Here is a 55,426-nt window from a genome sequence, read left to right on the forward strand (position 1 = left end):
CGCGATCTTCGCGAGCGAACCGCCGAACTTGCCTACCGCCGTACGCGCGGCCGATACGATCACTACGTCAGTCATTTTCTATCCTCGTCAAACAGCGAAAACGTGAGCGGAATTCCCCGTCGCGGTGAGCTACGCGCGACGCGAAAAAGCGCATCCATATGGAAATGGACTGGGTGAGTCCGATTCGAACTCGGGCGGATTGGTGCGCATCGCCGAGACGGAGCCACGTCCGACCGTCCGATGCATGAGCGAGCGATGACGACGAGCGCCGCGCCAACTACAGGAGTACCTCGCCTGCCGGACAAGGTACGCTCCGCAGCAAAATTCCCGAACGGGATGCGGCAAACTCGCAGCCTATTGCATGGTCCATTTATATGGGCCTTTAATAAAATCTCTCAGGTTCAGCACCGGCCTTCTCTTTCGCCTGGCTGCGAGGAATCGCATGAGCGTGATTCCGCCGCGCGGACATTCGCGCCGATTCGCAAACAGGCATATTGGAAGTTATTCGGTCGTGCGTGCTTGTGCGACGCACCAAATTAGTAACAATTCTAAACGCAAAACATGCGTAAAAAATTTCATATTAGTAGGTATAAACCCTAGTTTGAGTAAAAAGTCCCTTAACAAACCTGCCGAATATCGCGCAATTGCTCGAACGCACGTGCATTAATCATCCTATATGACGGTGAAAATTGCGCAGGTTGTATGATCAATCGACGGCGTTCGGGCAAATACGTGACACGTGCGCAGAGCCCGTGTAGCTGCCTGGAAGCAGTTATTCCTGTGCATGCCGCCCATGCATATTGCGAATATCAGCCGCTCGCAGCGTGATTCTTTATATGCGAATTAACTACTGGGTATAACCAATACGTCTTTATCGAACGTCAACCCTTAGTGGATACCGCTGATATATGACCGCCTCATGAACAGTGTGCAGTTAATCGATCGCAGATTGCCGCGACATAATGCCATCCTGTCGGCGAGTAAAACGATTTCGCGCGGACAACGAGAGCCGCGCGAAATCCGCTAAATCGTCAAAGCGCGAGAACGAGTTTTTTGCTTCGCGCACGCGAACAGCACGCCATCATCCGGTTGTTCGACTGACGTTCGCCTTTGGTGAGCACGACGTCGCGGTGATCGACCTCACCGTCGAGCACGCGCACTTCGCATGATCCGCACAGCCCTTCCTCGCAGTCGCTCTGCACATCGACGTTCGCGCGCCTGAGCGTCGCGAGGAGCGTCTGATCGGCGGGCACGTTCAGCACGAGGCCCGAATCCTTCAGTTCGACCTCGAACGCCTGTTCCTTGTCCGGATCGAGCGTGCCGAGCTTCGATTCGAAGTGCTCGATTTTCAACGCGTCCTCGGGCCACGCCGCGCTCGCTTCGCCGAGCGCGTCGAGCATGCGCGCGGGGCCGCATGCATAGACCTGCGTGCCTTCGTCCACTTCGAGCGACGTGAAATCGTTGCGCGCGCCTTCTCCCGACACGTACACGAAGAGGCGCGCGCCGTGCAGCGCGCGCAACTCGTCGAGCAGAGCCATCGACATGCGCGAGCGTCCGCTGTAATGCAGTGCGTAGTCGATGCCAAGCGCACGCGCGCGGCGCGCCATCGCGCTGATTGGCGTGATGCCGATGCCGCCCGCGATCAGCACGAGCTTTTTCGCGGTTTCGTCGAGCCGGAAGTGATTGCGCGGGCCGCGGATGCGCCAGTGCGCGCCGGGCTTTACGTTGTCGTGAACCCATGCCGAACCGCCGCGGCTCGCCGTCTCGCGCAGCACGGCGATCTCGAACGCGCGCCGATCGTCGGGATCGCCGCATAGCGAATACTGGCGCGAAAGGCCGGTCTCGCCGCACACGACATCGATATGCGAGCCGGCGGTCCAGCGCGGCAGATCGCGACCGTCCGCCGAGACCAGGCGCACGCGCACGATGCGATCTGCGCGCGCATCGATCGAATCGACGATCACCGCGCGGCTCACGGCATGAGACGACGGCTCGCCGATCCGCACCGCCGCCCGCGCCTCGCGCACCGACGGGTCCGCGCGCTCCGGATTCATCGCCGGGTTCCATTCGACGTAAAGATGCTCCGGCCCGCGAAACGACGTGTTCGGCACATACGTGAAGCGCTGCTCGGCGAGGCGCATGTGCGGCAGGCGGCGCGTGAGCTCGTCGAGAAAAATCTGCATCTCCATGCGCGCGAGATTCTTGCCCATGCACTGATGCGCGCCGTAGCCGAACGTCAGTTGATCGCTGGCGTTTTCGCGGCGGATGTCGAAGAGATCGGCATCGGCGAATTGATGCTGATCGTGATTCGCCGACGATGTGACGATCAACAGCTTCGAGCCCGCCGCAATGTCGATGCCGCCGATCGTCACGTCCTTCGTCGCGAGCCGCCGCCATGCCGCGACGGAACCGTTGTGACGCAGACACTCTTCGACCGCGTTCGGGATCAGGCTCGGGTCTTTGCAGATATCGCGCCATGCCTGCGGATGCTGCAGCAGCAGCTTGAGCGCATTCGCGGTGGCGTTGGCTGTCGTTTCGTGCGCGGCGACGATGCCGGCCATCATCATCGAATGCAGATACGAGTCGGTCACGACCTCGGGCAATTCCTTCTGCCTGCGAATGCCGTATTGCATCCAGCCGGGGCCGGACGGGTCCTCGCGCATCTTGTCGAGCACCTTGCCCGCGTACTGCCAGAACTTGCCGACCGCATGCGCGACTTCGACCTGCTCTTCGGGCTTCGGCCGTCCCCACGTATTGACCGTATGCGCGATCGAATAGCGGCGCAGCGTGTCCATGTCTTCCTCGGGCACGCCGAGAAAATGCAGCGCGACGGTGAGCGGCACTTCCCACAACATCTGATCGACGAGATCGGCGCGGCCATCGTCGATGAAGCGGTCGACATAGTCACGCGCGAGCGCGCGGACCATCGGCTCGTGATGCGCGAGCGCCTCGGGCGTGAACGGGTCCATGAGCGCGCGGCGGCGCGGCATGTGCGCGGGTTCGTCCTCGTTCACGAGCGTGCGGTTCAGCGCGAAGCCGTAGGACGCGAGCACCGCGTTCGCTTCCGGGCCGGTCGGCGTGATCTTTTCCAACGCGATCGACGGGCTGAACGTGAGGTTGTCGCGGAAGATCGCCTTGATGTCGTCGTAGCGCGTGACGACCCAGTAGCCGAGTTTCGGGCTGTAGAACACCGGTTCCTGTTCGCGCGCCCAGCGCACATATTCGGGCGGGTCTTGCTGATAGCCGTCGCCGAACGGATCGAACTCGGCGGCGCGCGCGCTCACCGGGCAGCCGTTCGGAGCGCGGGTGCTTTCATGGAAGGGACATTGGGGCGCGCGGTTGTCGCCGGCCACGTCGGTCATGCTTGTCTCCGGATTCATTGTTTTATGGCGTGACCATAGTATGCAACGGCTCACCACTTCCAGCGCACGCCCGCTCCGCCTTCGATCGCGCTGCGATGCGAGCCCCCGACATTGCGGCCGTCACGTTGGTATCGACCTGACCGCCCGACATATCGAAGAGATTCGCGCCCACGTTCAGGTCGGCATTGCCGATGCGCCCGTTCGTGATGTGCACGATATCCGCGCTCGCCAACGCGCCGACGACGCGTCCGCCCGACATCGTGAACGTGTCGCGGCCATCGCCCTGATCCACCGAATCGACCTGGCCCGCCGTCATCGTGAAAGTGTCGATGCCGTCGCCCTGGCGAATCTGCCCTGTCACGACGCCGCCGATCATGTCGAACGCGTCGCTGCCGGTGTCCGTTCGCACGGCGACGCCCGCGCCTCCCGCGATCGTGCCGCTGTTGGTGATCGAGATGTCGATCCTGCCGACCGCCACGATCGCCTCATGCGCGAAGCCGCGGATCGTGCCGCTGTTGACGATGGTCGCGCCGCCATTGGCGATCGTCACGCCCGTCGCGCCTTGAATGGTGCCCGCATTGTCGAGCGTGCCGCCGCCGTTCGCGACGACCCCGCTCGCCGCGTTCACGAACGCGTCGGGGCCGCCGCCCCCGCGCGCGACGATGCTCCCTGCGTTGGTCACCGTGTCCGGCGATGCATCGAGCGAAACGATGCCGTGCGCATCGCTGCCCGTTACGTCGATGTCGCCGCTGTTCACGATCACGCTCCGGCCGCCGCTTCCTGTGACGGCGCCATTGGGGAACGTGCCGTGAGCCGCCGCGCCCGTCGTCGAGATAGAGCCATCGTTGATCAGCGTGCCGCCGCCCGGGCCGCCGAAATCGTTCATCGCCGTGACGTTCACGCCGCGGGTCGAGAGCATGCTGCCCGCTTCCTTGCGCATCGCGACCGCAGCCGCGCTGCTGAACATCGCTTCGGAGCCGGCGCCCGTCGTCAGAACGGCGCCGCGGTTCACGAGCGTGTTGCGGCCGGTCGCGCTGCTCTGCGATGCCATGCCGTCGTAGTGGTCCGCGTTCAGGCGCAGCGTCCCGCGGTTCGTCGCAGTGCTGGCATCACGCACGAAGAGACCATGACTGTCGACGAGAACGAGCGCCGAGCCCGGCGTCACATCGACAGTGCCCGAAACGGCGATGACGCGCGCATCCGGCGGGATCGGCAAACGGTTGTCGCACGTGGCGGTCTCGCCGGACGGCGGCGCGGTGTTGTTGCACGCACCGAGCGCGGGCAACACGCGAAAGAAACAGGCGACGCCGAACGCGAGCGATAGCGCATGAGCGAGCGGCGCCGATCGAACCTGAAGCGACGAGCAGCGCATGACTTCTCCGACCTTGCGGACGACGATTTCGAATTAGTCAGCAGTGCCGTGCATCGTTACCATGATGCCCCGTGCTCGACAGATTCCTGCTCGTCGGCAACATTCTGTGCAGAGTAGTTCATCCGATGCCGTTGTGAGAACCGCGCTGCATCAAATCGGTCTGCCCTCGCTCGATGTCCAGTTTGGCATCAGCTCGTTGCTCGGCAGCGTTTCATCGATCAGCTTGCGGGCAGTCTGCCGTCCCGCGACAGGCAAACCCTCCGGATTCAGCACGCCGATCTGCACGAGCACCGAAGCCTGATCCCAGTAGATGTGCTCGTTATAGAGCCTGTCGCCGCGAAAGCGGATCACGGCGAGCATCGGAACTTCGAAGTATTTCCCCGTCGGCGCGAGACCGGGCAGCAGCCAGTCGATCTCGCGGTCGTGCGTCGCGCAAAACACGAACTCGTCGACGACACGATCCGCGCCGATCGTCCGCGATACGGGAATCAGCTTCGTGTCGGCCGGATTCGAATGGACGAAGTGATAGGTATAGAAGCGCTTGAGCTGATCGTGTCCGACGCCGCCCGTCATCGTCGGCACGTGATTCACGTAGGGCTCGGCGACCATCGTCGGCATGACGGCGTCGACATCGCGCGTGCCGAACTCGAAGTAGCAATGCTGCTCCCACAAGTGATCGAGATCGAAGATCGGACCGAGCACCTTGCGCAGCATCGCAAGCGTGCGCGAATAGGCCATCAGCGCGGCGGGCTTGTCGAAGTGTTCGCTGCCCGACACGATGAACCCCGGCACGGTGCCGGGATACACGTAGCGCTCGATGTGGGGCTTGCCCGCGAATGCCGCTTCGACCTCACGCTGCATCGGCACGCCTTCCCCGGAGAAGTGGAAGACCATCGGGCATCGGATCGTCGGGATATCGGCGAGGCAGGCGGCGACGTCGTCGGCGTCGTAGCAGGCGGCGCAATCGACATCGGCCTGCGCGGCGATGCGCGTCGCGAACCGGCCGCCGCGCCCGAAGCCCACCACGCCGACCTTGCCCGCATGCTGCGGCAGCGCGCGCAGGTCGTCGACGAGCGCCGCGAAGTTTTCGGCCGCAATGCCGCCGGGCTTCGGATCGTGGCCGGGAAGTTGCGGCGCGAGCACGACATAACCTTCTTCGGCGTACAGGTCGGCGGTCTGCCGGACGAAGTCGTCGAGGCCCGCCGTGTCGTGCAGCAAAACGATGCCCGGCCCCGAGCCCTTCGCGGGCTGCGTCACGTAGGCGGGAATGGTCGTGCCATCGCGAAGCGTGATGTCGATGAACGTGCCGCTCATTGTTTTCGTTTCCTTATATATAGAGAGGTTTGTCGCGGCGCTCGCCGCGTACTCACGATAGCAGCGTATCGGCGAGCAATTTGACGTTCAGCACGACGATCGCGCCCGCGACCAGCCACGCCAGTGCGCTCGTCCAGCGCGAGATCGCGAAAACGCCCATCTTGCGGCGATCCGACACGAATCGCACGAGCGGAATCACCGCGAACGGCAGTTGCATCGACAGGATCACCTGGCTCAGCACGAGCAGTTGGCCCGTGCCCTTCTCGCCGTAAATCGCCGTCACGACGATCACCGGAACGATGGCGATGCCGCGCGTGATGAGCCGCCGCGCCCAGTTCGGAATCCGTAGGCGCAGGAAACCTTCCATCACGATCTGGCCGGCGAGCGTCGCGGTGACGGTCGAGTTGAGGCCCGACGCGAGCAGCGCGACCGCGAAGAGCGTCGACGCGATCGAGAGGCCGAGCAGCGGCGTCAGCAGGCGGAACGCGTCGCCGATTTCGGCAACGTCGTCGTGGCCGCTCGCATGGAAGACGGCGGCGGCGACGATCAGAATCGCCGCGTTGATGAAGAGCGCGAGCGTCAGCGCGATGGTGCTGTCGATCGTCGCCCAGCGGATCGCATCACGCCGCGCCGCGACCGACTTGCCGTACGCGCGCGTCTGCACGACCGACGAATGCAGATACAGATTGTGCGGCATGACCGTCGCGCCGAGAATGCCGATCGCCACATAGAGCATTTCGCGATCGGCAACGATACGCGGCGACGGCACGAAGCCGCGCAGTACATCGGCGAGTGGCGGCGAGGCTGCGGCGATCTGCAGCGCGAAGCAGCCCGCGATCACGATCAGTAACGAAATGACGAACGCCTCCAGCAAGCGAAAGCCCTTGTTGATCAGCAGAAGCAGCAGGAACGCGTCGAGCGCGGTGAGGAGCGCGCCCGCGATCAACGGGATGCCGAAGAGCAGTTGCAGCGCGATCGCGGTGCCGATCACTTCGGCCAGGTCGCACGCGACAATCGCGGCCTCGCACGCGAGCCACAGCGCGAAATTCACCGGCTTCGAATAATGGTCGCGGCACGCCTGGGCGAGGTCGCGACCGGTGGCGACACCCAGCCGCACGGCCAACGCCTGGAGGAGAATCGCCATCAGGTTCGACAGCAGGACGACAGTGAGCAGCGTATAGCCGAAGCGCGAGCCGCCCGCGATGTCGGTCGCCCAGTTGCCCGGATCCATATAGCCGACGGAGATCATGTAACCCGGACCGGCGAACGCGAGGAAGCGGCGAATCCATCGGCCGGTCGTCGGAACCTGTATTGTCGCGTACACCTCCGGCAGGCTCGGGCGGAAGGTGTCGTCCTGCTCGGGCGGCTTCGAAGCGGGGCGTACAGGATCAAGCATCGGCTCGTTTCTCCTGCGGATACCGGCGGTAGTCGTGCTGAAAATATGCGCCGGGCCGGATGAACATTCAAGCACGCCGAGGTGATGGAAGGCACGGCTTGCCTAAATCCATCGTCAATGCTGATAATTCGACTTATCAGATTTAGCGATTTTTCTTGTCAAATTCGAAGCTGGTTGATAACCTCGCCGCAAATGATTGAAAAGAAAGCAGAAAAAGCTGGCGTCAGCGCTACCCCGGGACAACGTTTGGCAGACGGTGCCGTCAATCTCACGTCGGGGGCGCTCCGCACGCGCGCGCCGAGGCGTCTTACGCGCCAGCATTTCGCGCTTTATCGCGGCTATCTCGATGGCGTCGCCGAGGCACAGTTGCACGCATCGTACGGCGATGCCGCGACAGACGTCCGTGCCACTCGACGGCTCATCGACGCCCTGCGCGACACGCTTTCGGTCCTCGCCCGCCGCGCGCGCGACACCGAGGCCGCGCACCTGCTGCGCCTTCGTCCAGGAAGCATTCCGCTTTTCGAGCCAGCGCCCGCTGCAGCCGCGCCCACGCTCGACGACTTCCGCGAACGGATCGACCCCGACGGCGTGTATGGCGAGTCCGAATTGCTGGCGTTGTACGAGGAGGAATATCCGCCGGGCACCTCGCCCGCCGTTGATCGGCGAGCGGCGCGCAACGCAAGGCTGCGGCGGCGTCAGGCGGAAGCCCTCGCGCGCATGGAGGCGTCGCTCGCGCAGGATCCGAGTCCCGATCATCCCATCGACGGCTGGTTCGAGCCGGCTATCGCGGCACGGCTGAGCGCGGCGGGGCTCGCGACGCTCGCGGATGTCATCGAACTGATCGAGCGTCGGCGCCATCGCTGGTATGTGGCCGTGCCGCGGCTCGGTCCGAAAGGGGCGCAACGGGTCGTCGACTGGCTGCACCTTCACGCACAGGCGCTTCGGCGCACGCTGTCGCCGGCTGCATTGGTGCCGCGGCGGCAGTGGCGCGCGAACGATGTCGAACCGGCCGGGCATCTGGAGATCGGCGAACCCGATGCGGTCGTCATCGCGCCGCTCGAAACGCTCCGCGTTCCGGGGGCGCTGGATGGGTCGAAAGGGTCGAATCGGGCAGCCGCCGGCGCGCGATTCGACACCGATTTACGCGCTATTTGCGCGTGGCTCGACGCCCGCTCGAACAGCGCGCACACGCGGCGCGCATATCGGCGCGAGGCCGAGCGCCTGCTGTTATGGGCATTGGTGGAAAAAGGCAAACCGCTTTCGTCGCTCGATCACGTCGAATGCGCTGAATATATGGGCGTGTTTCTGTCGAATCCGCAGCCGGCCGCCCGCTGGATCGCGGCGCTGCGCGGCGAGCGGTGCTTCCACAGCTGGCGGCCGTTCGCCGGTCCGCTATCCGATCGCAGCCGGGAAACAGCGCGTTCGATCTTGAGCGCGATGTGCGAGTGGCTCGTCGGCGAACGTTATCTGGCGGTCAATCCGTTCGCCGGATTCGCGCGCGTCGCGTCGCCGCCTGTTTTCGAATCGGCGTCGCGCACGCTCGACGTCGAGCAGTGGAAAGGCGTGCTGCAGTCGGTCGAGCGCGGCGAATTTTCCTTTTCCGAGCATCGCGACAGATTGGCGCTACTGCTGGCTTACGCGACCGGCCTGCGCCGCGCGGAACTCGCCGCCGCGACGACGGATGCCCTGAGCGTCGGGCGTTTGTCCGGCGTGGAGGGCCCGGTCTGGCGGCTCGCCGTCAATCAGACTCGTGGCTCGGCGCGCACGGTGCTTCTGCCGCCGGTCGTCGTGGAGGCTTTGGAGGAAAACCTCGCTCTGCGCGGCTTGCCGAGCCCGCTGGATTGCGCCGAAGGCACGCCGATCCTGGCTCAGGCGCGCGGCGGTCAGCCACTCACGCCGGACGGTATCGGCAAGATATTCAAGAGCATTTTCTCGAATGCGGCGGCGTTACTGGAATCGCGCACGCCCGGCAGCGGCCGGGATTTGAAGCGCGCCAGCACGCACTGGTTGCGCCATACCCATTCCACGCACGCGCTCGGGCACGGCGCGGAACTGCGCGAAGTCAGCGCCGGCCTCGGTCATGCCGATCTCTCGACCACCTCGCTATATCTCAAAAACGAGGACATCGGACGCTTTCTGGGCGTCGAGCGGCTCGTCCGCAGCGCCTCGGCCGGCAAGTAAACCGCCGTCTAGCCCCGATTTCGCGTTTACACAAGTCGCCGGCGTTGTAAAAATGCCCTGCGCGGGCGATCAAGTACTTCAGAGTTTACTTGAGGTTTACCGGTTCGCCGTTTATTCTTCGGTTTGCAGCTTGTTTTCCACAAACCGAAGAATTATTTGCTTACCCAGGCCCGCCAGTGACTGCGAACTCCATGCTAAGCGCTCGGCTTCCCGAAGTCGATCAATCCGTTTCGATCGAAACGCTCTTGGGGGTGGCCGCCCAAGCCACTGACATTCTCAATCAGATCCGCGATGCGATGTTGGAGCCGTATCCGCGCAAAAGCGCGCCAACATTCACGAGCGCGCAAGTCGCTTCGTTGTGCGGTATCGACAAGCAGCGGTTCCAATACCTGACGACCAAGGGCGATTTGCCTGCGGGGACGTCCAAGGGCGCGGGCCGCAGCAAGGAGTTCACGCTCGAGGAAGCCTTGACGTGGATTCGAGCGACCAAGGAGCGCACCCGTCGGCCGGAAGGCAGACGCGGCCGCATCGTGACCATCGCGAACTTCAAGGGCGGCGTCGCAAAGACGACCACCGCCGTGTCGGCTGCGCAGGCTTTGACGCTGCTCGGACGACGCGTGCTCGTCATCGACTGCGATCCGCAGGGCACGACCACACAACTGTGCGGGTGGGCGCCCGACGCGGAGATCTCTGACGATCAGACCCTTCTTCCGCTGATCTACGGCGACCAGCAGACGCTGCACTACGCCGTGCAGGAAACGTACTGGCACAACCTCGATCTGATTCCAGCTTCGTCGTCACTCTTCGACGCCGAATTCGAGATTCCCGCGAAGGTTCTGAACGACAGCACGTTCGAATTTTGGGAAATCGTCCGCAAGGGTTTGATGCCGCTCACGGACGAGTACGACGCCATCGTGATCGACACGCCTCCGGCGCTCAGCTACCTGACCATCAACGCGCTGCTCGCGTCGGATGCGATTCTGCTGCCCTGCCCGCCTGAGGCGCTCGACTTCGCGAGTTCGACGCAGTTCTGGCATCTCTTCGCCGATATCGCGAAGAAGCTGCCCGGCGTGCTCGAGCAGAAGCGCTTCGATTTCGTCAACGTGATCATGACGAAGGCGAAATCCGACGACGTCTCGCGCGTCGTGCGCGGCTGGCTGCAGAAAGCCTATGGCGATCGCGTGCTGCCCTTCGAGATTCCGGAGTCGACGGTGCCGAAGGGCGCGTCGGCGCAACTGTCGACGGTCTATGACTTGTCGAAGCCGGACGGCAGCACGGCCGCATACAACCGATTCAAGGAGCCGCTCGACCGGCTCGCCGAACATCTCGACGCGCAGTTCGTTCGCGCGTGGAACCAGCCGGAGGCATAAATGGGCATCGGGGACAGACTCCTCGCCAAGACAGCGAACATCGGCAACAAGCCGGCAGAAACGACACAACCGCGGCCGGTCAATAACGAGCCGCGCACGTCGCCGGGGCGGCTGATGGACGCGCAGCACCGCATCAATACGGCGCAGGCTCGTATCAAGGAGCTCGAAACGCAACTCGAGGAGCGGGCGGCACTGGAAGTGCCGCTCGACGCGCTCGTCGAAGTAAGTGGACGCCGCCGCAAGCTCACCGCCGAGCAGTTTCAGGAACTGAAGAGCAACCTCGCGCAGCACGCGCTCGCCACGCCAATTTTGGTGCGCACGCTGCCGGATGACCGCTATGAGATCGTCGCGGGCCACAACCGTGTGGCCGCGTATCGCGAGCTTGGGCGGTCGACGATTCGCGCCAACGTTGCGTCGATCGAAGAAGGCGAGATCGAGTTCGCGGCGTTCTTTTCGAACCTGCTATCGCCGTCGCTGACAGACTTCGAGAAGTATTGGAACTTCAAGCGGCTGCAAGAGTTGAGCGGCCTGTCGCGCGCCGAGATATCGGAAAGCGCCGGGCTGAGCAAGAGCCACGTCACGCGAATCTTTTCCTTCGATGCGCTTCCCGAGGCTGCCAAGGTGGCGCTCGCCGAAAAGCCCGAACGACTGGGAAGCAATGCAGCGCAAAAGCTCGCCGCACTGACGGAAGCAGGCAAGTCGGACAAAGTTGTAGAGGCGGTCCGCCGCCTGATCGACGACGAAAATTTCACTCAGGACAAGGCTGTTGCGATGGCGGCAGAGAAGCCTCGCGCGGCAGCTCCGAGCGCCACCGTGGTCAGATCGGGTCGAAGGAAAGTTTGCGAGATTTCCACCAGAAACGGAGTGGTTGGCGTGCGCTTCTTCGAGAAAGACGCGACGGACGCGGAGCAATGGGGACAGAAAATTGCCGACTTCATCAACAAGACGTTGAGTGAGTCGGGGCAGGACTAGGGCTCTACTAGGTTTTCGTTTTAAATCAGCAACTTAGTGAATCAAACGAAATCACTGGTTCTTGAGCCTAGTAGAACTTCCTTAGAAATCAATGACTTGATGAAAAGCACTGACGAGGCTGCTATGTAACGAGCAAGCTGTAGAAAGACAAAAGCCTTCGGCGCCAACCGAAGGCTTTTGAATATCGGGCTTAACTGCTTATCGCCCGGTCCGCTTCCCGACGCCAATCGGGTCACGAGTACACACCTCGAAGTTTAGCGGAACGCGATCGGCAGTCAAGCGTTTGTCTTCCATTTTTCGAAATGGACGTACTTGACATGCGTATCGCGCAACATTCCGTTGCAGGCGAGGTCGTTTCTCGCCCGCAGATTTCCGAATCGACTTCCGTAGCAGCTGATCAGCAGGCTCTCGACGAATATGCCTGCGACCGATCCAACCTGCCGTGGGTCATCTTTCGAGCCGCACATCGCGCGACTTACACCACCGCCCTGCCCGCACGCGCACGCGCTCTATTCGCTGCCCTGGCGCGCACGGTCGACGCATCGCGTCCCTACGCACCGATCTTCGCGCGACGAGAATTGCTCACGGGCCGTGCGCAGCAGTCCATGCGCACCTTCTATCGAAGCATGGATGATCTCGAGAGCGCGGGTTTCATCACACGCCCGCCGCAGACGCGATACGGAGCCGCCGGACTGTTTGGTCGCGCCTACATTCATCTGACGGCAAAGGCGGCCGCCCTGCTCGGTCTCGTCGAGACGGTCATGCAATCGGACAAGTTGTCTTCCGTCGACCGGGAAGACACCAATCGCGTCGACCCTTCGATTTCCTTGGCCACTCCGTCTGTCACGGTGGCAGACGGCCCTATATATAAGGATCTAATCCCTGATACTCAAAAGAGACAACCAGGACGACTGCCTGCCGACCTCCAACGCCTGCTGTCTCTGGGATTTCGTGAATTCCTGATCTTCAAGCTGATGCGAGAGGCGAAGCTTTGCGGCAAGCTTCTCTCGGACGTCGTGGAAGCCAGTTGGAATCATTTGCGACGGGCGGCACGGCCGATCAGTTACCTGCGCGCCCTGTTGCGCGCTCCCGTCGATTTCGCGTTCCGTGTTCGAAGTCAACGTGCCGCTGCCGACGAGAGAGAGCAGCAGCGCATCCTTGCCAAACGCACTGAGGTGGCCGTTGCCGATCTAGCTGGCCGAACGTTCGCTAGCCGCGACGGACTCCGTCGGTATCGGATTGCCGATGACACCTTGTCCATCGTCATCCATCATCGCGACGAACCGCAGCCACGCGTGCATGCCGGCGCGTGGGCCCACGATTTCCTCGCGGCGCTAGATGCCGGACATATCGTGTCAACGCACCCCGGCGATGAGCATCAGCCGGCGCCGGATATCGGTGGAGACACGCAAGCGCATCGGCCTACGCCGCCGCAAATCCGCGCGGACGCCGCCGGACCCGCTCGCAGCTTCGAATCGCATCTCGCTGATCTCAAAACACTTCTTCGCTTGAAGCGCGCGGGTATTGCCCCAACTATCAAAGCACGGGACGAGTTGAAGCCGACGAATCCAAACCGGTCAGGCTCGGCCCCTTTGAGTTCGCTTTTGAAGGCAGTATCGCGCGTGGCCTCGACGGCGAGGCCTGCGGATACATCCGGCACGCAGTGCTGACGCCATGCACCGGGATTCGAGAAAACGCGCCGCTTTTCATCAGACAAATATCGAAAACGAAACGCGTTAACAAAACTCTTCGAAAACCTGCTGCGTCGCAACAAATGCTGGTATACTCTAAGGTTGCGCCTGAGAGGGCGATTGAAAAACGCAAACCGCGTTCGCATGCGGTCTGTGTGCTTTGCTCGATGCGATTTTCAGCAAGCCGTCCGTGGTCGAAGCTGTCGTCGATATCATCGCGAGCCGTCACGCTCGCTTCCGGGGATCTGTCGTCGCCGAGCAAACCTGTCGAGGAGAAAGTATGGCAAGTTTTGATCGGGAAGATTCGGAGCTGGATATCGTCGCGCCGGCGCGAAAGGGCGCGGGCCGACGGGCGAACAAGGCAAAGGGCCAGGCCGGCACGATGCAGCCCGATGTCGCAATGACCGCGGAGCAGAACGAAGAGCGTCAGCGCCAGATGCGCGCGCTCATTCAGTTGGGCAAGGAGCGTGGTTATCTCACGCACGCCGAGATCAACGACCATCTGCCGGATAACTTCGCCGAAACTGCGGCGATGGAAACCGTCATCAGCACGTTCAACGACATGGGCGTCGCGGTCTATGAGCAGGCGCCCGATGCCGAGACGCTGCTCCTGAGCGACAGCGCGCCGAGCGTCGTTTCCGACGAGCAATCGGACGAGGAAGCGGAAAACGCGCTGTCCACGGTCGATTCCGAATTCGGCCGCACGACCGATCCCGTCCGCATGTACATGCGCGAAATGGGCGCGACCGAGCTGCTCACGCGCGCGGGCGAAATCGCCATTGCGAAGCGCATCGAAGACGGTTTGCACGAGATGATTCAGGCGATCGCGGCATGTCCGTCGACGGTTTCGACCATTCTCGCGGACGCGGCGCAAGTCGAATCGGGTGAGCTGAAGATCGACGAACTCGTCGACGGCCTGAAGGAAGACGATTCGGCGGACGAAGACATTTCGTCTCCCGAAACAAACGACTCGACCGACATCGATACGGACACCGACGAATCCGACGGCGACGAAGATGACGACGACGATATGGACGGCGGCGGCGATGCGAGCGCATCGAACGAAGCGCGTCTCAAGCAGCTGAAGGCCGATTGCCTCGAAATCTTCGGGCGCGTGAGCGAGCTGGCGGAACAGGCAAGCAATCCTAAGGGCACCGGCGCGGTCGCGGCCAAGGCGGTCGAAAAGGCGCGCGCCGAAATCCAGCGCGAGCTCGGCACGATCCGCTTCACGGCGAAGACCATCGATCGCCTGTGCGCCAACGTTCAGCAGCAAGTCGCGCAAGTCCGCGATATCGAACGTCGCGTGCTGCAGATCGCGGTGGACCGTTGCGGCATGCCGCGTGAGAAGTTCGTCGAATCGTTCGTCGGTCATGAGACGGATCTCGAATGGACGTCGCGTGCGGCAGCGGGCTCGAAGCAATATGGTGCGTCGCTCGAGCGCAGCCTGCCGGCGATTCAGGCCGAGCAGCAAAAGCTCATCGACATCGAAGGCGTGGTCGCGATGCCGCTCCAGCAACTGAAGCAGATCAACCGTCGCATGACGGCTGCAGAGCTGAAGATGCGTCAGGCGAAGCGCGAGATGATCGAGGCGAACCTGCGTCTCGTCATTTCGATCGCGAAGAAGTACGTCAATCGCGGCATGCAGTTCCTGGATCTGATCCAGGAAGGCAACATCGGTCTGATGAAGGCGGTGGACAAGTTCGAATATCGCCGCGGCTGGAAGTTTTCGACGTATGCGACGTGGTGGGTTCGTCAGGCTGTGACGCGTTCGCTTGCCGATCAGGCGCGCACGATCCGCGTGCCGGTTCACATGATCGAAACGATCAACAAGCTGAACCGCATTTCGCGCGAGATTCTGCAGCAGACGGGTCAGGAAGCGCATCCGTCGGTGCTCGCCGAGCGCATGGAAATGCCCGAGGAAAAAATCCGCGGCATTCTCAAGATCGCGAAGCAGCCGGTGTCGCTGGAAACGCCGGTCGGTGAAGATGCCGATGCAACGCTCGGCGACATGATCGAAGACCAGGGCGCCGCATCGCCGGCGGACGCGGCGGTGCACGCGAACATGCGCGCCGCGATCGACGACGCGCTGAACGCACTGTCGCCGCGCGAGGCGAAAGTGCTGCGCATGCGCTTCGGTATCGACACGGCTTCGGACTACACGCTCGAAGAGTTGGGCAAGCAGTTCGACGTGACGCGCGAGCGTATTCGTCAGATCGAAAGCAAGGCGATGCGCAAGCTTATGCATCCGAGCCGCGCCGACAAGCTGCGTCCGTTCCTGGATCGCTGATCCTCCGAGCCGCCCGGACTTACGTTCGGGTGTACTCGAAAGCGCGTGCCGCCGAATCAGGCGGCACGCGCTTTTTTATTTCCGGAGAAGCATCAACCACGTTTCGTGTTCTTCGGCACGGTCGGCGACGCGCACGCCTGCAGCGCGGCGATTGCCTTATTGGCGAGCGTGAGCGTTTCCTCGCACGCGAGGCGATCGCGAAAGATCGCGCATCCGCCGCCGGCGTTCACGCGCGCCACAGCGTTCCGTATCTTGTCGAGCGCCGATTCCGGCGAACCCGTATCCCTGATGATCGACGCGATATCGAACGCGCTGCCGGCGTCGGTCTCAACGTAGCCGGGGCATTGCGTCTGCGCATGTGTCGCGGCGCAGATCAGGCCGGCTATCGCGGCGGCGTGAAAGCGTCGCGCGCGCAGGGCGCGGACAGAAAAATCGCGAGCGCGGAAAGAGCGGGGAAGGGCATCCATGAGCGTCACCATCGTCAAACGTCGCATCGAAGAACGTGCGCGTCGGGCGAATTCGCGTCGGATGAAATGGATGGAGCTTGTCCACAGTTTCCGTGCACAAGCATGTGGATATCCTGAGCATCGCCGGCGCAACGTCTTGATGCGTAACGCATTTAACCCGCCGTGCGAAATTCGCGCGCTGCTTCGCCTCCCATTGTGAACCCGTTATGCAAACCGCGTCGGTGACGGCGAAAGTCGCTCTTTGGGCGGCGCCAGCGCCGTAAAAAAAGCCGGGCGAGCAATGAATGCACGCGCGGCGAAATTCAACGCCTCAAACCTGGAACGCCTGCACGGTCTGCCTGAGTTCGCGCGCTTGCACATCGAGCGAGAGTGCGGCCGTGGCCGCTTCGTTGACGAGCGCCGCGTTCTTTTGCATGAGCCGGTCCATCTGCGAGACGGCGTCGTTCACTTCATCGATGCCGCTGCTCTGCTCGCGCGAAGCCGTCGCGATCGCTTCGACCAGCGCGGATACGCCGTCGACGGACTCCAGCAGATCGGCGAGTGTCGTGCCGGCGCGCTTCACCGTCGAGCCGCTCGATTCGACATGCGCGTTCACTTCGCGCGTCAACTGCGAGATTTCCTTCGCCGCGCCCGACGAACGGCGCGCGAGCGCGCGCACTTCCTCCGCGACGACCGCAAAGCCGCGCCCGAGCGATCCGGCGCGCGCCGCTTCCACGGCCGCATTCAGCGCGAGCAGATTCGTCTGAAACGCGATCGATTCGATGACATCCGTGATCTGCCCGATCTGCGCCGACCGCGAAGCGAGATCGGTCATGCGCGCGATGGCGTCGGAGACCGCGCGTTCACCGTCCTTCGCGCGCGCCGACGCTTCCTTCGCGAGCTCGCGCGCGCGGTTCGCGTGATCGGCGTTCGCGCGCACCGTGGATGCGATCTGCTCCATGCTCGCGGATGTCTGCTGCAAGCTCGCCGCGTGCTCTTCGGTGCGCGTGGACAGCGCGTGATTCCCTTCGGTGATACCCGCCGCCGCGATGCCGATGGTGTCCGTCGAACGCTTGATGTCGCCGACCATCGCCGCAAGCTGGCTGCGCATCAGGCTCATCGCGTGCATGAGACTTTGCGTGTCGCCGCGCGCGACGGGCACATCCATCAGCAAATCGCCCTGCGACACGCGCCGTGCAACGCTCGCCGCGAGCGCCGGTTCGCCGCCGAGTTGGCGGATCAGCGTGCGCGCCATCGAAAAGCACAGCCATCCGACGAGCGCGACGCCCGCGACGATGCATCCACCGACGGTCCTCTGCACGATGCGGCTCACACGCTGCGCTTCGTCGTACTCCTGTTGCGCGGCGGTGAGCTGGAACGCGCGCAAATCCGTGCTTTCCTTCTTGACGCGCGCGGCCGACGGCTCGATCTGCTGCGTGACGATCCATTGCGCTTCGGAGAGATTGTTCGCGGCAAGCAGGTTCGTCGTCGGGCGAAAGCCTTTGTCGCGCAACGTCGCCCAATCGGCGGCGAGGCGTCGGGCGAGCGGCGCTTCGGTGGCATCGAGCGGATAGCGCAGATAGCGGCCGAGCAGGGCGTCGATCTTCGTGATGCGCTGCTGTGTCGCCGCGACGACGGTCTGCGTCTTTTGCGCCGACGGATCGAGCACGGCGTCGCTGATCGCGAACTGGCTTTGCGTGATGAGTTCGTCGATCGTCGAGATGGTTTGCAGCGCCTGCGCGCGGCCTTCGAAGACGTGACGCAGCGCGGCATTGCCTTGCTGGACGCCGAATAATCCGACGCTGCCGACGGCGACGAGCACGGCGGCGACCGCGCCCGTGACGATCGCGAGGCGCGCCTTGACGGTGAGCTTTGACATGTTCGGTAGAGAAGAGAAGTGCGCGAGGAAGTCCGTGGCCTGGCGCGCGGCGTTGCGCGGCGCGAAATGGTCAATGGTCAGACGTTTTTTGGAAAGCGCAATCTACCGGGGCTATAAGACGGTTATGTGACAGCCGGATGAATGACGCAGCGCATACGTTTGCGTGCGCAAACGCGACAAGAAGGGAGGATGCCCGTGCCGAGCCGCGCCGGCGCGGGCGAGAACGAGCGTCAGTCGCGCTTCGGAATGTCGAGCCCGCGCTGCACGGCGGGCCGCGCGAGGAAAGCACCGAGCGCGCGCTCGACGTTCCCGAACTCGTGAAAATCGACGAGCTCGCGCGCTTCGTAGAACCCGATCAGATTCCGCACCCAAGGGAACACCGAGATATCCGCGATGCCGTACGCGTCGCCCATGATCCAGTCGCGTCCGTCGAGCCGCTTGTCGAGCACCGCGAGCAGCCGCTTCGACTCCGCGACATAACGCGCGCGCGGCCGCTTGTCTTCGTAGTCCTTGCCGGCGAACTTATGAAAGAAGCCGACCTGACCGAACATCGGGCCGATGCCGCTCATCTGGAACATCAGCCATTGCAGCGTTTCGTAGCGCTTCGCGATGTCGTCGGGCATGAGCTGTCCGCTCTTCGCCGCGAGATAGACGAGAATCGCGCCGGATTCGAACAGCGGCATCGGCTCGCCGTTCGGTCCGTCCGGATCGATGATCGCGGGAATCTTGTTGTTCAAATTCAGCGACAGAAACTCGTCTGACATCTGTTCGTTCCTGTCGAAGCGCACGAGATGCGGCTCGTAGGGCAAGCCGGTTTCCTCGAGCATGATCGAGACTTTCACGCCATTGGGCGTCGGCAGCGAGTAGAGCTGAATACGCTCGGGATGCTGAGCGGGCCATTTGCGCGTGATGGGGAAATCCGAAAGCACTGTCATGTAAGGTCCTCGAAGGTCGAATCGCTGAATATAACGATTTCACGGATTTCCTGTTCGCGCGGTCTTTGCGCGCTGTCATCGGATCGACGCATCGAAAAGAATAGATTGAGGGATCTCGTACAGACTCGCCCTGTCGAAACGCAGAATCTGTCTTTACGTCGACTACAGAATCGATTGTAGGAATCACTGCACGAGCACGAGGAATTGCGCGTAGCGCCACGGTCAAGAAGTCAACCAACACACAAGAAACCCAGCCCCTGCGGGCATGTTGCAGCGCGTGCGCGAGGTGCGGGCCGGTTCGCTGGCTCGCTTATTGCATCGATACGGATGCCCGAGCATCAGTGTCGGCCTTACGAACCGTTGGTTTAACGCTGCCATGAAAACCGTTCCTCTCGCAACGCTCACCGCCTTCGCTGCCGTGGTCGGGGGACTGCTGCCCAGCCTGTCCGATGCAACGCCTCTCGAAAGCCAGCTCGACTGCAAATCCAGTGCGCACAGGTTCATCGCGCCGCTTGTCGCCGACAAATCCATCGAAGCGCGGCCCATGCGCGTCGAGGCCAACTCCGTCAATGCCTTCAAGCCTACAAAGGGCAGCGAGCTCACCGCGTACGGCTTTCGCGTCTACGCCGTGCTGGGCTACGAGCGGGGCGACGATATGTTCACACGCGGCAGCGGCCAGCCGATCAACGATTCGGCATACGGCGTCGTCGTGCTCGCGGGGGCGGAGACGGTCGAAGCGAAAGTGCGGGAATCGGGCAGCACGGCCGTTATAAAACAGATCGTGCCGATGATGATGACCGCCATCTTTTGCGACGGCAGCAGCATGCACAACACCACCACGGCGACGGCAACGGCGACGGCCACGGCGGACCCGGTTACGACGGAAGCATCGCGTAATCGCTGATTCATCGTCGATAATGTTCTCCCGATCAGCGCGCGCATGTGTCGCGCGCATAACAACAGGAGAACGTCGACATGTCTGACCCAGCCAACCAGTCTCAACGAATCGCCATCGTCACCGGAGCGGGCAGCGGTATCGGGCGCGCCGCGGCGCTCGCCCTGCTCGGCGACGGCTGGTCGGTCGTGCTGGCGGGAAGGCGTCCCGCGCCGCTTGAAGCGGTGATCGGCGAGTCCAACGCCGGCGGCCGCGCGCTCGCCGTGCCCACCGATGTTTCCGATCCGCAATCGGTGGAGAAACTCTTCGCGGCGGCGGTCGAGCGCTTCGGCCGCGTCGATCTGCTGTTCAACAACGCGGGCGTATCGAATCCGCCGGGGCCATTCGAAGACTGGACGCCCGAGCAATGGCGCGGTGTCGTCGATATCAATCTGAACGGCATGTTCTATTGCCTGCAGCAGGCGTTCCGCACGATGAAAGCGCAAACGCCGATGGGCGGCCGCATCATCAATAACGGCTCGATTTCGGCGACCGCGCCGCGCCCCAACTCGGCGGCTTACACGTCGACGAAACACGCGGTCGAAGGCCTCACGAAATCCGCCTCGCTCGACGGCCGCAAGTACGACATCGCGGTCGGTCAGATCGATGTCGGCAACGCGATGACCGAACTCGCCGCGCGCATGTCGAAGGGCGTGCCGCAGGCGAACGGCGAGATCGCCATCGAACCGATGATGGACGTGAAGATCGTCGGCCAGTCGGTGCTGTACATGGCGAATCTGCCGCTCGAGGCCAACGTGCTGTTCCACACCGTGATGGCGACCAAGATGCCGTTCGTCGGCCGCGGCTGACGTCTTTTCTACGCGGTCCGATACCAGACGCGAATGCCCGAGTACCAGTGGCTCACGCTGGTATCGTCGCCGGCGCCGAACGTCGAGAGGCTCTCGACGTTCAGCACGTCGACTCCGTTCTCATCGATCCATCTGTTCGCGCGCTCGACGAGCGCCGTGCCGTTCTCATACACATTGCCCTTGATGATGTGATGCTGCACGATCTGTCGCTCGAAATCTTCGTAAGCGATCTTCGCCATCCGTCGTCTCCTGTATTTTCGTTTTGATGTGCTCGGTCATCGGCGCGCGCCTTTGTTGCGGCGCAGCGCTCCCGCTGCATGACGCGTTCCGCCGATTCAAGCATCATATGGCCTGAGACACGCTCGTGCGAATCGGTGAATCCCGCGTTCGCGAGCGAAAGAACGAGAGCAATGCCAGGAGGCGAATAAAAACGAAAGCGCGCTGCCATGCGCCGATAAACGCCTGACGCGTCCGGGAGACAAGGAGAGCACGCATGGACATGCGGCAACGCGAGCACATCGAGGCAGTCGTCGCGGCGACCACGCGGGCCGACGCGCTCGGTTCCGCGCGCACGCACGACGGCATCATCCAGAGTTCGTGGCGGCGTTGCGTGCATCAGTACGGGCTCGATCCGTCGCGCATGCAGGAAGCGCGCATCCTGCCGCAGACGCGCTTGCGCGAGCATCAGCAGCGTATCGACGATTTCGCGCGCATCGCGCGTCATGGTCTCGAGACGCTTTACGAGCAGGTCGCGGGCATGGGCTACGTCGTGCTGCTGACGGATGCGCTCGGCGTGACCGTCGATTACATCGGCGACGCCAACACCGATTCCGCGCTGCGCCATGCGGGGCTGTATCTCGGCGCGGAATGGAGCGAAGCGGGCGCGGGCACGTGCGCGGTCGGCACCGCGCTCACGACGGGCCAGGCGCTCACGGTTCATCAGGTCGATCATTTCGACGCGACGCACATCCCGCTCACCTGCACCGCCGCGCCGCTCTTCGATTCGCGCGGCACGCTCTCCGCGATCCTCGATATCTCCGCGCTCACATCGCCGCAAGCGCGCGACAGTCAGAACCTCGCGCTGCAACTCGTGCGAATCTATGCGGGACACATCGAGAACGCGAACTTCCTGCGCACGCATCGGCAGGACTGGATTCTGAAGCTGAACACATCGCCGGAATTCGTCGATGTCGATCCGGAATATCTCATTGCGCTCGATGCGAGCGGGCGCATCGTCGGACACAATCGCCGCGCGCACGCGATGCTCGCGGCGGAAATCGGCCGGCCGATCGCGCCGGGCGAGGCCGCGGCATCGCTGATCGGCGTGCCGTTCGACTCGCTCTTCGATGCGCGCATCGAGGAACTGGGCCGCTTCGTGTACTCGCGTCCGAGCGAGTTGCGCGCGGTGCCGCTCGCGCGATCGGGCGCGCTGCTTTACCTGAGCGTGATGCCGCCCGCGCCGTGCTTCACGCCGACGACGAACGCGGCCTCGCCACGCACCGTGGAAGTGCCCGCGCCGCTGGCCGCGCTATGCGGCGGCGATGCCGCGCTCGCGCGCCAGCTGGAGCGCGCCGCGAAACTCGTCGATTCGCCGATCAACCTGCTCGTCAACGGCGAAACCGGCAGCGGCAAGGAGTTCTTCGCGAAGGCGCTGCATCGCGCGAGCGCGCGGCGCGCGGGGCCGTTCGTCGCGGTGAATTGCGCGGCGATTCCGGAGACGCTCATCGAAAGCGAATTGTTCGGGTATCTGCCGAACAGCTTTTCGGGCGCGGGCGCGAAGGGCAAGCGCGGGCTGATTCAGGAAGCCGATGGCGGCACGCTCTTTCTCGACGAAATCGGCGACATGCCGCGCGAACTGCAATCGCGTCTTCTGCGCGTGCTGGCCGAAGGCGAAGTGCTCGCGATCGGCGCATCGCGGCCCGTGTCGGTCGATGTACGCGTGATCTCCGCGACGCATCATTCGCTCGACGCGCTCATGCGCGACGGACGATTCCGCGAAGACCTGTACTACCGCCTGAACGGCGCGCGCTTCACGCTGCCGCCGCTGCGTGAACGAACCGATCTCGACTGGCTCATCCGCAAGCTGCTCGACGAAGGCAGCGACGCCGCGCGCGGTCCCGTCGCGTTGTCGCCGGCGGCGCGCGAGCGGCTGCATCGGCACGACTGGCCGGGCAATCTGCGCGAGCTCTGCAACGTGCTGCGCTATGCGCGCGCGGTGTGCTCGAACGGACTGATCGACATCGACGATCTGCCGGAAGGATTCGCAGGCGCCGCCGCGCCGGTCGAGCCAGTGCCGCGCGTCGTCGAGGAGTTCGATCCGCATCGGCTTCCGCCCGAAGGCATGCTGCTGATGCAGTATCTTCGCGCGGCAAGCTGGAACCTGAGCGCGGTTGCGCGGCAGATCGGCGTGAGCCGCATGACGCTGTATCGGCGCATGGCGCGCTACGGCATCAAGTCGCCGAATCAGCGCGACGCGAACGGCCACTGAACACACGATACGCCTGTACTCCCGATACATCTGCCGCTGTGACACCTGTCACGGCGGCACCCCGTACACCTCTCAATATCGCCCGTTTTCTTCGGGTATTCCCTCGCTTTTTCGATTGGCATAGCGCTTGCCTTTATCCGCCGCACAACGATTCCAGGCGGACCACAAGGAGACATAGCGCATGCGTGATAGCGCAACGCCGCTCGTCGGCATCATCGCCAATCCGGTTTCGGCGCGCGACATTCGCCGCGTCATCGCGAACGCGAACAGCCTTCAGCTTGCCGATCGCGTGAACATCGTGTTGCGGCTGTTGTCGTCGCTCGCGGCGTGCGGCGTCGGGCGAGTTCTGATGATGCCGGACCGGGAAGGGCTGAAGGTCATGCTCCAGCGCCATCTCGCGCGCAAGCAAGGCCCGGACGCCGCGCTTGCCAAGGTCGAATTCCTCGATATGCCCGTGACCGCGCGCGTCGACGACACGTTCCGCGCCGCGCGCATGATGCGCGAGGCCGGCGTCGATGCGCTCATCGTGCTCGGCGGCGACGGCACGCATCGCGCGGTCGTGCGCGAGTGCGGGCAGGTGCCGATCGCGGGTCTTTCGACCGGCACGAACAACGCGTATCCGGAAATGCGCGAGCCGACGATCGCGGGACTCGCCGCCGGCCTTTACGCGACGGGCCGCGTGCCGTCGAACGAAGCGCTCGCAGCGAACAAGCGGCTCGACATCGAGATACGCGATTCGAAAGGCGACGTGCGCCGCGACATCGCGCTCGTCGACGCCGTGATCTCGCACGAGCATTTCATCGGCGCGCGGGCGCTGTGGAAGATCGACACGCTCGCCGCCGTCTACGTCTCTTACGCCGATCCGCAGGCGATCGGCATGTCGGCCATCGCCGGCTTGCTCGAACCGCTCGGGCGTCACGATGCGGGCGGGGTTGCGATCGAGCTCGCCGCGCCGGGCAAGGGCGAATTCGATCTGCACGCGCCGATCGCGCCGGGCCTCGTCGAGCCCGTGCCGATCGCGAGCTGGACGCGTCTTGCCGATGGCATGCCGCATCGCGTGAAGCAGCGCACCGGCATCGTCGCGCTCGACGGCGAACGCGAGCTCGCCTTCGGCCCCGGCGACGAAGTGACCGTCACGCTCCGGGAAAACGCCTTTCGCAGCATCGATGTCGCCGCGTGCATGCGCTACGCGGCGGCGTCCGGGCTGATGCGTCAGCCGCATCGGTCCATGAGCAATACCCGCTAGACCCACCCAACGAAGGAGACAGAGATGACAGCTACGCAACATGCGGGCGGCTTGCCGCTCTCCAAGGACGAACTGCTGAGCGCGTATCGCAAGATGCGCACGATCCGCGATTTCGAAGAGCGCCTGCACGTCGATTTCGGACGCGGCGACATTCCCGGCTTCGTGCATCTCTATGCGGGCGAAGAGGCGGCGGGCGTCGGCATCATGACGCATCTGAACGATGGCGACCGCATCGCGAGCACGCACCGCGGACACGGGCACTGCATCGCGAAGGGTGTGGATCCGGTCGCGATGATGAAGGAGATCTACGGCAAGAAAGGCGGTTCGTGCAACGGCAAGGGCGGCTCGATGCACATCGCCGACCTCTCCAAAGGGATGATGGGCGCGAACGGCATTCTCGGCGCGGGCGCGCCGTTGATCTGCGGCGCCGCGCTCGCGGCGAAGTTTCGCGGCAAGGGCGAAGTGGGCATCACGTTCGCGGGCGATGGCGCGTCCAATCAGGGCACCTTCCTCGAAAGCCTGAATCTCGCGGCGGTGTGGAATCTGCCGGTGATTTTCGTGATTGAGAACAACGGCTATGCGGAATCGACCGCGCGCGATTACGGCACGGCGGTCGATAGCTATGTCGATCGCGCGGCGGGCTTCGGCATTCCCGGCGTGACCGTCGACGGCACCGATTTCTTCGCGGTGTACGAAGCGGCGGGCGAAGTCATCAAACGCGCGCGCGAAGGCGGTGGTCCCGCGCTGCTCGAATGCAAGATGATCCGCTTCTATGGCCACTTCGAAGGCGACGCGCAGACGTATCGCGCACCGGGCGAGCTCGACGAGATCCGCTCGAACAAGGACTGCCTGAAGAAGTTCGCGGCCGCCGTCACGCAAGCCGACGTGATTTCCCCCGGAGAACTCGATGCGATCGACAAGGAAGTCGCCGCGCTGATCGATCGCGCGGTGCAGGAAGCGAAGGACGCGCCTTTGCCGACCGCCGCCGATCTGCTCACCGATGTCTACGTCAAATATTGAATCCAGGAGACGACAATCATGGCCCGCAAATTGAGCATGAAGATGGCGATCAACGAAGCACTGGATCAGGAAATGCAGCGTGATCCGAGCGTGATCGTGCTGGGTGAGGACATCGTCGGCGGCGCAGGCGCGGACGGCGAGAAAGACGCGTGGGGCGGCGTGCTCGGCGTGACGAAGGGACTCTACGCGAAGCACGGCGACAGATTGCTCGACACGCCGCTGTCGGAGTCGGCGTATGTCGGCGCGGCGATCGGCGCCGCGGCGTGCGGCATGCGCCCGGTCGCCGAGCTGATGTTCATCGACTTCATGGGCGTGTGCTTCGACCAGATCTTCAATCAGGCGGCCAAGTTCCGCTACATGTTCGGCGGCAAGGCGGAAACGCCCGTCGTGATTCGCGCGATGGTCGGCGCGGGCTTTCGCGCGGCGGCTCAGCATAGCCAGATGTTGACGTCGCTGTTCACGCACATTCCGGGGTTGAAGGTCGTGTGCCCTTCGACGCCCTACGACACGAAGGGTTTGCTGATCCAGGCGATCCGCGACAACGATCCGGTCATCTTCTGCGAGCACAAGAATCTCTACGGCTTCGAAGGCGAAGTGCCCGAGAACTCGTACGCGATTCCGTTCGGCGAAGCGAACGTCGTGCGCGACGGCAAGGATGTGTCCATCGTCACGTACGGCCTGATGGTGCACCGCGCGCTCGAAGCGGCATCGGCGCTGGCGAAGGAAGGCATCGAAGCGGAAGTCGTCGATTTGCGCACGCTGTCGCCGCTCGATATCGACACCGTGCTGGAGACGGTCGAGAACACGGGACGGCTCGTCGTCGTCGATGAAGCGAATCCGCGCTGCAACATCGCCACCGATATTTCCGCGCAGGTCGCACAGCAGGCGTTCGGCGCGCTGAAGTCGGGCATCCAGATGGTCTGCGCGCCGCACACGCCGGTGCCGTTCTCGCCGACGCTCGAAGATCTCTACATTCCGAGCGCCGCGCAGATCGCCGACGCCGCACGAAAAACCATGAAGGGAGGAAAGCACTGATGTCCGCAATCACACCGATCGTGATGCCCAAATGGGGCTTGTCGATGAAGGAAGGCACGGTCAACGAATGGCTCGTGGAGGAGGGCACGGAGATCACCGTCGGCTTGCCGATTCTCGATGTCGAAACCGACAAGATCGCGAATGCGGTCGAAGCGCCCGATGCGGGTTTGCTGCGGCGCCGCGTGGCATCGGCGGGCGATACGCTGCCGGTGAAGGCGCTGCTCGGCGTGCTCGCGCCCGCTGACGTGAGCGACGCCGAGATCGACGCGTACATCGCCTCGTACGTGACGCCCGCCGAGGACGAAGAGGAGGGCGAGGAAGCCGCGGCGTATCACTTCGTCGATGTCGATGGCATCCGCGTGCGCTACGCATCGCGCGGCGGCGACGACGCGAGCCGGTCCGCGGTGCTGTTCATCCACGGCTTCGGCGGCGATCTCGACAACTGGCTCTTCAATCTCGACGCGCTCGCAGAGAAGCATCGCGTGTTCGCGCTGGATTTGCCGGGCCACGGTCAATCGACGCCCAAAGTGCCGGGCACGTCTTTAGCGGCGTTGGCCGAGTTCGTCGGCAAGTTCATGGACGCGCTGAGCATCGAAAAAGCGCATCTCGTCGGCCATTCGATGGGCGGCGGCATCGCGGCGCAGATGGCCGTCGATCAGCCTGCGCGCGTCGAATCGGTGTCGCTGATTTCGCCTGCCGGTTTCGGCGATGAAGTGAACAACGCGTACACCGAAGGCTTCGTCACGGCCGAATCGCGCCGCGAGCTGAAGCCGGTCGTCGAACTGCTGTTCGCGAATCCGGAACTGGTGAGCCGCCAGATGCTCGACGATCTGCTGAAATACAAGCGGCTCGACGGCGTGAGCGACGCGCTTACATCGCTCAATGGCGGATTGTTCGCGGGCGGCAGGCAGACCGCGCAGCCCGCCGGCAAGCTCGCCGCAACCGGCAAGCCGGTGCTCGTGATCTGGGGCGCGAAAGACCAGATCATCCCGGCAGCGCACGCCAAGAATGCGCCGGAAGGCGCGACCGTGCGCGTATTCGATGACGCCGGGCACATGAGCCAGATGGAAAAGGCGAACGAGGTGAACGCGTTGTTGAAGGAGCAGGTGGCGAAGGGCGCGTGATCGCTTCCTGACGTGCACGCGCCCCGCCGTTGAAGGCCGCCGACGGGGCGCGCTCGCTTTTCGCGGTTATTGGCTACCATGCGTGGGTGGCGCCGTTCGCGGCGCGCTCCGACATCGATTCCATGTCCTTCGAACTGATCGATCCCGTTTCCACTTCCGGCGATTCGCACGATCCTCTGCTCGCCGAGGAAGCGCTGCTCGCGCGCGCGGCCGCCGGCGACGCCGTCGCGCATATCTGGGAAGCGCCCGTTTCGCTGGTCGCGCCGCGCAGCTACCAGCGTTACGCCGCGCTCGCCGATGCGCGCGACGCCTTTGCGCGGCGCGGCTGTCCGGTGTGGCTGCGTCTGTCGGGCGGCGGGCTGGTTCCGCAAGGCCCGGGCATTCTCAATCTGAGCCTCGCGTATCCGGTGCGCGCGCCGATGGGCACGCTCTCCGAAACCGTCTATGTGCATCTGTGCAGGATCGTCGCGGATGCGCTCAACTCGCTCGGCGTGCTGACGCACTGGCAAGCGGTCGAAGGCTCGTTCTGCGACGGCCGTTTCAATCTCGCGTGGGGCCCCGGCGGCGACGCCCGCAAGATCGCGGGCACCGCGCAATACTGGCGGCGCGTGCCGAACGGCGACAAGGACAAGGATCAGCCGCTCTACGCCGTGCTCGCGCATGCCGTGCTGCTCGTCGATGCCGATCCCATCGAAATCAACGAGCGCGCCAACGCCTTCGAAGCGATGATCGGCAGCGGACGCTGCTATGAAGAATTGAAAGTGGTGACGGTTGCGCAGGCGCTCGCCTACGAATGTTTTTCGATGCCCGCCGATCTGCGCGAGCGCGTGCGCGCGGCATTGATCGAACGCGTGAAGGACGCGCCGCTGCCTGAGCAATAAAACGCATCGAGGTGGCCATGCCGCTCAGAAGTGCTTCGAACGGGTTCTTCTTCGCGCTGTGGGTGGCCGTGTGCGCGGCCGCGCCCGAATTCCTGTGGCAAGGCCTCTTTTCCCTCTTCGGCCATTTCTCCCTGACCGATGCCGCGGCCGCGCTGCTGATCGGCGCGATTCTCGCGTTCTTCGTCGAACCGGTTCTGGAGCGCTTGCGCGGTTTCGGCGATGCACCTGCGCACGCGGAGAAATCGCCGGCCTTCGCCGCGTGCGAGGCGTTGAGTTTCGCGGTCGTCGCCGTTTGCGTGCATGAAGCGATCACTGTGTATGTCGCGGCGAGCCATTCGAACGAACAGGCGGGCGAGAATCTCGCGAAAGCCGTCGCGACCGCGTTGCAATGGGCGATCACGCCGTTTTTCATCACGATCGCGTGGATGGCGGCGCGCGGGCCGTCGTGGATCGCGTGGCCGATGGCGGCGTTCGCGGTGATCGTCAGCCTGATCGTCGGCGTGATGTTCGGATGGAGCGCGCACGTGCTCGTGACGAGCGTGGTTCCGGCGATCTGCGTGCTGATCGCGGGATGCATCATCGTGCGCGAGCAGTGGGATGCGTCGACCTTCCGCCGCTGCGCCCGCGCGACCGGCGTGATCGCGCTCGTCTGGCTCGCGCTGACGGGCACGCTGCAACTCGTGCTCTGGCTCGCGCACGTGCAGGCGTTTCGCGTCTATGAACGATCCGAGTTCTGGAGCGACTTGCGCTTTTATATCGGCTGGGTGACGGGCTTGCTCGTCGCGCCCGCGTTCGTGCCCGAAGCGCCGCTCGCGCGGCGCTAGACCCTCAACTGTGCGGCGGCGGAGGCGGTTGCCAGCCTGGCGGCGGCGGTGGAGGCGGCGGCGTGGTGTAAGCGCCGGAAGGCGGGACGGTGTGCACGGCACCGCGCACCGGCACCTTGTCGCCGGCGGCGTACATGCACTGCAGATACGCGTAGTCGTAACGCTGCTGGACGTTGTAGCCGGAAGCCTGCGATGCCCCGGCGCCATACGCGCTGCCGGTCAGCAAGCCCGCGCCCGCGCCGATGGCCGCGCCCGAGCCGCCGCCGAACGCCGCGCCCGCCGCCGCGCCGATCGCGGTGCCGACGATCGCGCTGCCCACCGCGCTGTTGGTCGCCGCCTGATTCGCGTCCACGCCGCCGACCTGCTGGAGCGCGAACTGGCGGCACGAGGCGTCGTCGGCGCGGAACTGGTCGAACGTTTTGGTGCTGCCGGGCAGCGCCATCACGCTGGGGCCGGTCGGCATCACGGTGCAGGCCGAAAGGCCGATTGCGCCGATCGCCGCGAGGAGCAGGGCGAGCCTTGTGTAGTTCATGGATGCTTGCAAATTCGCTTCGTGTTCGATGTTCGGGATGCCGGAAGCATCAGTTCGATGGCGGTGGCGTCGCCGGAACCGGGCGCCAAGCGGCGGCGCATTGCTTCACATACGGATAGTAGGCCTTGGCGGTGTCGCAGTAGTACCACATGCCGGGCTGCTGGGCGGGCGCGCCCGGATCGGCGACGGGCTGACCCTGCTCGACATATTGAACCGGCGCCGACGGCGCGACGACCACGGGCGGCGGCGGATAGTAGTAATACGGCGCCGGCGCGACCGGATACGGGTAATACACCGGTCCACCGACCCACACGCCGACGCGCGACCAGGCGTGCGCGTTGGCGGCGACGCCCGCGCTCGCGATCAGCGACAGCGCAATAAAAGCCTTCAGGCGATTCACGACCTTCTCCAGAAAAATTGTTCGCGGCGGCGATGCGCTTGACGGAAATCCGACCCCCGCCGTCGATCGCGCGTGGCGAATCTTTAAACGCTATTCCAGTTGCGTGGGAAATTCAATTACAGCCGCCCGCGCGTATTTTTCAGCGCGTTACCCAGTAATAAAGTGTCGTAGTTCTAAGCGCGCAGCACGGTGATTCCCGCCTGCTCGACGGGCTCGACGAGCTTCGCGTCGGTCGTGCTTTCGACGATGATCGTCTGCGCCATTTCGATACCGCCGATCCGGTACGGCGACGCCGCATTGAGCTTCGCCGCCGACGCGAGCACGACGGTTTCCGCCGCACGCGCCGCGAGCGCCCGCTTGATGTGCGCCTCCTCGAAATCGCCGGTGGTGAGGCCGGCGGCCGGATGCACGCCGGTGACGCCCATGAAATAGAGGTCCGCGTGAACGTGCGACATGGCTTCGACGGCGGCCGCGCCCACGGTGACGATCGAATGCTTGTACAGCCTGCCGCCGATCAGCACGACTTCCACCGACGCGTGCTCGGCCAGCGCGACCGCGACGCTCGGGCTATGTGTGACGATCGTCGCGGACAGATTCTCCGGCAGATGACGCACGAGCAGCGCGGACGTCGTGCCGCCATCGATGATGACGACTTGCCCCGGCGCGATCATCTCTGCCGCTTTGCGCGCGATGCGCCGCTTCGCGTCCGACTCCATCTCCTCGCGGCGCGCGAACGGCGCAACCGCAGGCGACGCGGGCAGCGCGCCGCCATGCACGCGTTGCAGCAGGCCGTCGGCGGCGAGCTCGCGCAGATCGCGCCGCACCGTGTCTTCGGATATGCCGAAGCGCGTGCTCAGATCGCTGGCGAGCACTTGCCCGTCGCGCTTGAGCGCATCGAGGATCGCTTTCTTGCGTTGGCTGGTCAACATTGTTTTGCACGAATTTGCTTGATATTGCACGAAACTGCACGCTACCATGAGCCCAACGAATTGTCGATCAGGTGAGCCCGATGGAAACCCAAGACCGCGTCCGCATCCTCAAGACCGAAGTCCTGTCGGACGACTGGTACGTCCTCAGGAAAGTGACCTTCGATTTCCTGCGCCGCGACGGCAACTGGCAGCGTCAAAGCCGCGAAACCTATGACCGCGGCAACGGCGCGACCATCCTGCTGCGTGACCGCAAGTCCGGCAACGTGCTGCTGACGCGCCAGTTCCGCATGCCCGCGTTCGTCAACGGGCATCACGGCATGCTGGTCGAGACGCCCGGCGGTCTGCTCGACGACATATCGCCGGAAGAGCGCATTCGAGCCGAAGTGGAAGAGGAAACGGGCTATCGCGTGCATCACGTCGAGAAGATCTTCGAGGCGTTCATGAGCCCCGGATCGGTGACGGAGAAGCTCTACTTCTATCTGGGCGACTACGACAGTTCGATGCGCGTGTCGGACGGCGGCGGCGTCGAGGAAGAAGGCGAGGAGATCGAGACGATCGAAGTGCCGCTGCAGACCGCGCTGGAAATGATCGAGCGCGGCGAAATCATGGACGGCAAGACGATCATGCTCCTGCAATACGCCGCGCTGAAGGCGCGCTCAGGCGAGTAGCGACACCGCTTTCACCTGCGCCCACAACTGCATGCCGCGAACGACGCCGAGCCGGTCCAGCGAGTAGCGCGTCACGCGTGCAAGCAGCGGCGAGCCGCCGACATCGAGCCGCACGACCGCCTGCGACGGATTCGCATCGTCCGCAATGCCGACGACCGTCGCGGGCAGCACGTTCAGCACGCTGCTGCGCGCGTGCTCGTGCGTACCGGTGATCAGGCTCACATCGCGCGCCTTCACGGTCACGCGCATCGTTTTGCCTTCGGCCAGCGGCGCGTGCACGACCGTCAGCTTCGCGCGCGAGCCCGGCAAGGCGAGCGTGAGCAGGCCATACGCGCTGTCGTATCCATCGACGATGCCTTCGAACACGACCGATGCATCGTCGGCGAGCGCGAGCGGCAGGTCGAGGCGTGCGAGCGTATCGGAGATCGGGCCGCTTGCGAGCGCCCGCCCGCTTTCGAGCAGCACGAGATGATCCGCGAGCCGCGCGACTTCCTCGGGCGCGTGGCTCACGTAGAGCACGGGGATATCGAGTTCGTCGTGGAGGCGTTCCAGATACGGCAGGATTTCGAGCTTGCGCTTCTGATCGAGCGAGGCGAGCGGTTCGTCGAGCAGCAAAAGACGCGGGCTCGTCAACAGCGCCCGTGCAATGCCCACGCGCTGCCGCTCGCCGCCCGACAATCCGGCCGGCATGCGCTCCAGCAAATGTCCGATGCCGAGTAATTCCGCCGCCTGCGAAAGATCGACACGCCGCTCCGCCGCGCGCACGCGCTCGAGCCCGAAGCGCAGATTCTTCTTCACGCTCAGATGCGGAAAGAGGCTCGCTTCCTGAAAGACGTACCCGAGCGGACGTTTGTGCGTCGGCAGAAAGACGTTGCGTTCGGCATCGAGCCAGACCTCGCCGTTGACGACGAGCCGCCCGATGCGCGGCCGCGCGAGTCCCGCGAGACAGCGCAGGAGCGTGGTCTTGCCGGAGCCGGAATGGCCGAAGATCGCGGTGATGCCGCGTCCTGGAAGCGTGAGATCGAGATCGAGCGTGAAGCCGCCTTGTTCGACGAGGAAGCGCGCGTCGATGGCTTCGCTGGAGCTGCTGCGAGCGCGTTCGAGCGTCAGGCGGGATGAAGTGAGTTCAGACATGAGCCGCAACGGAACGTCGGCTGGAATAGAGCAGCAGGAGAACGACGAACGAGAATATCACCATGCCGCCCGCCAGCCAGTGCGCCTGAGCGTATTCGAGCGCTTCGACGTGATCGAAAATCTGCACGGACACGACGCGCGTTTTCCCGGGAATATTGCCGCCGATCATCAGCACGACACCGAATTCGCCGACGGTATGCGCGAAGCCGAGAATCGTCGCCGTGACGATGCCCGGCCGCGCGAGCGGCAGCGCCACCGTGAAGAACGTGTCCCACGGACCCGCGCGCAGTGTCGCGGCGGCTTCGAGCGGACGCCGGCCGATCGCCTCGAACGCGTTCTGCAGCGGCTGCACGACGAAAGGCAGCGAATAGATCACCGAGCCGACCACGAGCCCCGCGAACGTGAACGGCAGCAAGCCGATGCCGAGCGCCTGCGTGAGCTTGCCGACGTGACCGTTCGGCCCCATCAGCACGAGCAGATAGAAACCGATGACCGTCGGCGGCAGCACGAGCGGCAGCGCCACCACCGCGCCGACGATGCCCTTCAGCTTCGAGCGCGTGTGCGTGAGCCACCACGCGATCGGCGTGCCGATGACGAGCAGCAGCGCTGTCGTCAGCGACGCCAGTTCGAGCGTCAGCGTGATGGCCTGGAGGTCGGCGCTATCGAGCGGCATCGGCGGAATTAGAGTTGATAACCGTAGGACTTGATGACTTCGGCGGCCTTCGGACCCTTCAGATAATCGACGAATTGCTTCGCGACCGGATTGTCCTTGCCCTTGCTGAGAATAACCGCGTCCTGCCGGATCGGCTCATGCAGATTGCCCGGCACGATCCACGCCGAGCCGCTCGTGATCTTGCCGTTCTTGTAGATCTGCGACAGCGCGACGAAGCCGAGCTCCGCGTTGCCCGTCGCGACGAACTGCTGCGTCTGCGAGATGTTCTGACCTTCGACGACCTTCGGTTTGATTTCGGCGGTCAGGCCGAGCTTGTCGAGCGTCTGATAGCCCGCGAGACCATACGGCGCAGCCTTCGGATTCGCGATCGCGATATGCGTGAACGCATTCTTCTTCAATACTTCGCCCTTGTCGTCGACGTAGCCGTCTTTCGCGGACCACAGCGCGAGCGCGCCTGTCGCGTAGGTGAAACGGCTGCCGGGCACGGTCGCGCCTTCGCTGTCGAGCTTGGCGGGCGTGGTGTCGTCGGCGGCGAGGAACACTTCGAACGGCGCGCCGTTCTTGATTTGCGCGTAGAACTGACCCGTCGCCCCGAAGGACGCGACGACCTTGTTGCCCGTATCCTTTTCGAAGTCGGCGGCGATCGCCTGCACGGGCGCCGTGAAGTTGGCCGCGACCGCGACCTGCACTTCACCGGCGAGCGCGGACGTTGCAGCGATGCCCGCGGCGAGCGGCACGAACGCGGAAAGCACAGCGCGCAAAATGCGAGTCTTCACGTAAAGCTCCTTGAATCGAGTTGGATTTCTGGTTATGGATCGACTTCGGCGGCACGTTGAATGGCCGCGAGCGTGTGGCCGTACGGTCCGGCGAGCACCGTAATATATACGACTATATTACGTGCGAGCATGTTCGCGGCGTGACATGTCGGTCATGAGTCTCGTCGGATGATTGTTCCGGGGCATATTTGTGAGTCAGGCTCAAAGAATTGAGTTGACCGATTGCTCGCTTTTCATCGACACTTCTCGATAAGCACGCATTCGCGGCACAGATAAATTGAGCAGCGCTCAATTCGAGCGCATCAAGGAGACGACACATGACCGACGCATCGAATCTGCAACGCCTGAAGCTCGGCATCGAAGGACACGTTGCGCGCGTGACGCTCGATCGCCCCGATGTGCGCAACGCGTTCGACGACGCCACCATCGTCGAGCTGACCGCCGCCTTCCGCGCGCTCGACGACGACGCCAACGTGCGCGTCATCGTCCTCGCGGCGAGCGGGCCGGCGTTCTGCGCGGGCGCCGACCTCAACTGGATGAAGCGCATGGCGGGCTATTCGGAGGCGGAGAATCGTGCCGACGCGCTCGGCCTCGCGACGATGCTCAACACGATCTATGCCTGTTCCAAGCCGGTGATCGCGCGCGTGCAGGGCGATGCGTATGCGGGAGGCATGGGCCTCGTCGCCGTGTGCGATATCGCGGTCGCGGCGGACAGCGCGCACTTCTGTCTGTCCGAAGCGAAGCTCGGCCTGATGCCCGCGACGATCGCGCCTTACGTGATCCGCGCGATGGGCGCGCGCGCGGCGCATCGCTATTTCGTGACGGCCGAGCGTTTCGACGCAGCCGAAGCGCTGCGGCTCGGTTTCGTGCACGAAGCCGTCGCCGTTGATCAGCTCGACGCGCGCGTCGATGCGATCGCCGCGAGCATCGCCGCGAACAGTCCGAACGGCGTGCGTGAGTGCAAGAGGCTCGTCGCGGATTTCGCGGGCAAGGACATCGACGAAACGTTGATCGCCGAGACGGCCGAGCGTATCGCGCGCATCCGTGCGTCGGACGAAGGGCGCGAAGGCGTGCGCAGCTTCCTGGAGAAGCGCAAGCCGTCGTGGCTCGGCTGAGCGGAGATATCGACGTGATTACGCTGCATCATTGCGTGAGCGCGCGCTCGTTTCGGCCGCTTTGGGCGCTGGAAGAGATCGGCGTGCCGTACGAACTGAAGATGCTGCCGTTTCCGCCGCGCGTGCTCGCGCGCGGGTTCAAGGACGTGAATCCGCTCGGCACGATTCCCGCCTTCGCGGACGACGCGCTCTTCATGACGGAATCGTCGGCTATCTGCCAGTATCTCGCGGCGCGCTACTCGCCCGGCGCGCTCGACGTCGCGCCGCACGAGGCGGACTTCGGCCGGTATCTCAACTTTCTGCACTTCGGCGAAGCGACGCTCACGTTTCCGCAGACGCTCGTGCTGCGCTACGCGCATCTGGAGCCGCCGGAGCGCCGGCAGCCGCAAATCGTCGACGATTACGCGCGCTGGTTCCACGCGCGCCTGCGCACACTCGCGCCGCTGCTGGAGGCGCAGCCGTATCTGTGCGCGGGGCGCTTCACGGCGGCGGACATTTCCGTCGGCTATGCGTTGATGCTCGCGGAACTGCTCGACCTGAGCGAAGGCTTCGCGCCGCCGGTCGCGCAGTACTGGCGCCGCCTGCGCGAGCGCGCGGGCTTCATCCGTGCGATGCAGGCGCAGGAAGCGGCGGCGCTCGCCCAGAACGTTTCGACCATTCCCGCGCCGAAACTGCGCCCGTAGTCACCCTCCTTCAAGTCCCCCCGTCCGTAGGGCTGTGCGAAGCGCCGCACGGCTCTACTCTTCACATCACGCGCTGACGTTCACGCGCGCCGATTCCGAGAGATTTCCTTGACGAGGTTGGCGATGGTCGTCTTTTCCTGGTTTCTGTCGATGCTCCTTGCGCTGTTCGCGACGGCCACGATCGCGATGGCGCTGCCGAGTTCTGCCGCCGATGAACTGAACGCTACCGCGCCGCAGTCGCTGTTCAGCATCGAAATGAATCGCGTCGACGCGATGCTCGCGTCCTGCATGCCGAATGCCGATTGAGTCCGGCGATGCCAACGGGGCGCATCGCCGGGCGTCGGATGTAAGTGCTGTCGAATCAAGGTGTTGCGTTAGTACATAGAACGATATCCACAGGCTTGTGCACGTTTTCTGTGGAAAAGATAGCGATTCGCAATCCCTTCGCGCGGGACGCGATGGGGAGACCTGACAAATTACAAAGCATCGAGGCCGAAGAGCCCGGGAAGAAAACCCCTGCCTTGCGCACGGGGCGCGTCGGGGAGACCACTAGATAGAAGAAGTGCGAGTGTCCGGGCGGGAGCCGCGCCTCGATGAAGAGGCGCGGTTCCATGCGCGGAGTGTTGCGCCTGACCGATTCCGCCGATAATGACCGTTCCGAAACAACCGGCGTCGAACAGGAACCGCATGACCCACGAACCGCTGCCCGCGTGGGGCGACGACTACCGGCGCTGGCTCGCCGAACTGAAACTGCGCGTCGAGCGGGCCCGCCAACGCGCCGCCGCCAGTGCGAACCGGGCACTGGTCACGCTGTACTGGCAGATCGGCCGCGACATCCTCGACCGTCAGCAGCAACAAGGCTGGGGCGCGGGCGTCATCGATCAACTCGCGCGCGATCTGAAGTCGGCGTTTCCCGATATGCGCGGCTTCTCACCGCGCAATCTCAAGTACATGCGTGCGCTGGCTCAGGCGTGGCCGGATGAGGCATTTGTGCAGCAGCCTGCTGCACAATTGCCCTGGTTCCATCTCTGCACCTTGCTGGATAAGGTCAAGAATCCCGAGGATCGAAGCTGGTACGCCGAAAAGGCGCTGGAGCACGGCTGGTCGCGCCAGGTGCTGGTCATGCAGGTCGAAACGGCCGCGCACGCGCGCAGTGGCAGCGCCGTCACGAATTTCGGCGAGCGCCTGCCGCCGCCGCAGTCGGATCTGGCGCGCGAGGCGCTGAAAGATCCGTATATCTTCGATTTTCTGGGGCTTTCGGAGAACGCGCAGGAGCGCGACATCGAGCAGGCGCTCACGCGCCATATCACGCGCTTTCTGCTCGAACTGGGCGCGGGCTTCGCGTTCGTCGGACGGCAATATCGGCTGGACGTGGGCGGCGACGAGTTTTTCATCGACCTGCTGTTCTATCACCTCAAGCTGCGCTGCTACGTCGTGGTCGAACTGAAAACGACGCCGTTCAAGCCGGAGTACGCCGGCCAGCTCAACTTCTATCTGTCCGCCGTCGATGCGCAGGTGAAAGGGCCCGACGATCAGCCGACTATCGGGCTTCTGCTGTGCAAGGAGAAGAACCGGCTCGTCGCGGAGTACGCGCTGCGCGGCGTCGCCAAGCCGATGGGCGTGGCCGAATATCAGTTGCTTCGGGAAGTGCCGGCGTCGCTCGAAACGACATTGCCGTCGATCGATCAGATCGAGGCCGAACTGCGCGGCGAGATGCCGGACGGGAAGTAGCGCAGGATCGCGCGCAAGGAAGGCAGGCAAAAAAAAGCCCGCTTCAGATGAGCGGGCTTGAATCCACATCGGTTGAGACATGGAGGAGACAGGTCTTAGTATAAACCCTTAACTCCCCGCGTCAATACCTAAAACAAAAAAAATCGCAATCGGGTTTGTACCGCAGCAAATTTGCAACACTTCATGGCCGTCATTGCTTGCCGAGGCTGTGATAGTACGCCGCCAGATTGGCGACATCCGCGTCCGACAAGGTTTTCGCCATCATCGACATCATCTCGTTCTTGCGTTCGCCCGTGCGGAAATCGTTGAGCGCCTTCACGAGATATTCCTCGGTCTGCCCCGCGAGATTGGGCGCTTCCGGCAGTTTCGACATGCCGTCGATGCCGTGGCACGCCGCGCACTGCGCCGCCTTCGTGCGCCCCGCCTTGACATCGCCGGCGGCGAACGACGGGTGCGTCGCCATCAAGAGCACGCCGCCAAGCGCCGCCACTCTCATTGCACGCGTCATTTGGCCCCCGTATGCGAGATGCGATAGATGGCGCCCGCGTAGTCGTCGGACACGAGCAGCGAGCCGTCCTGCAGCATCTGCACGTCGACGGGGCGGCCCATGTACTCGCCGCTCGGCGTGAGCCAGCCTTCCGCGAAGACTTCCGCCTCGCCCGCGGTGCCGTCGTCCTTGATCGGGACGTACATGACGCGCGCGCCGATCGGCTTCGTGCGGTTCCACGAGCCGTGCTCCGCAACGAAGATGCCGCCCTGATATTTCTGCGGGAACATCTTGCCGTTATAGAACGACATGCCGAGGTCGGCGGCGTGCGCGGCGAACTCGACCTGCGGGAACACGACGCCCGCCGGTGGGTTCTGGTCCTTGTACTCGGTGGTGCGCACCTTGCCGCCGCCGTACCACGGGAAGCCGAAGTTCTCGCCGGCCTTGGTCGCGTGATCCAGCTCGCCGGGCGGCGTGTCGTCGCCCATGCCGTCGACCTGGTTATCGGTGAACCACAGCGTCTTGTCCTTCGGATTGAAATCGAGGCCGACCGAATTGCGCACGCCGTGCGCGTAGACCTCGCGATTCTTGCCATCCTGATCGATGCGGATGATCCCGGCGAGTCCGTTCTTGTCGAGCTCGGCGAGCTTGTCCTTCGGCGGCACGTTCCACGGCTGGCCGAGCGCGATATACAGCTTCTTGTCCGGCCCGACGCGGCAAGCGCGCGCGCCGTGATTGAAGCTTTCGAACTGCGTCGGGATCAGCTTGCCCTGCGGCACGACGACCGCCGCGGCCACGTCCGGCCCGCCTTCGCCGAAAAACTGCGCGGCGGGAAATCCCAGCACGCGATTCTGCTCGACGACGTAAAGCACGCCGTCGGGCGAGAAGCAGACGCCGTTCGGCACCTTGAACGGCACCGACGACGCGAACTGCACGACATCGCTCGCGACGCGCTGCTTCGTGCGATCGGTCACCTGCCACACGCGGTTCTTGCGCGAGCCGACGAACACGACGCCCGTCGACGGCTCGATCGCCATGTGCCGCGCTTCCGGCACGACCGCGTACAGGTCGATCTTGAAGCCCGGCGGCAGCTTGATCTGCTCGAGATTCTTGCGCAGCGCGTCGGCCGTTTGGCCGGTTTGCGGAATCTTTTCCGCCGGCACGGCGTTGCCGGTCTGACCGAAGTTCGAAAGCGTCTTGACGTTGTCCTGCGCGGCATTCGCGTACGGCAGGCAGGCGAACATCGCACCGACGGCCAGCGGCAAAAGCTTGAGCGTTGCGTTCATCTGGTTGTCTCCTGTTGTTATCGACCGGTCCGGTCTCATGCAAAGCAAGATTGTTTTGGAAATTGCCTGAACAACACACGACTACGTTCGACGAAGCGCGCAGCCTGGGAAGCAACCGGACGCGAACGCCGCGACGCTGCCTGCAGTGAAAGAATCTTAGGATAGAAAACGCTTTTGTAAGCAGTGACCGCGTAATTTTCCCGGCCGCGCCCGGCTTCGTGCGGCATCTATTTCCGGCCGTCGAAGAGGAACACGTTCGAACGGTCCGGGCTAGGCAACGCAACGAGAAGACGGGCGCCGTCGAGTATCGCGTTACCGGTCACGGTCGCGTCGGGAAGCGGGCAGGGCGCGGGGCCGAACGTCACCGAGACGTCGTAGGCATTCGTGCCCTCGTGCGGCGCCACCTTTCCCTTGAAGATGCAGCCGGATGTCGTCGTGCCGGCCAGATAGCCGTCGCCGGCGACGGTGATGCGCGTCTGCGTCGTTCCGCCGAGCGACATGCCGCGTCCGCTGTAGAGGCCGCCCGCGTTGGCGCGGCTCGGCGCGATGTCGAGCATCGGCGCGGCGCTGCCGGAAAACGCGAGGCCCGCGCTGCCGTCCGGATTCGCGATGGTTCCGTCGACGGCGGGCGCGTGCGAGAAGTCCGCGCGGAACACCACGGGCGACGCGGGCGCTCTGCCCACGCGATAGTCGAATGCCGAATTGCTGCTGAAGCGCCCGTCGCCCGACTGAGTGCCGTTTCGCGCCACGGCGACGCCCGCGAGACCGGCGCCGCCCGCGGCTCCATAGAAGAGATAGGCGGTGCCGTCGAAGAGCATGAGCAGCGTGGCCTCGGCGGTGCTGCCCTTGAGCGAGCCCTGGTAGACGCCGCCGGACGGCAACGTCGTGGTGGCGGCGCTGTTGGGTCGTGTGTTGGAGCCGTCGGTGGAACAGGCAGCCAGAGCGACGGCGCAAACCACGAAGGGAATCGCGTTTCTTGTCATTCAGGACTCCGGTCGCGAGCGGTGAGAGTCCTGTATAAGCGCTTCAATCATGCAGGTCAAGCGCGTCGCGCCCCTCATTCAAGGCTCATTCAGCGTCCTTACGATGCGTTCCATGGCCCCGCGCTGCACGAAACGCGAGCCGATCCAACAAGACATCGCCCGATCCGGGGAGCAAAACATGAACAAATCGACTATTGCTGTATGCGCACTGGCGGTCGTCTGCACGGTGGGTATGAGCGGTTGCGCGTCGATGGGCAGTTCCGCCGACGTCTACAGCAGCATGCAGACCCAGCACGAAGAAACCGTGCGCATGGCGACGGTGGAAAGCGTGCGCGGCGTGACGATCGAGAACGACGACGGCGGTCCGGGTCCGTTCGGCGCGATCGGCGGCGGTCTGCTCGGTGCGGTGGCGGGCAGCGCGGTCGGACACGGACATGGTTCACTGCTCGCGGGCGTGATCGGCGGTATTGCGGGCGCGGTCGCGGGCGATCAGGTTCAGGATCATCTCGAACGGCAGAAAGGTCTCGAGATCACCGTGCGTCTCGACAACGGCGATCTTCGCGCGATCACCCAGGCCGCCGACGGCGAGATGTTTCATGCCGGCCAGCGCGTGCGTCTCTTGTCGAGCGGCGGCATCACGCGCGTGACGGCGTGATGCACGGTTAGTCGGGTCAGTCGTTCTGCGACTGGCCGATCGCGCGCGCTATGCCTGACGATAGATCGACGCCCGTATGCCGCTCTTCGCGCGGCTCCAGACCTGCTCGTCGGTGAGCGCGGTCTCGATCAGTTCGACGGGCACCTCGCCGTCCCGAATGACCGCGACGCGAAAGCCGTCGATCGGTTCGTACGGGCCGAGCAGCACCGCCTGGCCTTCCAGCGCCTTCGCCAGATCGCTCACTTTGAACGCTGCATGCGGCACGGTGCGCATCAATTCGGGCAGCGTGCTGCCTGCTTCGAAGCGGTGATACTGCACGCGCACGAGCTCGCAATCGGCATCGCTCGTGTACATGCGAAATTGCGCGCTGTAGCGTTCGCCTGCGCGTGGTTCCTCCGTCGGGATACCCATGTGATGGAACTCGTAGGTGACGCCTGCTCGCTTGAACATCGGGTGCTCCGGAGGTTTGATTCATTACGCGCCGGCCATCGGCAGAAGCAGATAGGGCAGAAGGTCTTCATAACGCATCGGCTCGGATAGTGCTGTGGTGTCGTCGTGCGGAGCCTCGCGCTCCCCGTCTTCGGGAATCAGCGCAGCGGCGGCGATGGGCGTCGGTTCGATCTTCATCTCTCCCTCCTCTCCTGCAGCGTGTGAGGGAAGTGTGATCGGGAAGAGTTAGGCGATCGTGAGGGCGGCCGCGTCGCGCTAGCTGTGGCTATCACTTTCGTAATGGTCATGACTTCGCAGGCCAAAGCGATTCAGCTTCCCGATGCGACCGTTCGTGCCTGGCCTCGCACGCGCGAATGGCGCCGCTCTTCTATCGGGTCTTTACACGGTGATCGTCGACAATGGCAGCGGCTCGACGCTCAATTGGATGACGGGCGACGATCCTTCCACGGATCCCTCGGGATCAGAAGCGCCCGCCGCGTGCCGCAAGTTACTTTTGATAGCCGACGTAGTAGATGCCGATGACAGCCCCTTTGGCGTCGTGTATCGGCTCATAGCCTGTTATATAGGGTTTCCCCAATATGTTGGCATCGCCAAAGTAGGCGCCGCCGCCGCGAATGGCCGCGATGGCCTTTCCGCTCGGATCGAGGACAGTGCCGATTGCCCGCGACCCATCGTCTTTCTGCACGTTCGTCGCCACACGAACGTAGTCTTCGCCGCTCTTCACGAACAACGTGGCAGTTCCGCCCATCTCCTTCTTGACTTCGTCGACCACCGTGAAGTTGTTGTTGATTTTCGTGGTCCCGAAGTACAAAGCCGGGACCGGCTTACCTGCGACAGCATCCTCTCCCTTGATTGCCGGTGCTCCTAACCTGGCCGTCTTATTCTTCAGCAAGGCCATTGCTTGCTTTACGTTCTCCGGTGACTGAGCATGACTCATGGTCGGGAGAACGATAGACATTGAGAATGCATACACCGCCAGCGTTAGAAAGCGTCCGATGAAGCCCGCTCTTACATTGCCTGGCATCATGTCGGCCTCCGATTTCCGTTGCCGATGAGTTTGGCGGCAACATGCCAAGGACGACGGACTGACTGCACCGATCCGTAGTCCGATTTGAGTATAGTGACAGCTTGCAATTCGCCGAGGTATTAATTTCACGACCATCGCCGCGATGGCAATTGGCATGGAGTGCACCGCAGACATCCCCAACTTGCTGGAGGAATTCTCGCTTCCGCGTTCAACGGGCGAGGCGAAGCTAGTTCGGATCGCTAATAAAGATGTTTTGTATTACGAGTTGTGTGTGTCTCTGTGATACTCCACGCATCGAAATATCAGTCATTCTCTTTTCTTTATGCGGCCGCGCAGCCGGGAGGAACGCTCCACGGATTGAACAGAGGCAGCGCAAACAGCTTTCGTTCAGCGACGGCGTGAATACAATCCGATCCCTTGCCGATAGCCTTTTTCGGCCTATGGTCGGCCAGTCACGCGCTGCACCATCGCGTAAACACCGACATCTGCAAGCCGCTCTTCAGTGCATAGTTAGGATCGTATTGATTAGAGTAGCCCCACCAGTCGAAGCATGCGTTCGGGTTGATCGGGCCCGGCGCGAACGACGCGATCGTGTCGGGATACACGACCACCAGCTTGTTCGTGTCGGCCCACTCGTTGATGCCGGCCTCGGTCACCCAACGATCTCCAATAAGCGACGCCTGCTGCAGACAGCCGTGGAGAGCGAGCACGAGTCCGCACTTGCTTCCTTGCGCGCACGCTTTGGGAACAAAGACGCTGCCTGTCGGGCTCATGGAAAGGTTTGGAGACGCGCCGAATTCCGTTTGATCGAATGAAGACAGCGTACCGGACAGCTTTCCGTCGTTGCGCGGTTTCAATGGGCCGAGAAATAGCGTCAGCCACGTTTGCACGGAATCGTAGACCGCGCCATTGGCCGAGCAGCGCACCATGTAGGGACTGCCGAGCGTGCCGCATGGAAGTTCGCCATTGGGCGATTCCCAGCCGTGCGCAGCGGGATATGTGTTGTCGAAATGAACATTGGCCCCGTAACGCCGGTATTCCGAGTCGAGGTCGGCCATCTCCCGGGGATTGACGACCTGGTCTTGCGTGCCGGACCAGAGGTAGACCGGCTGTCCACGCAGATTCGCCGCCGGGTCGATGGTCCCCAGGAACGATTGCGCGTGCAGATACGCTTCGGATGTCGTCAGCGTGCTGTTGTACGACGCCTGGTTCGACGGGAGCGTCAAGCCGCCACAATTTGCCAAAGCTGCCGCGGCCCCTCCGGCGGCGGCACACCAGTACACGCCGCCAGCGTAGACAGCGGCTCCTTTGAAAGTCGACGAGTGGGCAACGTGCATCTGCACTGCCGCGAAGCCGCCCGACGAGATCCCTGCGACGAAGACCTTCGCCGGGTCGATTTGATAGCGCTGAAGCTTTACGGAATGACTCCGCGCCTTCGCGGTGGGGCTCGCGAGGGCGGCCGATGCTTTCGCCGATGTGCCCAAACCGCCATCCGAACCGGCCGAATTGCCACTCCCTCCGCACGCAGCAAGGCCGATCGCCGCTGCAACTGCCGACGCTAACCGCAAGACCAAAGCCTTCGTCATCATTCTCGTCTCCTTGTCGGAGCCAAATAGTTGGCAAAGCGATGCACCGGACGATGCCCGGGCATCGCAACAATCGCTCCCGTAGCACGAGCGATCCCAAGTCTTACGCCACGCCACGAAGCGCCGCCATCGATGGCATCCCCGTGTGCCTCGATCATCCGGGTTTGCACTTAGCCAGCAATAAACAAATGGAATTGCTTTGCCGGGAAATTTGATTGGATTTCTACACGATGCAGTCATATCGTGCCTCAGTCCAATGCTGCAATTACGCATCGTCGGGCGTGAAAAATAGAGTCGCCAAGCGAACAGACCTTGTCAGGAGACTGAATATGGAGCAATCCTCCCCCGTTCCAACCGCGCCTCAGTCGGATGCCACCGGCGCTCACGACATCGGCACCAGCGACAAGGCCTCGGCAAGAGTGCGGAGAATTCAACGTTCCGCGCTCGCTTTGCTCCTGCTAAGTGGGATCATCAACTACATCGATCGCGCGACGCTGTCGATCGCCAATCCGCTCATCCGGCAGGACCTCGGACTTTCGATTGGGGAGATGGGCCTGCTGCTTTCCGCTTTTCTGTGGGCCTATGCGTTCGCGCAGTTGCCAGCGGGCGCGTTCGTGGATCGCTTCGGCGCGCGCGTCATGTTGTCCGTCAGTCTCGCCACGTGGTCCGTCGCGCAGGCGTTCGGCGGAGTCGTGAACAGTTTCGGCCAGTTCTTCGCTGCTCGCATGGTGCTGGGCATCGGAGAAGCGCCGCAGTTTCCGACGAGCGCCAAGGTCGTCCGCGACTGGTTCGGTCAGAAAGAGCGAGGGACCGCGACCGGCATCTGGAACAGCTCGTCGACGCTCGGAACGGCCATATCGGCGCCGTTGCTCACGGTCGTCATGTTGACGGTCGGATGGCGCTGGATGTTCGGCATCATGGGGATCGCGGGGCTCGTGGTGGCGCTGTGCTTCTACCTCGTGCATCGCGACCCGAATCAGGTCGATCTGACCAAACGCGAGCGAGCGTATCTGTCCGACGTGGACGGGGAAGTTTCAACGCGGCCGACCTGGCGCGAGTGGCGCCGCCTGTTCGAATTCGGGACCACCTGGGGCATGCTCCTGGGGTTCTTCGGCACGATCTACGTACTCTGGCTCTATAACGCGTGGCTGCCGACGTACCTCCAGATGGAGCTGCATCTGACCATCGCGAAGTCGGGATGGGTCGCCGCGGTTCCCTATCTCTTCGGCGTAGTGGGCAGTCTTTCCGGCGGCAGGATTTGCGATGTGCTCGCGAGACGAGGAGTCTCCGCGATCAACAGCCGGAAGTACCCGATGGCCGCCTCGTTGCTGGGCGTCGCTGTGTTCACGATACTGACCGGTCTGACGCACAACGCAACGCTGGCCGTCGTCTTCATCTCGATCTCGATGTTGCTTCTCTATATTTCGAGCAGCGCGGCGTGGGCGATGGCTTCCGTTGCGGCGCCGGCCAACTGCACTGCATCGATCGGCGCCATGCAGAATTTCGGAGGCTATTTCGGCGGCGCATTGGCACCGGTGATCACAGGCTTCATCGTGCAGCAGACACACTCGTTCCAGCCTGCGCTCTTCGTAGGAGCCGGCGTTGCCTGCGTTGCGGTGATCGGCTATTGGCTGCTCGTGCGCGCGCCGATACCGGCGGCTGCGTTGAGCCGTAGCAACTGAAGCGAGAGCAGGTCTCGCGTGGGCGTTCGATTGCATCTGCGATTCTCTTCGCGTTCGCATCGCGCCCGATTCGCCCGTCAGTTCGGTGACACGCGCCGCTGACGGGCTTCGTTCTTATTCAAAGATCGCGGCACGCCTGATCGACGCAACCGCGAGCCACGTTCAAACGAATCATTCAGTCAGCGCAGCAGGGAACGGAACGCCATAGCGCTGTGCGCAGGCTTCGAGGCCCGGCGCGATCGTCGGATGAAGGGCAACGCCGTGCTGCAATTGTTCGCGCTTGCGACTCAATCCTCGATCGCCCGGCATGCGCACGGCGGCGAAGCCGGCGCGCGGTGGGTTATCTCTGCAAGCGTCGCCAAGCCAGTCCATCTGCCTGTCGAACGCGGCGTGGCCTCCGAAAGCGGCCGGATCGTATAGGGACAAGAACACGGTGGCGCCCCATCCATCGGCAGGGTCGGCTCGACCGTGGCCTGCCAGACCGCCCGTCAGCGCCTCGATCAGCAGCGCCATGCCGAACCCCTTATGTCCCCACGTCATGCCCCCGACCGGCAGGATGGTCCCCGGCGGATCAGCCGAGAGCACGCCGGGATCGCGGCTGGGTTCTCCTTGCGCATCGAGAAAGCATGCTTCGTCGAACAGTTGCCCTGCTTTGTGCAAGCGCGCGGTCATGCCGTTCGTCACCGTCGACGACGATATGTCGATCAAGAAGGGCGTATCGGAGGTCGGAATGCCGGCTGCGATGGGATTCGGCGTAAAGACCGCGCGCGTGCCGCCGTGAGGGGCCACGCTCTGGACAGCCGGGTCGGAACTGCTGAGCACGATCATGAACCCATCGGCGGTGGCCTTTTCGAGGTAGCTCGCAAGGCACGCGATATGGTGACTGCGACGAATGACCAACGTCGCGCTGCCATACTCTCTCGCTCTAGGAGCCAGCGTCTCGATGCCCGAGAGAACGAGCCACGGCCCGGGAAGACGCCGGCCATCCCACAGCAGGCTCGGGCCTCGGTCCGAGATGACGTCCGGCTCACCGGAGCAGGCCATCGAACCGCGTTCGATCTCGCCGACATACGCGGCAAGCAATGCCAGACCATGCGTGTCATGCCCCATCAGATCGCCGTCGACGAGCGTGCTCGCAACGGCGCTTGCCTTGGGATCTTCCATCCCCGCTCTGCTCAACAGATCCTGCGCGAAGCGTTGGAGTTCATCGGCGGGATATCGGACTGTTTCGTTCATCGTTTTCGCATCGGTTAAAGGTTATCGAGCGGACCGCGCATCGCTTTCTCCGACGATTGTCCATTGGGCATTCGTCGAGCGTCCAATCGCTAATTGAGTAGAATCGATTCCGTCTGGTTATGAGGTCACGTGCGTATACCCCTATGGCGCAAGATCCCGCTATCTCGGCTTCCCAGGTATTGACGAAGTTAAGGTTCAGGCACCTTCAGTTGCTGGATCTGCTCGGCCGTACCCGCAACCTGCGCATTGCGGCTGAACAGATGCACATCACACAGCCGGCAGCCACCAAGATCCTGAGCGATGTCGAGGCGATGTTCGGCGCGCAGCTCTTCGAACGTCTGCCGCGCGAGATGCGCCCCACCGATCTCGGCGATCTGGCAGTGCGTTACGCCAGCACTGCGCTGGCCAATCTGGGGAAGTTTTCGAGCGAGTTCGCGACGCTCAAGGACGGCGGCTACGGTCATCTCACCGTGGGTTTCATTCCGGCTTCCGCCGCTCAACTGGTCGTCGCCGCGATCAAGGAGATTCAGCGCCGTCGGCCACGACTCATCATCAAGCTGGTCGAACAGAGCAGCGATCAGCTCGCGATGTGGCTCGAAGAAAAGCGGCTCGATGTCATGGTCGGCCGCCCGACCGCGCCGCGCCACGAAGCGCTCTTCGATGTAGTCGATCTTCTGGCGGAACCGGTGCGGGCGGTCGTCGGGCAGCATCATCCGTTGTTGCAGCAACGCCACCTCGAGATTGCCGATCTGGGCGACTGGCCATGGATCTTGTATCCGCGAGGCACGTCGATGCGGCAATTGTTCGACGAGACATTCGCGGCTGCCGGGATCGTCGCACCGGTAGGCATCGTGGAGACGCCTTCGATGTTTTCCACGCTGGAGCTATTGCAAGCCACCGACATGATTTCCCTGCAGCCGGAGGTCGTGATGGACAGGTACGTCCAGAGTGGACTTCTCGGATATCTGCGTGTGCCCATCCGGCGGACAATGTCGAACTACAGTGTCATCACCCGGAAGAACGAAGTGGCTCCACAGGCGATGAACGAATTCATTGCCATTCTCACCGACATCGCCGGGCAGATTAATCTCCGCCGAGACGCCGGAGACCAGATCAGCGATGCCACGGAGATGGCCCGTGCGGATATGAGGATTAGCGGCTCGTCTCACCGGTGACGTCCACGTGTCGATCCGGTGCGGCGGCCGCGACGAGGAGGATGATTCCATGAAGGCGAAACTCGAGCGCCTCGGTCTGCGTGCTCTGCTGGCAGGGTCGATCGTCATGTTTGCATCGACAGTTCAGGCGGCGGATATCACAGTCATGAGCGATGTTCCTCTCCAGCCCGCGTTGACCAAGGTAGTGGAGCGCTATCGCCAGCAGACACACAACCAGGTCAGCATGGTTTTCGACCCGTCGCCCGCGGTGAAGAAGCGCATCGAGGCTGGCGAAGCGGCCGATGTTGTCATCGTTCAGCCGGACTTTGCCGAAGACCTTACGAAATCGGGGAAGGCGATTCCCGGCGACAGGGCGATATTCGCTCATGTTGGTGTCGGCCTGGGAAATCGCGAGGATAGTCCGGCGCACGACATATCGACCGTCGAGAAACTCAGGAATACCTTGCTCGGTGCGGACCTCGTTGCCTTCAACAATGTCAAATCGGGGCAGGCGTTTGCAAGCGCGCTCGATCGCATGGGGATTGCCGACGCGCTCAAGCCCAGGATCGTGCGTACGTCGCCCACGGGGATTTTCGAACCCGTGTTGAAGGGAAAGGGCAACGATTTCGTGGCGGGCACCATACCGCTCATCGCCACGACACGCGGCATAAAACTCCTCGGCCCGCTGCCGGGAGACCTCCAGAGCACGCTGTCGTATACCGCCGTGCTCATGGCGCAGACCAGGGAGCGCGACGCAGCCGAAGGGTTCATCGAGTTCCTCTCCTCGCCGGAGGCGCAGAAGACTTTCGCCGCAAACGGCGCCAAGTGAGCTGCCAGCGGGACGAACAGCCTGAGGACTCTTCCCATGATCATTCGCCCAACCCGGAGGCGCCGGATCATCATCTTCGGTGCGTTCGATCGTCACAACTTCGGCGATCTGCTGTTCGCGCATATCGTCGCGCGCTTGCTCGCCGAGCGCGATCCGGACATCGAACCCGTATTTGCCGGCTGCGGGCAGCGAGACTTGCGCGCCTACGGCGGCCACGACGTCGCTTCGATATCGCAACTGGCGGCGCGTTGGCGCGATGAACCTGTCGCGCTGATTCACGCGGGCGGCGAACTGATGCCCTGCGATGCATGGGAGGCCGCCGTGATGCTGCAGCAGCCCGAAGAAGCGCAGGTGTGCATCGCCCGATACGGCTCGTGCGCCGAGGACCGCCGCGCATGGGCGCGCGCGGAGCTCGGAACGGATGCGCTCGCGCCTTACGTGATCGGCGGCGAAACGTTTCCGCAAGCCGCGTCGATCTGCTTCGACGCGATCGGCGGCGTGACGCTCGACGCCCGCGACGCCGCCCTGCGCGCGGAAGTGCTGTCCAAACTGCGAACCGGCGATGACGTCAGCGTCCGCGACGCGCGAACGCAAGCCACGTTGCGAAACGCGGGCATCGACGCGAACCTCGTCCCCGACCCTGCGACGCTCGTCGCGGAGCTGTTCGACGAGCGCATCCGCACGCATTCCGATGCACGCGGCGGCTATCTGGCGGTTCAGTTCAGCGCGGACTTCGGCGATGACACCACGCTCGCGAACATCGCGCATCAACTGGACCGGATCGCGGAATCGACCGGCCTCGGCATCGTCCTCTTCCGCGCGGGCGCGGCGCCGTGGCACGATGACATCGCGGTCTACGAGCGCATGGTGCAACGCATGCGTCATCCGGCGGTCAGGATCTTCGAATCACTGAACGTCTGGGACATTTGCGCGCTGATCGCCGGGAGCGAGGGTTTCGCGGGCAGCAGCCTGCACGGCCGGATCGTCGCGATGGCGTACGGTTTGCCGCGCGTCAATATTCAGCACGGCGAGCCGGGCAAGCATCACGCGTATGCGTCGACATGGGAGATCGCGAACGCGCCGGGCGTCGTGCCTGTCGACGAATTGCACGCGGCGATGCTCGATGCACTGGCGATGGATCGCGAAGCGCTGCGTCATCAGGCGTCGGTGCTGGCGCAGGCGCACCGCGCCGGTTTCGCACCGATCGCGCAATCCGCGCTTGGCTCATGAAGCCGCGAGCCCCAGATAAGCCCGCACCGCCGGCGCGCGCTCGAAGCGCCGATACACCATCGCCACTTCCGAAGTCACGGCTTTCCCCGCGATTTCCCGATACTCCACATCCGGCACCGTCACGCATTGCGCGAGCGAGCGCGGCACGACCGCGACATCGCCGCCCAGCGACACATGCGCGAGCACGGCCGCGAGCGTGCCCGGCCGCGCGACGATGCGCGCCGTGAAGCGTCCGCGCCGCGCCACGTCGAGCGTGCCGGATTCCTGCTCGGGCACGACGAACGACTGATCGCGCAACTGCGACGGCGTGATGACCTTCGACGCCGCCAGCGGCGAAGAAGCAGGCAGCGCGACGATGAACGCATCGCGATGCACGGTGCGCGCCTCGACGCCCTCCGGATACGGCACCGGCGGCCGCACGTAAGCGATATCGATGCGCCCTTCCATCAACAGCGCGCCGGCGTCGCGCATCACGATTTCCTCGATACCGATCTCGACGAGCGGATAACGCTCCCGAAATCCGCGCACGGCCGCCTGCAGCACGCCCGAATACACCGCCGAACCCACATAGCCGATGACGATCTTGCCCAGCTCGCCGCGCTCCGCGAGTGCCGCGCGTTCGGCCCCGCGCGCGAGATGATCGAGCGCGCTGACCGCCTCGCTCAAATAGGCCTCACCGGCGGCCGTCAGCGCGACCGAACGCTTCGTCCGATGAAACAGCCGCGCGCCCAGCAGCCGCTCGGCTTCCTGAATCTGCCGGGTGAGCGCGGGCGGCGCGATGCCGAGCTCTTCGGCCGCGCGCGCGAAATGCAGGTGCCGCGCGACGCTCAGGAAACAGCGCACATGACGCAATTCGACGGACATTTTCGTATTCACGAATTCGATAATTATCGAGCGATTCTATGCCAATGACAGGAAAGACAGGCGCCACTAGCATCGACGGACCGTTTCGCTTTTCTCAGCATTGCCATGCCGAACACGTCCGAAAACCGCTTCATTCTGCTCACCGCGTCCGCGACCTGCGCGCTGATCACGCTCGACACCAACGTCGTCGCGGTGGCGTTGCCTTCCATCGCGCGCGATTTCCACGCCGGTTTCGCCGATGTCGAATGGGTCGTGAGCGCCTACATGGTCGCGTTCGCCGCGTGTCTGCTGCCCGCGGGCGCGCTCGCCGACCGCATCGGCCGCAAGAAGATGCTGATCGCCGGGCTCGCCGTGTTCTCGCTCGCGTCGCTCGGCTGCGGGCTGGCGCCGTCGGCGCTGGCGCTCAACGTCGCGCGCGCGGCGAAGGGCGTCGGCGCGGCGATGCTGCTGACATCGGCGCTCGCGATCATCGCGAACACGTTCCACGAAGGCGCGGCGCGCGCCCGCGCGTGGGCCGTGTGGGGCACCTGCATGGGCGTGTCGACGACCATCGCGCCGCTCGTCGGCGGGGTCATCACGCAGTGGGCCGGCTGGCGCTGGATCTTCCTGATGAACCTGCCGATCTGCGCGCTGCTCGCCGCGTGCGCGTGGCGCGGCATGCGCGAGTCGCGCAACCCGCACGCGGGCGCGCTCGATCTCGCCGGCAGCGCGCTCTTCGCCGCGGCGCTCTCGCTCGGCATCTGGGCGCTGATCGACGCGCAAGCCGACGGCTGGACGAACTGGCGCACCGAGGCGCGGCTCGCGGCCTGCGCGGCTCTCTTCGCCGTGTTCGTGCGCGTGCAGCGTTCGCGCGCGCACGCGATGATCGACCTCGCGCTCTTCCGTCAACCGCGCTTCGTCGCCGCCGTGCTCGCGATGTTCGGCTACGCCGCCTGCGCGCAAGTGATGATGACGTTCCTGCCGCTCTACCTGCAAAACGCGTTCGGCCTGCCGGCGGTGCGCGCGGGCATCGGGATGCTGCCGTTCGCGATCGCGATGGTGGTCGGGCCGCACATCGGCGCATCGCTCGGCAGGCGCGTGCCGGGCATGGCGCTGCTGGCGCTCGGGCTCGCGACCATCGGCGCGGGCAATCTGCTGACGGCGCTTTTCGCGGGGATGTCGAGTTACGGGCTGATCGCGGCCGGCATGATCGTCACGGGCCTCGGCGCGGGCGTGCTCAACGGCGACACCCAAAAGGCGATCATGGCGTGCGTGCCGACGAACCGCACCGGCATGGCGTCGGGCATCAGCACGACGACGCGCTTCACGGCGATCGTCACGTCGGTGGGCGTGCTCGGCGCCGTGCTCGCGACGCGCACGCACGCCGCGCTCGATGCGCACGCGTCGCGCCTCGCCGATCCGCAGCGCGTGCTCGATCCGGCGTTCCTTTCGCGCCTGCTTTCGGGCGATCTCGCGCATGCGGGCGACGGCCTCGCCGGTCCGGAAGGCGCGGCGATCGCGCGGATCGCGCGGGAAAGTTTCGCGAGTGGCTTTGCCGCCTCGCTCGGCGTGGCGGGCGTGTGCGCGCTGACGATTGCGGCGGCGGTCTGGCTGCTCGCGGGCCGCGCGCGCGTCGAAAGCGGCGCGCGGGCATCGGGAAAGACGGGATCGGCATTGGCCGACTAGCGCGCCGGGAGACTTCCCGCGGGACGCCGGCGAACGGTACGATGGCGGCTTTCGTCCGACGCCGTCGAGCGCACCCGAATGAATAGCATCCCGAAGGTTTTCAAGATACAAACGATCGACGCGCGCCGCGCGGTGTTCGAGTTCGCGCGGGCGCTGTGGCATCTGCGCTCGCTGCTCGTCATGCTGCTGATCGTGTTCTCCGGACTGTGCGTGGCGATGTTCTGCTTCGGCGCGCCCGTCGACAGCGCCACGCGCGCCCGCGCCTCGTTCGGCGAGACGCTCTATTTCTGCAGCGTGACGGCGCTCACCATCGGCTACGGCGACGTGGTCGCGACGACCGCCATCGGGCGCGCGTTGTCGGTGTTGCTGGGTTTGTACGGCGTGCTCGTCACCGGCGTGACGACGGCGGTCGCCGTTTTCGCCGTGCAGCGGGCGGCGCGCCGCTCCGCGTAGCACCGCCGCGCCGAAACGCAGACCACGCGCCGCGTTTCCGTCCTATGCTTCTTCAGGCAGCATCCAAACGGAGTGAACGCGATGAACAATCTGGAAGGAAAGATCGTCGCCGTCACGGGCGGCTTCGGCAGCCTGGGACTCGCGACCGCGGGCGTGCTCGCCGGGCGCGGCGCGCGCGTCGCGTTGATCGGACACGGCCGCCAGTCCGATGCGTTGCCCGCGCCGCTCGACAACGCGTGCGTCGTGACCGGCATCGATCTGACGGATGCGAAGTCGGCGCAAAAGGGCATCGACACCATCGTCCAGCAGATGGGCGGACTGCATGCGCTCGTGAACGTGGCGGGCGCGTTCAGCTGGGAAACGATCGCGGACGGCAGCGTCGACACCTGGCAATCGATGTTCGACGTGAACGTGAAGACCGCGCTCAATGCATCGAAGGCCGCGCTCGCGCCGCTGAGCGCGGGCGAAGGCGGGCGCATCGTCAACGTCGGCGCGTTGGCCGCGCTGAAAGCGGGAATGGGCATGGGTGCCTACGCGGCGTCGAAGTCCGCGCTGATACGCCTCACCGAAGCGCTCGCCGAAGAGCTGAAGGACAAGGGCGTGACGGTGAACGCGGTGCTGCCGTCGATCATCGATACAGCGCCGAATCGCCGCGACATGCCCGATGCCGATTTTGCCCGCTGGGTGAAGCCGGAAGCGCTCGGCGCGGTGATCGCGTTTCTGCTTTCGCCCGACGCGCAATGCATCACGGGCGCGGCGATTCCGGTGACGGGGCGCGTCTGAACCGATGCGCGATCAGCGCGTCAGCATCCTGAACGCTTCGCCCTGCATGCCGGCGCGATCCACGGCCGCGATGCGGTTGCGGCCGTTGTCCTTCGCCTGATAGAGCTGCGCGTCCGTCAGATTGATGAAAGCCGTCACGTCCATGCGCTCGCCCGGCACGACGGTGCCCACGCCGAAGCTCGCGGTCACCTGCTGATTGTGCGGCGAACGCACGTGCGCGATGGCTTCCTCGGCGATCAGCGCGCGGCAACGCTCCGCGATGCGCATCGCGGCTTCGGCGTCCGTCCCGGCGAGAATCAGCGCGAATTCCTCGCCGCCGAAGCGGCCGAGAAAATGCTGCTCGCCGGCCGCGACGCCCAGCACGCGCGCGATGCGCTTCAGGCATTCGTCGCCTTGCAGGTGGCCGTAATAATCGTTGTAGGACTTGAAGAAATCGATATCGATCATGACGAGCGACAGCGGCTTGCCCGATGCTTTCGCGGCCTGCCACTCGCGCGCCATCACGTCGTCGAAGCGGCGGCGGTTGCCGACGCCCGTCAGGCTGTCGCTGAACGACAGGCGCTCCAGCTCCTTTTGCATCTGCGCGAGCTTTTCCTCGCTGCGCTTGCGTTCGCTGATGTCGAACATGAAGCCGATCAGCGCCTGCACCTCGCCCTTCTCGTTGCGCTCGACATGCACGACATCGCGCAGCCACACATAGCCGCCGTCGCGCGTGAGGGCGCGGTAATCGGCTTCGTGATCGGTGCCCGCCTTCGACTGCGACACGCAGAAGCTGACCACCGCCTCGCGATCGTCGGGATGCATGCGCTCGGCCCAGTCGTGGACAGTCTTCCACGACGACGGCGCAAA

The 55,426-nt window shown here is 63.9% G+C and carries 52 protein-coding genes (1 of these 52 cut by a window edge); 28 read left to right on the forward strand and 24 right to left on the reverse strand.

The window, feature by feature from the left end:
• Positions 1–1,031: 1,031 nt before the first annotated feature.
• The 4 genes from AWB78_RS29460 to AWB78_RS29475 form a co-directional block, all read right to left on the reverse strand.
• Positions 1,032–3,362: a cytochrome P450/oxidoreductase gene (locus AWB78_RS29460; RefSeq protein WP_062609940.1), complete on the reverse strand. Its 2,331-nt coding sequence runs from the start codon at positions 3,360–3,362 to the stop codon at positions 1,032–1,034.
• A 22-nt stretch (positions 3,363–3,384) separates the two neighbouring features.
• Positions 3,385–4,734, reverse strand: a complete 1,350-nt coding sequence (locus AWB78_RS29465) for a pectate lyase-fold domain-containing protein (protein WP_062609943.1) — start codon at positions 4,732–4,734, stop codon at positions 3,385–3,387.
• Between the two features lie 150 nt (positions 4,735–4,884).
• Entirely contained in the window at positions 4,885–6,048 is a 1,164-nt protein-coding gene (locus tag AWB78_RS29470; protein WP_062609946.1) for a dienelactone hydrolase family protein, read from the reverse strand.
• 52 nt (positions 6,049–6,100) lie between these two features.
• The gene (locus tag AWB78_RS29475) at positions 6,101–7,444 is read right to left on the reverse strand and encodes an Nramp family divalent metal transporter (protein ID WP_062609948.1); all 1,344 of its coding nucleotides are present in this window, start codon (positions 7,442–7,444) and stop codon (positions 6,101–6,103) included.
• Between the two features lie 246 nt (positions 7,445–7,690).
• Between AWB78_RS29475 and AWB78_RS29480 the strand changes: the two genes are divergently transcribed.
• The 5 genes from AWB78_RS29480 (at position 7,691) to rpoD (ending at position 15,945) form a co-directional block, all read left to right on the forward strand.
• Positions 7,691–9,625, forward strand: coding sequence for a site-specific integrase (locus AWB78_RS29480; protein WP_062609950.1), 1,935 nt, complete (start codon positions 7,691–7,693; stop codon positions 9,623–9,625).
• A 191-nt stretch (positions 9,626–9,816) separates the two neighbouring features.
• Positions 9,817–10,995 (forward strand): ParA family protein, encoded by a 1,179-nt coding sequence (locus tag AWB78_RS29485; protein WP_062609952.1) that lies wholly within the window; start codon positions 9,817–9,819, stop codon positions 10,993–10,995.
• On the forward strand, positions 10,996–11,967 hold the full coding sequence (locus AWB78_RS29490) for a ParB/RepB/Spo0J family partition protein (protein WP_062609954.1): 972 nt from the start codon (positions 10,996–10,998) through the stop codon (positions 11,965–11,967). It abuts the gene before it with no gap.
• 317 nt (positions 11,968–12,284) lie between these two features.
• On the forward strand, positions 12,285–13,637 hold the full coding sequence (locus AWB78_RS29495; RefSeq protein WP_232477933.1) for a replication protein O: 1,353 nt from the start codon (positions 12,285–12,287) through the stop codon (positions 13,635–13,637).
• A 301-nt stretch (positions 13,638–13,938) separates the two neighbouring features.
• A complete protein-coding gene (rpoD, locus tag AWB78_RS29500) occupies positions 13,939–15,945 on the forward strand; it encodes an RNA polymerase sigma factor RpoD (protein ID WP_062609958.1) in 2,007 nt (668 codons plus the stop codon).
• A gap of 92 nt (positions 15,946–16,037) precedes the next feature.
• Here the strand turns inward: rpoD and AWB78_RS29505 are convergent, their stop codons facing one another.
• Positions 16,038–16,412, reverse strand: coding sequence for a hypothetical protein (locus tag AWB78_RS29505; protein ID WP_062610052.1), 375 nt, complete (start codon positions 16,410–16,412; stop codon positions 16,038–16,040).
• Between AWB78_RS29505 and AWB78_RS46835 the strand changes: the two genes are divergently transcribed.
• Positions 16,411–16,611 (forward strand): hypothetical protein, encoded by a 201-nt coding sequence (locus tag AWB78_RS46835; RefSeq protein ID WP_157697665.1) that lies wholly within the window; start codon positions 16,411–16,413, stop codon positions 16,609–16,611. The two genes, AWB78_RS29505 and AWB78_RS46835, sit on opposite strands and share 2 nt — an antisense overlap.
• A gap of 111 nt (positions 16,612–16,722) precedes the next feature.
• Here AWB78_RS46835 and AWB78_RS29510 read toward each other — a convergent pair whose 3' ends face one another.
• The gene (locus AWB78_RS29510) at positions 16,723–18,270 is read right to left on the reverse strand and encodes a methyl-accepting chemotaxis protein (RefSeq protein WP_062609961.1); all 1,548 of its coding nucleotides are present in this window, start codon (positions 18,268–18,270) and stop codon (positions 16,723–16,725) included.
• A gap of 230 nt (positions 18,271–18,500) precedes the next feature.
• Positions 18,501–19,205, reverse strand: a complete 705-nt coding sequence (locus tag AWB78_RS29515; protein WP_062609963.1) for a glutathione S-transferase N-terminal domain-containing protein — start codon at positions 19,203–19,205, stop codon at positions 18,501–18,503.
• Positions 19,206–19,470: 265 nt separating this feature from the next.
• Between AWB78_RS29515 and AWB78_RS29520 the strand changes: the two genes are divergently transcribed.
• Positions 19,471–20,109 carry a hypothetical protein gene (locus tag AWB78_RS29520; RefSeq protein ID WP_232477934.1) on the forward strand — a complete coding sequence of 213 codons (639 nt, stop codon included), beginning with the start codon at positions 19,471–19,473 and terminating at the stop codon, positions 20,107–20,109.
• Between the two features lie 71 nt (positions 20,110–20,180).
• A complete protein-coding gene (locus AWB78_RS29525) occupies positions 20,181–20,948 on the forward strand; it encodes an SDR family oxidoreductase (RefSeq protein WP_062609967.1) in 768 nt (255 codons plus the stop codon).
• A gap of 8 nt (positions 20,949–20,956) precedes the next feature.
• On the opposite strand, the gene AWB78_RS29530 is transcribed toward AWB78_RS29525, so the two are convergent.
• Positions 20,957–21,187 carry a hypothetical protein gene (locus tag AWB78_RS29530; RefSeq protein WP_062609969.1) on the reverse strand — a complete coding sequence of 77 codons (231 nt, stop codon included), beginning with the start codon at positions 21,185–21,187 and terminating at the stop codon, positions 20,957–20,959.
• Positions 21,188–21,441: 254 nt separating this feature from the next.
• Here AWB78_RS29530 and AWB78_RS29535 point away from each other — a divergent pair, with 254 nt between their 5' ends.
• The 7 genes from AWB78_RS29535 to AWB78_RS29565 all read left to right on the forward strand — a co-directional run bounded on the left by AWB78_RS29535 (position 21,442) and on the right by AWB78_RS29565 (position 29,566).
• A complete protein-coding gene (locus tag AWB78_RS29535; RefSeq protein ID WP_062609971.1) occupies positions 21,442–23,436 on the forward strand; it encodes a sigma-54-dependent Fis family transcriptional regulator in 1,995 nt (664 codons plus the stop codon).
• A 181-nt stretch (positions 23,437–23,617) separates the two neighbouring features.
• On the forward strand, positions 23,618–24,682 hold the full coding sequence (locus tag AWB78_RS29540) for an ATP-NAD kinase family protein (protein ID WP_062609973.1): 1,065 nt from the start codon (positions 23,618–23,620) through the stop codon (positions 24,680–24,682).
• 24 nt (positions 24,683–24,706) lie between these two features.
• Positions 24,707–25,702, forward strand: coding sequence for a thiamine pyrophosphate-dependent dehydrogenase E1 component subunit alpha (locus AWB78_RS29545; RefSeq protein ID WP_062609975.1), 996 nt, complete (start codon positions 24,707–24,709; stop codon positions 25,700–25,702).
• An 18-nt stretch (positions 25,703–25,720) separates the two neighbouring features.
• Complete coding sequence (locus AWB78_RS29550) at positions 25,721–26,737, forward strand: alpha-ketoacid dehydrogenase subunit beta (RefSeq protein ID WP_062609977.1); 1,017 nt, start codon at positions 25,721–25,723, stop codon at positions 26,735–26,737.
• Entirely contained in the window at positions 26,737–27,861 is a 1,125-nt protein-coding gene (locus tag AWB78_RS29555) for an acetoin dehydrogenase dihydrolipoyllysine-residue acetyltransferase subunit (protein ID WP_062609980.1), read from the forward strand. The genes AWB78_RS29550 and AWB78_RS29555 overlap by 1 nt, the downstream gene beginning before the upstream one ends.
• Positions 27,862–27,983: 122 nt before the next feature.
• Entirely contained in the window at positions 27,984–28,742 is a 759-nt protein-coding gene (locus AWB78_RS29560) for a lipoyl protein ligase domain-containing protein (RefSeq protein ID WP_062610054.1), read from the forward strand.
• Between the two features lie 17 nt (positions 28,743–28,759).
• On the forward strand, positions 28,760–29,566 hold the full coding sequence (locus AWB78_RS29565) for a beta/alpha barrel domain-containing protein (protein WP_232477935.1): 807 nt from the start codon (positions 28,760–28,762) through the stop codon (positions 29,564–29,566).
• Positions 29,567–29,570: 4 nt separating this feature from the next.
• Here the strand turns inward: AWB78_RS29565 and AWB78_RS29570 are convergent, their stop codons facing one another.
• From AWB78_RS29570 to AWB78_RS29580, 3 genes are all read right to left on the reverse strand, one after another.
• Complete coding sequence (locus AWB78_RS29570; RefSeq protein WP_082883459.1) at positions 29,571–30,098, reverse strand: YMGG-like glycine zipper-containing protein; 528 nt, start codon at positions 30,096–30,098, stop codon at positions 29,571–29,573.
• A 49-nt stretch (positions 30,099–30,147) separates the two neighbouring features.
• Complete coding sequence (locus AWB78_RS29575) at positions 30,148–30,498, reverse strand: hypothetical protein (RefSeq protein ID WP_062609985.1); 351 nt, start codon at positions 30,496–30,498, stop codon at positions 30,148–30,150.
• A gap of 173 nt (positions 30,499–30,671) precedes the next feature.
• The gene (locus AWB78_RS29580) at positions 30,672–31,475 is read right to left on the reverse strand and encodes a DeoR/GlpR family DNA-binding transcription regulator (protein ID WP_062609987.1); all 804 of its coding nucleotides are present in this window, start codon (positions 31,473–31,475) and stop codon (positions 30,672–30,674) included.
• A 32-nt stretch (positions 31,476–31,507) separates the two neighbouring features.
• Between AWB78_RS29580 and AWB78_RS29585 the strand changes: the two genes are divergently transcribed.
• Positions 31,508–32,095 carry an NUDIX domain-containing protein gene (locus AWB78_RS29585; RefSeq protein ID WP_062609990.1) on the forward strand — a complete coding sequence of 196 codons (588 nt, stop codon included), beginning with the start codon at positions 31,508–31,510 and terminating at the stop codon, positions 32,093–32,095.
• Here the strand turns inward: AWB78_RS29585 and modC are convergent.
• The 3 genes from modC to modA are packed head-to-tail and all read right to left on the reverse strand — an operon-like array spanning position 32,084 to position 34,678.
• The gene (gene modC / locus AWB78_RS29590; RefSeq protein WP_082883460.1) at positions 32,084–33,229 is read right to left on the reverse strand and encodes a molybdenum ABC transporter ATP-binding protein; all 1,146 of its coding nucleotides are present in this window, start codon (positions 33,227–33,229) and stop codon (positions 32,084–32,086) included. The genes AWB78_RS29585 and modC overlap by 12 nt on opposite strands.
• Complete coding sequence (gene modB, locus AWB78_RS29595) at positions 33,222–33,902, reverse strand: molybdate ABC transporter permease subunit (RefSeq protein ID WP_062609992.1); 681 nt, start codon at positions 33,900–33,902, stop codon at positions 33,222–33,224. The genes modC and modB overlap by 8 nt, the downstream gene beginning before the upstream one ends.
• Positions 33,903–33,910: 8 nt before the next feature.
• Positions 33,911–34,678, reverse strand: a complete 768-nt coding sequence (modA, locus tag AWB78_RS29600) for a molybdate ABC transporter substrate-binding protein (protein ID WP_198399378.1) — start codon at positions 34,676–34,678, stop codon at positions 33,911–33,913.
• Between the two features lie 317 nt (positions 34,679–34,995).
• Between modA and AWB78_RS29605 the strand changes: the two genes are divergently transcribed.
• The 4 genes from AWB78_RS29605 (at position 34,996) to AWB78_RS29620 (ending at position 38,207) form a co-directional block, all read left to right on the forward strand.
• Positions 34,996–35,793: an enoyl-CoA hydratase/isomerase family protein gene (locus AWB78_RS29605; RefSeq protein ID WP_062609993.1), complete on the forward strand. Its 798-nt coding sequence runs from the start codon at positions 34,996–34,998 to the stop codon at positions 35,791–35,793.
• Between the two features lie 14 nt (positions 35,794–35,807).
• Positions 35,808–36,476 (forward strand): glutathione S-transferase family protein, encoded by a 669-nt coding sequence (locus AWB78_RS29610; protein WP_062610060.1) that lies wholly within the window; start codon positions 35,808–35,810, stop codon positions 36,474–36,476.
• Positions 36,477–36,599: 123 nt separating this feature from the next.
• Complete coding sequence (locus tag AWB78_RS29615; protein ID WP_062609995.1) at positions 36,600–36,782, forward strand: hypothetical protein; 183 nt, start codon at positions 36,600–36,602, stop codon at positions 36,780–36,782.
• Positions 36,783–37,163: 381 nt separating this feature from the next.
• On the forward strand, positions 37,164–38,207 hold the full coding sequence (locus AWB78_RS29620; protein ID WP_062609997.1) for a PDDEXK nuclease domain-containing protein: 1,044 nt from the start codon (positions 37,164–37,166) through the stop codon (positions 38,205–38,207).
• A gap of 190 nt (positions 38,208–38,397) precedes the next feature.
• Here the strand turns inward: AWB78_RS29620 and AWB78_RS29625 are convergent, their stop codons facing one another.
• From AWB78_RS29625 to AWB78_RS29635, 3 genes are all read right to left on the reverse strand, one after another.
• Positions 38,398–38,715, reverse strand: coding sequence for a c-type cytochrome (locus AWB78_RS29625; protein ID WP_062609998.1), 318 nt, complete (start codon positions 38,713–38,715; stop codon positions 38,398–38,400).
• Positions 38,712–39,980 carry a PQQ-dependent sugar dehydrogenase gene (locus tag AWB78_RS29630; RefSeq protein ID WP_062610000.1) on the reverse strand — a complete coding sequence of 423 codons (1,269 nt, stop codon included), beginning with the start codon at positions 39,978–39,980 and terminating at the stop codon, positions 38,712–38,714. Before AWB78_RS29630 ends, AWB78_RS29625 begins: the two co-directional genes overlap by 4 nt.
• Before the next feature lie 227 nt (positions 39,981–40,207).
• Entirely contained in the window at positions 40,208–40,963 is a 756-nt protein-coding gene (locus AWB78_RS29635) for a hypothetical protein (protein WP_062610002.1), read from the reverse strand.
• Between the two features lie 178 nt (positions 40,964–41,141).
• Here AWB78_RS29635 and AWB78_RS29640 point away from each other — a divergent pair, with 178 nt between their 5' ends.
• A complete protein-coding gene (locus AWB78_RS29640; RefSeq protein ID WP_062610061.1) occupies positions 41,142–41,618 on the forward strand; it encodes an outer membrane lipoprotein in 477 nt (158 codons plus the stop codon).
• A gap of 48 nt (positions 41,619–41,666) precedes the next feature.
• On the opposite strand, the gene AWB78_RS29645 is transcribed toward AWB78_RS29640, so the two are convergent.
• The 4 genes from AWB78_RS29645 to AWB78_RS29655 form a co-directional block, all read right to left on the reverse strand.
• A complete protein-coding gene (locus AWB78_RS29645; protein ID WP_062610004.1) occupies positions 41,667–42,068 on the reverse strand; it encodes a hypothetical protein in 402 nt (133 codons plus the stop codon).
• Between the two features lie 24 nt (positions 42,069–42,092).
• Entirely contained in the window at positions 42,093–42,245 is a 153-nt protein-coding gene (locus AWB78_RS47780) for a hypothetical protein (RefSeq protein ID WP_198399379.1), read from the reverse strand.
• A gap of 310 nt (positions 42,246–42,555) precedes the next feature.
• Entirely contained in the window at positions 42,556–43,095 is a 540-nt protein-coding gene (locus tag AWB78_RS29650; RefSeq protein ID WP_232477936.1) for a Cache 3/Cache 2 fusion domain-containing protein, read from the reverse strand.
• Positions 43,096–43,547: 452 nt separating this feature from the next.
• Positions 43,548–44,684, reverse strand: coding sequence for an extracellular catalytic domain type 2 short-chain-length polyhydroxyalkanoate depolymerase (locus AWB78_RS29655; protein WP_232477937.1), 1,137 nt, complete (start codon positions 44,682–44,684; stop codon positions 43,548–43,550).
• Between the two features lie 326 nt (positions 44,685–45,010).
• On the opposite strand from AWB78_RS29655, the gene AWB78_RS29660 reads away from it, so the two are divergent.
• Positions 45,011–46,363 carry an MFS transporter gene (locus AWB78_RS29660; RefSeq protein ID WP_062610006.1) on the forward strand — a complete coding sequence of 451 codons (1,353 nt, stop codon included), beginning with the start codon at positions 45,011–45,013 and terminating at the stop codon, positions 46,361–46,363.
• Positions 46,364–46,534: 171 nt separating this feature from the next.
• Here AWB78_RS29660 and AWB78_RS29665 read toward each other — a convergent pair whose 3' ends face one another.
• Positions 46,535–47,599, reverse strand: a complete 1,065-nt coding sequence (locus AWB78_RS29665) for an Ldh family oxidoreductase (RefSeq protein WP_062610008.1) — start codon at positions 47,597–47,599, stop codon at positions 46,535–46,537.
• Between the two features lie 143 nt (positions 47,600–47,742).
• Between AWB78_RS29665 and AWB78_RS29670 the strand changes: the two genes are divergently transcribed.
• Genes AWB78_RS29670 through AWB78_RS29680 form a run of 3 tightly spaced genes read left to right on the forward strand, consistent with a single transcriptional unit; the run spans position 47,743 to position 50,812 of the window.
• Positions 47,743–48,774, forward strand: a complete 1,032-nt coding sequence (locus AWB78_RS29670) for a LysR family transcriptional regulator (protein WP_082883461.1) — start codon at positions 47,743–47,745, stop codon at positions 48,772–48,774.
• Between the two features lie 49 nt (positions 48,775–48,823).
• Complete coding sequence (locus tag AWB78_RS29675; protein WP_157697666.1) at positions 48,824–49,582, forward strand: molybdate ABC transporter substrate-binding protein; 759 nt, start codon at positions 48,824–48,826, stop codon at positions 49,580–49,582.
• A 36-nt stretch (positions 49,583–49,618) separates the two neighbouring features.
• Positions 49,619–50,812 carry a polysaccharide pyruvyl transferase family protein gene (locus AWB78_RS29680; protein WP_062610013.1) on the forward strand — a complete coding sequence of 398 codons (1,194 nt, stop codon included), beginning with the start codon at positions 49,619–49,621 and terminating at the stop codon, positions 50,810–50,812.
• Here AWB78_RS29680 and AWB78_RS29685 read toward each other — a convergent pair.
• Positions 50,807–51,676: a LysR family transcriptional regulator gene (locus AWB78_RS29685; protein ID WP_062610015.1), complete on the reverse strand. Its 870-nt coding sequence runs from the start codon at positions 51,674–51,676 to the stop codon at positions 50,807–50,809. The two genes, AWB78_RS29680 and AWB78_RS29685, sit on opposite strands and share 6 nt — an antisense overlap.
• A 105-nt stretch (positions 51,677–51,781) precedes the next feature.
• Between AWB78_RS29685 and AWB78_RS29690 the strand changes: the two genes are divergently transcribed.
• From AWB78_RS29690 to AWB78_RS29700, 3 genes are all read left to right on the forward strand, one after another.
• The gene (locus AWB78_RS29690) at positions 51,782–53,341 is read left to right on the forward strand and encodes an MFS transporter (protein WP_062610017.1); all 1,560 of its coding nucleotides are present in this window, start codon (positions 51,782–51,784) and stop codon (positions 53,339–53,341) included.
• 78 nt (positions 53,342–53,419) lie between these two features.
• A complete protein-coding gene (locus tag AWB78_RS29695; RefSeq protein ID WP_062610019.1) occupies positions 53,420–53,794 on the forward strand; it encodes a potassium channel family protein in 375 nt (124 codons plus the stop codon).
• Between the two features lie 81 nt (positions 53,795–53,875).
• Entirely contained in the window at positions 53,876–54,577 is a 702-nt protein-coding gene (locus AWB78_RS29700; protein WP_062610021.1) for an SDR family NAD(P)-dependent oxidoreductase, read from the forward strand.
• A gap of 12 nt (positions 54,578–54,589) precedes the next feature.
• Here the strand turns inward: AWB78_RS29700 and AWB78_RS29705 are convergent, their stop codons facing one another.
• Positions 54,590–55,426, reverse strand: partial view of a sensor domain-containing diguanylate cyclase gene (locus AWB78_RS29705; protein ID WP_062610065.1) — the 3' portion only. The gene runs 207 nt beyond the window's last position; 837 of the gene's 1,044 nt are visible here — the last part of the coding sequence; its start codon lies beyond the right edge, outside the window; the stop codon is at positions 54,590–54,592.

It is taken from the genome of Caballeronia calidae (assembly GCF_900044055.2).
Taxonomy (GTDB): Bacteria; Pseudomonadota; Gammaproteobacteria; order Burkholderiales; family Burkholderiaceae; genus Caballeronia; species Caballeronia calidae.

What these genes read in the sequence shown, in the direction of transcription:
- AWB78_RS29460 (WP_062609940.1), bottom strand. Translation starts at nt 3,362, where the DNA reads ATGACCGACGTGGCCGGCGACAACCGCGCGCCCCAATGTCCCTTCCAT.
- AWB78_RS29465 (WP_062609943.1), bottom strand. Translation starts at nt 4,734, where the DNA reads ATGCGCTGCTCGTCGCTTCAGGTTCGATCGGCGCCGCTCGCTCATGCG.
- AWB78_RS29470 (WP_062609946.1), bottom strand. Translation starts at nt 6,048, where the DNA reads ATGAGCGGCACGTTCATCGACATCACGCTTCGCGATGGCACGACCATT.
- AWB78_RS29475 (WP_062609948.1), bottom strand. Translation starts at nt 7,444, where the DNA reads ATGCTTGATCCTGTACGCCCCGCTTCGAAGCCGCCCGAGCAGGACGAC.
- AWB78_RS29485 (WP_062609952.1), top strand. Translation starts at nt 9,817, where the DNA reads ATGCTAAGCGCTCGGCTTCCCGAAGTCGATCAATCCGTTTCGATCGAA.
- AWB78_RS29490 (WP_062609954.1), top strand. Translation starts at nt 10,996, where the DNA reads ATGGGCATCGGGGACAGACTCCTCGCCAAGACAGCGAACATCGGCAAC.
- AWB78_RS29495 (WP_232477933.1), top strand. Translation starts at nt 12,285, where the DNA reads ATGCGTATCGCGCAACATTCCGTTGCAGGCGAGGTCGTTTCTCGCCCG.
- rpoD (WP_062609958.1), top strand. Translation starts at nt 13,939, where the DNA reads ATGGCAAGTTTTGATCGGGAAGATTCGGAGCTGGATATCGTCGCGCCG.
- AWB78_RS46835 (WP_157697665.1), top strand. Translation starts at nt 16,411, where the DNA reads ATGAGCGTCACCATCGTCAAACGTCGCATCGAAGAACGTGCGCGTCGG.
- AWB78_RS29505 (WP_062610052.1), bottom strand. Translation starts at nt 16,412, where the DNA reads ATGGATGCCCTTCCCCGCTCTTTCCGCGCTCGCGATTTTTCTGTCCGC.
- AWB78_RS29510 (WP_062609961.1), bottom strand. Translation starts at nt 18,270, where the DNA reads ATGTCAAAGCTCACCGTCAAGGCGCGCCTCGCGATCGTCACGGGCGCG.
- AWB78_RS29515 (WP_062609963.1), bottom strand. Translation starts at nt 19,205, where the DNA reads ATGACAGTGCTTTCGGATTTCCCCATCACGCGCAAATGGCCCGCTCAG.
- AWB78_RS29520 (WP_232477934.1), top strand. Translation starts at nt 19,471, where the DNA reads ATGTTGCAGCGCGTGCGCGAGGTGCGGGCCGGTTCGCTGGCTCGCTTA.
- AWB78_RS29525 (WP_062609967.1), top strand. Translation starts at nt 20,181, where the DNA reads ATGTCTGACCCAGCCAACCAGTCTCAACGAATCGCCATCGTCACCGGA.
- AWB78_RS29530 (WP_062609969.1), bottom strand. Translation starts at nt 21,187, where the DNA reads ATGGCGAAGATCGCTTACGAAGATTTCGAGCGACAGATCGTGCAGCAT.
- AWB78_RS29535 (WP_062609971.1), top strand. Translation starts at nt 21,442, where the DNA reads ATGGACATGCGGCAACGCGAGCACATCGAGGCAGTCGTCGCGGCGACC.
- AWB78_RS29540 (WP_062609973.1), top strand. Translation starts at nt 23,618, where the DNA reads ATGCGTGATAGCGCAACGCCGCTCGTCGGCATCATCGCCAATCCGGTT.
- AWB78_RS29545 (WP_062609975.1), top strand. Translation starts at nt 24,707, where the DNA reads ATGACAGCTACGCAACATGCGGGCGGCTTGCCGCTCTCCAAGGACGAA.
- AWB78_RS29550 (WP_062609977.1), top strand. Translation starts at nt 25,721, where the DNA reads ATGGCCCGCAAATTGAGCATGAAGATGGCGATCAACGAAGCACTGGAT.
- AWB78_RS29555 (WP_062609980.1), top strand. Translation starts at nt 26,737, where the DNA reads ATGTCCGCAATCACACCGATCGTGATGCCCAAATGGGGCTTGTCGATG.
- AWB78_RS29560 (WP_062610054.1), top strand. Translation starts at nt 27,984, where the DNA reads ATGTCCTTCGAACTGATCGATCCCGTTTCCACTTCCGGCGATTCGCAC.
- AWB78_RS29565 (WP_232477935.1), top strand. Translation starts at nt 28,760, where the DNA reads ATGCCGCTCAGAAGTGCTTCGAACGGGTTCTTCTTCGCGCTGTGGGTG.
- AWB78_RS29570 (WP_082883459.1), bottom strand. Translation starts at nt 30,098, where the DNA reads ATGAACTACACAAGGCTCGCCCTGCTCCTCGCGGCGATCGGCGCAATC.
- AWB78_RS29580 (WP_062609987.1), bottom strand. Translation starts at nt 31,475, where the DNA reads ATGGTAGCGTGCAGTTTCGTGCAATATCAAGCAAATTCGTGCAAAACA.
- AWB78_RS29585 (WP_062609990.1), top strand. Translation starts at nt 31,508, where the DNA reads ATGGAAACCCAAGACCGCGTCCGCATCCTCAAGACCGAAGTCCTGTCG.
- modC (WP_082883460.1), bottom strand. Translation starts at nt 33,229, where the DNA reads ATGTCTGAACTCACTTCATCCCGCCTGACGCTCGAACGCGCTCGCAGC.
- modB (WP_062609992.1), bottom strand. Translation starts at nt 33,902, where the DNA reads ATGCCGCTCGATAGCGCCGACCTCCAGGCCATCACGCTGACGCTCGAA.
- AWB78_RS29605 (WP_062609993.1), top strand. Translation starts at nt 34,996, where the DNA reads ATGACCGACGCATCGAATCTGCAACGCCTGAAGCTCGGCATCGAAGGA.
- AWB78_RS29615 (WP_062609995.1), top strand. Translation starts at nt 36,600, where the DNA reads ATGGTCGTCTTTTCCTGGTTTCTGTCGATGCTCCTTGCGCTGTTCGCG.
- AWB78_RS29620 (WP_062609997.1), top strand. Translation starts at nt 37,164, where the DNA reads ATGACCCACGAACCGCTGCCCGCGTGGGGCGACGACTACCGGCGCTGG.
- AWB78_RS29625 (WP_062609998.1), bottom strand. Translation starts at nt 38,715, where the DNA reads ATGACGCGTGCAATGAGAGTGGCGGCGCTTGGCGGCGTGCTCTTGATG.
- AWB78_RS29630 (WP_062610000.1), bottom strand. Translation starts at nt 39,980, where the DNA reads ATGAACGCAACGCTCAAGCTTTTGCCGCTGGCCGTCGGTGCGATGTTC.
- AWB78_RS29635 (WP_062610002.1), bottom strand. Translation starts at nt 40,963, where the DNA reads ATGACAAGAAACGCGATTCCCTTCGTGGTTTGCGCCGTCGCTCTGGCT.
- AWB78_RS29640 (WP_062610061.1), top strand. Translation starts at nt 41,142, where the DNA reads ATGAACAAATCGACTATTGCTGTATGCGCACTGGCGGTCGTCTGCACG.
- AWB78_RS29645 (WP_062610004.1), bottom strand. Translation starts at nt 42,068, where the DNA reads ATGTTCAAGCGAGCAGGCGTCACCTACGAGTTCCATCACATGGGTATC.
- AWB78_RS47780 (WP_198399379.1), bottom strand. Translation starts at nt 42,245, where the DNA reads ATGAAGATCGAACCGACGCCCATCGCCGCCGCTGCGCTGATTCCCGAA.
- AWB78_RS29650 (WP_232477936.1), bottom strand. Translation starts at nt 43,095, where the DNA reads ATGATGCCAGGCAATGTAAGAGCGGGCTTCATCGGACGCTTTCTAACG.
- AWB78_RS29655 (WP_232477937.1), bottom strand. Translation starts at nt 44,684, where the DNA reads ATGATGACGAAGGCTTTGGTCTTGCGGTTAGCGTCGGCAGTTGCAGCG.
- AWB78_RS29660 (WP_062610006.1), top strand. Translation starts at nt 45,011, where the DNA reads ATGGAGCAATCCTCCCCCGTTCCAACCGCGCCTCAGTCGGATGCCACC.
- AWB78_RS29665 (WP_062610008.1), bottom strand. Translation starts at nt 47,599, where the DNA reads ATGAACGAAACAGTCCGATATCCCGCCGATGAACTCCAACGCTTCGCG.
- AWB78_RS29670 (WP_082883461.1), top strand. Translation starts at nt 47,743, where the DNA reads ATGGCGCAAGATCCCGCTATCTCGGCTTCCCAGGTATTGACGAAGTTA.
- AWB78_RS29675 (WP_157697666.1), top strand. Translation starts at nt 48,824, where the DNA reads ATGAAGGCGAAACTCGAGCGCCTCGGTCTGCGTGCTCTGCTGGCAGGG.
- AWB78_RS29680 (WP_062610013.1), top strand. Translation starts at nt 49,619, where the DNA reads ATGATCATTCGCCCAACCCGGAGGCGCCGGATCATCATCTTCGGTGCG.
- AWB78_RS29685 (WP_062610015.1), bottom strand. Translation starts at nt 51,676, where the DNA reads ATGTCCGTCGAATTGCGTCATGTGCGCTGTTTCCTGAGCGTCGCGCGG.
- AWB78_RS29690 (WP_062610017.1), top strand. Translation starts at nt 51,782, where the DNA reads ATGCCGAACACGTCCGAAAACCGCTTCATTCTGCTCACCGCGTCCGCG.
- AWB78_RS29695 (WP_062610019.1), top strand. Translation starts at nt 53,420, where the DNA reads ATGAATAGCATCCCGAAGGTTTTCAAGATACAAACGATCGACGCGCGC.
- AWB78_RS29700 (WP_062610021.1), top strand. Translation starts at nt 53,876, where the DNA reads ATGAACAATCTGGAAGGAAAGATCGTCGCCGTCACGGGCGGCTTCGGC.